General features: G+C 43.3%; 44 protein-coding genes and 1 pseudogene (3 of these 45 only partly in view). 16 read left to right on the top strand and 29 right to left on the bottom strand.

What is annotated here, in order from left to right; all coding sequences use genetic code 11:
• A pseudogene (locus N5O98_RS03225) lies at positions 1 to 27 on the top strand (IS110 family transposase) (its annotated part extends 121 nt beyond the left edge of the window); the annotation flags it as partial.
• Here N5O98_RS03225 and N5O98_RS03220 read toward each other — a convergent pair.
• Together N5O98_RS03220 and N5O98_RS03215 are read right to left on the bottom strand one after the other, a co-directional pair.
• Positions 1 to 952 carry the 5' portion of a RagB/SusD family nutrient uptake outer membrane protein gene (locus N5O98_RS03220; RefSeq protein ID WP_229127987.1) on the bottom strand. It extends 23 nt beyond the left edge of the window, so only the first 952 of its 975 coding nucleotides appear in the window; it begins with the start codon at positions 950 to 952; the stop codon falls past the left edge of the window. The pseudogene N5O98_RS03225 and the gene N5O98_RS03220 overlap by 50 nt on opposite strands.
• Before the next feature lie 4 nt (positions 953 to 956).
• Entirely contained in the window at positions 957 to 4319 is a 3363-nt protein-coding gene (locus N5O98_RS03215) for a SusC/RagA family TonB-linked outer membrane protein (protein WP_022199996.1), read from the bottom strand.
• 429 nt (positions 4320 to 4748) lie between these two features.
• Here N5O98_RS03215 and kduI point away from each other — a divergent pair, with 429 nt between their 5' ends.
• From kduI to N5O98_RS03200, 3 genes are all read left to right on the top strand, one after another.
• Complete coding sequence (gene kduI, locus N5O98_RS03210; protein ID WP_004296872.1) at positions 4749 to 5591, top strand: 5-dehydro-4-deoxy-D-glucuronate isomerase; 843 nt, start codon at positions 4749 to 4751, stop codon at positions 5589 to 5591.
• A 40-nt stretch (positions 5592 to 5631) separates the two neighbouring features.
• A complete protein-coding gene (locus N5O98_RS03205) occupies positions 5632 to 6435 on the top strand; it encodes a gluconate 5-dehydrogenase (protein WP_004296873.1) in 804 nt (267 codons plus the stop codon).
• 258 nt (positions 6436 to 6693) lie between these two features.
• On the top strand, positions 6694 to 7935 hold the full coding sequence (locus N5O98_RS03200; protein WP_022199995.1) for a DUF4861 domain-containing protein: 1242 nt from the start codon (positions 6694 to 6696) through the stop codon (positions 7933 to 7935).
• A 316-nt stretch (positions 7936 to 8251) separates the two neighbouring features.
• Here N5O98_RS03200 and N5O98_RS03195 read toward each other — a convergent pair whose 3' ends face one another.
• The 17 genes from N5O98_RS03195 to N5O98_RS03115 all read right to left on the bottom strand — a co-directional run bounded on the left by N5O98_RS03195 (position 8252) and on the right by N5O98_RS03115 (position 27045).
• The gene (locus N5O98_RS03195; RefSeq protein WP_022199994.1) at positions 8252 to 8722 is read right to left on the bottom strand and encodes a lipocalin family protein; all 471 of its coding nucleotides are present in this window, start codon (positions 8720 to 8722) and stop codon (positions 8252 to 8254) included.
• A 49-nt stretch (positions 8723 to 8771) separates the two neighbouring features.
• Positions 8772 to 9491, bottom strand: coding sequence for a hypothetical protein (locus N5O98_RS03190; protein WP_022199993.1), 720 nt, complete (start codon positions 9489 to 9491; stop codon positions 8772 to 8774).
• Between the two features lie 105 nt (positions 9492 to 9596).
• Positions 9597 to 10232 carry an outer membrane beta-barrel protein gene (locus N5O98_RS03185; protein ID WP_004296878.1) on the bottom strand — a complete coding sequence of 212 codons (636 nt, stop codon included), beginning with the start codon at positions 10230 to 10232 and terminating at the stop codon, positions 9597 to 9599.
• Between the two features lie 20 nt (positions 10233 to 10252).
• Entirely contained in the window at positions 10253 to 10744 is a 492-nt protein-coding gene (locus tag N5O98_RS03180; protein WP_004307812.1) for a hypothetical protein, read from the bottom strand.
• Positions 10745 to 10843: 99 nt separating this feature from the next.
• Complete coding sequence (locus N5O98_RS03175; protein WP_004296881.1) at positions 10844 to 11074, bottom strand: hypothetical protein; 231 nt, start codon at positions 11072 to 11074, stop codon at positions 10844 to 10846.
• Between the two features lie 686 nt (positions 11075 to 11760).
• Entirely contained in the window at positions 11761 to 12375 is a 615-nt protein-coding gene (locus tag N5O98_RS03170; RefSeq protein ID WP_004296883.1) for a polysaccharide deacetylase family protein, read from the bottom strand.
• 108 nt (positions 12376 to 12483) lie between these two features.
• Positions 12484 to 15897, bottom strand: coding sequence for a DUF2723 domain-containing protein (locus N5O98_RS03165; protein WP_022199992.1), 3414 nt, complete (start codon positions 15895 to 15897; stop codon positions 12484 to 12486).
• A 204-nt stretch (positions 15898 to 16101) separates the two neighbouring features.
• A complete protein-coding gene (locus N5O98_RS03160) occupies positions 16102 to 16875 on the bottom strand; it encodes a metal ABC transporter ATP-binding protein (RefSeq protein WP_004307814.1) in 774 nt (257 codons plus the stop codon).
• 37 nt (positions 16876 to 16912) lie between these two features.
• Positions 16913 to 17836, bottom strand: a complete 924-nt coding sequence (locus N5O98_RS03155; RefSeq protein ID WP_118161519.1) for a metal ABC transporter solute-binding protein, Zn/Mn family — start codon at positions 17834 to 17836, stop codon at positions 16913 to 16915.
• A gap of 44 nt (positions 17837 to 17880) precedes the next feature.
• Positions 17881 to 18627 (bottom strand): tRNA (5-methylaminomethyl-2-thiouridine)(34)-methyltransferase MnmD, encoded by a 747-nt coding sequence (gene mnmD / locus N5O98_RS03150; RefSeq protein ID WP_032851885.1) that lies wholly within the window; start codon positions 18625 to 18627, stop codon positions 17881 to 17883.
• Positions 18628 to 18688: 61 nt separating this feature from the next.
• Positions 18689 to 19168 carry a YqaA family protein gene (locus tag N5O98_RS03145; protein ID WP_004296698.1) on the bottom strand — a complete coding sequence of 160 codons (480 nt, stop codon included), beginning with the start codon at positions 19166 to 19168 and terminating at the stop codon, positions 18689 to 18691.
• The gene (locus N5O98_RS03140) at positions 19153 to 20163 is read right to left on the bottom strand and encodes a hypothetical protein (RefSeq protein WP_118161520.1); all 1011 of its coding nucleotides are present in this window, start codon (positions 20161 to 20163) and stop codon (positions 19153 to 19155) included. Before N5O98_RS03140 ends, N5O98_RS03145 begins: the two co-directional genes overlap by 16 nt.
• A gap of 235 nt (positions 20164 to 20398) precedes the next feature.
• Positions 20399 to 21673: a phosphoribosylamine--glycine ligase gene (gene purD, locus N5O98_RS03135; protein ID WP_004296700.1), complete on the bottom strand. Its 1275-nt coding sequence runs from the start codon at positions 21671 to 21673 to the stop codon at positions 20399 to 20401.
• A gap of 65 nt (positions 21674 to 21738) precedes the next feature.
• Positions 21739 to 23937, bottom strand: a complete 2199-nt coding sequence (locus N5O98_RS03130) for a S9 family peptidase (protein ID WP_022199989.1) — start codon at positions 23935 to 23937, stop codon at positions 21739 to 21741.
• Positions 23938 to 23951: 14 nt separating this feature from the next.
• A complete protein-coding gene (locus tag N5O98_RS03125) occupies positions 23952 to 24515 on the bottom strand; it encodes an ORF6N domain-containing protein (protein ID WP_022199988.1) in 564 nt (187 codons plus the stop codon).
• Positions 24516 to 24659: 144 nt separating this feature from the next.
• Complete coding sequence (locus N5O98_RS03120) at positions 24660 to 26123, bottom strand: THUMP domain-containing class I SAM-dependent RNA methyltransferase (RefSeq protein ID WP_022199987.1); 1464 nt, start codon at positions 26121 to 26123, stop codon at positions 24660 to 24662.
• 16 nt (positions 26124 to 26139) lie between these two features.
• Entirely contained in the window at positions 26140 to 27045 is a 906-nt protein-coding gene (locus N5O98_RS03115) for a serine O-acetyltransferase (RefSeq protein ID WP_004296704.1), read from the bottom strand.
• 122 nt (positions 27046 to 27167) lie between these two features.
• On the opposite strand from N5O98_RS03115, the gene N5O98_RS03110 reads away from it, so the two are divergent.
• A complete protein-coding gene (locus N5O98_RS03110; RefSeq protein WP_022199986.1) occupies positions 27168 to 29219 on the top strand; it encodes a tetratricopeptide repeat-containing sensor histidine kinase in 2052 nt (683 codons plus the stop codon).
• Entirely contained in the window at positions 29216 to 29995 is a 780-nt protein-coding gene (locus N5O98_RS03105) for a LytR/AlgR family response regulator transcription factor (RefSeq protein ID WP_004324209.1), read from the top strand. Before N5O98_RS03110 ends, N5O98_RS03105 begins: the two co-directional genes overlap by 4 nt.
• Positions 29996 to 30083: 88 nt before the next feature.
• Here the strand turns inward: N5O98_RS03105 and N5O98_RS03100 are convergent, their stop codons facing one another.
• Positions 30084 to 30479, bottom strand: a complete 396-nt coding sequence (locus N5O98_RS03100; protein ID WP_118161521.1) for a DUF3836 domain-containing protein — start codon at positions 30477 to 30479, stop codon at positions 30084 to 30086.
• 390 nt (positions 30480 to 30869) lie between these two features.
• Entirely contained in the window at positions 30870 to 33719 is a 2850-nt protein-coding gene (gene polA / locus N5O98_RS03095; protein WP_022199985.1) for a DNA polymerase I, read from the bottom strand.
• Between the two features lie 88 nt (positions 33720 to 33807).
• Here polA and N5O98_RS03090 point away from each other — a divergent pair, with 88 nt between their 5' ends.
• Positions 33808 to 34782, top strand: coding sequence for a polyprenyl synthetase family protein (locus N5O98_RS03090; RefSeq protein WP_004296710.1), 975 nt, complete (start codon positions 33808 to 33810; stop codon positions 34780 to 34782).
• Here N5O98_RS03090 and N5O98_RS03085 read toward each other — a convergent pair whose 3' ends face one another.
• From N5O98_RS03085 to N5O98_RS03050, 8 genes are all read right to left on the bottom strand, one after another.
• On the bottom strand, positions 34783 to 35463 hold the full coding sequence (locus tag N5O98_RS03085) for a DUF1266 domain-containing protein (protein WP_022199984.1): 681 nt from the start codon (positions 35461 to 35463) through the stop codon (positions 34783 to 34785).
• Between the two features lie 394 nt (positions 35464 to 35857).
• Positions 35858 to 36760, bottom strand: a complete 903-nt coding sequence (gene deoC / locus N5O98_RS03080; RefSeq protein WP_004302958.1) for a deoxyribose-phosphate aldolase — start codon at positions 36758 to 36760, stop codon at positions 35858 to 35860.
• The gene (locus N5O98_RS03075) at positions 36747 to 37085 is read right to left on the bottom strand and encodes a nucleotide pyrophosphohydrolase (RefSeq protein ID WP_004296714.1); all 339 of its coding nucleotides are present in this window, start codon (positions 37083 to 37085) and stop codon (positions 36747 to 36749) included. The genes deoC and N5O98_RS03075 overlap by 14 nt, the downstream gene beginning before the upstream one ends.
• 19 nt (positions 37086 to 37104) lie before the next feature.
• Entirely contained in the window at positions 37105 to 37557 is a 453-nt protein-coding gene (gene dtd / locus N5O98_RS03070) for a D-aminoacyl-tRNA deacylase (protein ID WP_022199983.1), read from the bottom strand.
• 238 nt (positions 37558 to 37795) lie between these two features.
• Positions 37796 to 39631, bottom strand: coding sequence for an excinuclease ABC subunit UvrC (gene uvrC / locus N5O98_RS03065; protein ID WP_022199982.1), 1836 nt, complete (start codon positions 39629 to 39631; stop codon positions 37796 to 37798).
• A gap of 69 nt (positions 39632 to 39700) precedes the next feature.
• On the bottom strand, positions 39701 to 40231 hold the full coding sequence (locus tag N5O98_RS03060) for an adenine phosphoribosyltransferase (RefSeq protein WP_022199981.1): 531 nt from the start codon (positions 40229 to 40231) through the stop codon (positions 39701 to 39703).
• A gap of 50 nt (positions 40232 to 40281) precedes the next feature.
• Positions 40282 to 42168, bottom strand: a complete 1887-nt coding sequence (gene mnmG / locus N5O98_RS03055) for a tRNA uridine-5-carboxymethylaminomethyl(34) synthesis enzyme MnmG (RefSeq protein ID WP_022199980.1) — start codon at positions 42166 to 42168, stop codon at positions 40282 to 40284.
• A gap of 787 nt (positions 42169 to 42955) precedes the next feature.
• The gene (locus N5O98_RS03050) at positions 42956 to 43594 is read right to left on the bottom strand and encodes an HU family DNA-binding protein (protein WP_004298017.1); all 639 of its coding nucleotides are present in this window, start codon (positions 43592 to 43594) and stop codon (positions 42956 to 42958) included.
• A gap of 309 nt (positions 43595 to 43903) precedes the next feature.
• Here N5O98_RS03050 and N5O98_RS03045 point away from each other — a divergent pair, with 309 nt between their 5' ends.
• The 9 genes from N5O98_RS03045 to N5O98_RS03005 all read left to right on the top strand — a co-directional run.
• The gene (locus N5O98_RS03045) at positions 43904 to 45214 is read left to right on the top strand and encodes a VapE domain-containing protein (protein ID WP_004298019.1); all 1311 of its coding nucleotides are present in this window, start codon (positions 43904 to 43906) and stop codon (positions 45212 to 45214) included.
• Between the two features lie 368 nt (positions 45215 to 45582).
• Positions 45583 to 46152 (top strand): RNA polymerase sigma-70 factor, encoded by a 570-nt coding sequence (locus N5O98_RS03040; protein ID WP_004298021.1) that lies wholly within the window; start codon positions 45583 to 45585, stop codon positions 46150 to 46152.
• A 244-nt stretch (positions 46153 to 46396) separates the two neighbouring features.
• Positions 46397 to 47611: a FecR family protein gene (locus N5O98_RS03035; protein WP_004298022.1), complete on the top strand. Its 1215-nt coding sequence runs from the start codon at positions 46397 to 46399 to the stop codon at positions 47609 to 47611.
• A 51-nt stretch (positions 47612 to 47662) separates the two neighbouring features.
• Complete coding sequence (locus N5O98_RS03030; RefSeq protein ID WP_004298023.1) at positions 47663 to 51019, top strand: SusC/RagA family TonB-linked outer membrane protein; 3357 nt, start codon at positions 47663 to 47665, stop codon at positions 51017 to 51019.
• A gap of 14 nt (positions 51020 to 51033) precedes the next feature.
• Positions 51034 to 52557 (top strand): RagB/SusD family nutrient uptake outer membrane protein, encoded by a 1524-nt coding sequence (locus tag N5O98_RS03025; RefSeq protein ID WP_004302963.1) that lies wholly within the window; start codon positions 51034 to 51036, stop codon positions 52555 to 52557.
• Positions 52558 to 52578: 21 nt separating this feature from the next.
• Positions 52579 to 53325: a DUF4843 domain-containing protein gene (locus N5O98_RS03020; protein ID WP_004298027.1), complete on the top strand. Its 747-nt coding sequence runs from the start codon at positions 52579 to 52581 to the stop codon at positions 53323 to 53325.
• Positions 53326 to 53343: 18 nt separating this feature from the next.
• On the top strand, positions 53344 to 55017 hold the full coding sequence (locus N5O98_RS03015) for a PKD-like family lipoprotein (RefSeq protein ID WP_022199979.1): 1674 nt from the start codon (positions 53344 to 53346) through the stop codon (positions 55015 to 55017).
• A gap of 82 nt (positions 55018 to 55099) precedes the next feature.
• Positions 55100 to 57424, top strand: a complete 2325-nt coding sequence (locus N5O98_RS03010) for a S9 family peptidase (RefSeq protein ID WP_022199978.1) — start codon at positions 55100 to 55102, stop codon at positions 57422 to 57424.
• An 18-nt stretch (positions 57425 to 57442) separates the two neighbouring features.
• A protein-coding gene (locus tag N5O98_RS03005) for a S9 family peptidase (RefSeq protein ID WP_022199977.1) crosses the window boundary here: on the top strand, positions 57443 to 57671 show its 5' end (the start). 2129 nt of this gene lie beyond the right edge of the window; only the first 229 of its 2358 coding nucleotides appear in the window; the start codon lies at positions 57443 to 57445; the stop codon falls past the right edge of the window.

Genomic DNA, 57671 nt, shown 5'->3' with positions numbered 1-57671 from the left:
AGAAATTATCAAAATTCGCTTGCGTAATCCATAAGAATAGGGATGAGTTTCCCAGCGATTCTTCTTCACTGTCATAGATACTCCATATCCATTCGCGGTTGACGGTACTGAATCCGTCGAAATATTCATCGGCATTCATAAGCGGATAACCGGCACGTGCTAGTGCAGCGTAATGGGCGGCAGTACTCCAATCCTCACGGGTGAGTGCGGCACGGGCATAGGTGGCGTAAGCGGCATTCACATTGATTTTGTGATTCTCGTCTTCTTTGCGGGCAATTCCGGATGCCTGATAATAGGTGATGGCCTGGTTAAGGTCGATGTAAATCTGTTCGTAACAGGCCAGCATAGAAGAAAGAGGACAGTCGCCGGTAGAAGATGTATTGAGCCGGAGAACCACCCCGTCAGCACTGCCGTTTTGCGAATCACACCAGCGTGGCGAGTAGAACTGCAGCAGTTGCAGGTAACAATAGGCACGGTAGGTTAGCGCCTGCGCATAGATATATTTGAATTTATGACTACTTTCGGGATCGACATAATTTATAATAGCGTTGGCATTACTGATTACTTTGTAGTAATAATGCCACATATACTCCGTGTAACTACTGGTAGGTATGGCATGAGAAGCCCCGTTGAATATCGTATAGAAATTGTTGCGGGGACAATACATGTCAGCCCCCTGATACTCGGCATACATCAGTTTGACAGATCCTTCACCGTTGAATGACACGCCATCGAGTTTATTAGTGGGGTAAGTGGTTTTCATCAACTTCTCCAATCCGCTGACAGCATAGGCAGCGTACGCTTCATCCTTGAATAAATCGGCAGGAGATACCTGATTGGTAGGGGCGGTATCCAGATAGTCGCTGGCGCAGGAGTAACACAACAGCGTCAGGAGCAGGCAGAATCCTATGGAGTGATTCAGGAATTTCATGTGTATGGCTTTTTTCTTCATAAGGCTATAAGTTAATGTTGACTCCGAACGAGAAAACACGGGCGATACTCGTATAATTGTTGACGATTCCGTCAAAGGTCTGTACCGGGTTCAGTCCTTTGCGTTTGCTGAACAGGGCGACATTCTCTATGGCAGCATGTAAGCGGATGCCGCCGAGTGTCAATCGTTTGCTCCATGTGGCGGGCAGGCGATAGGAGAGGGTGATGTTCTTGATGCTTAGATAGTCACCGCTTACAATATAGCGTGTAGATGCTTTCTGGCTGTTATATCCATTGATCGTTGCATCCAGATTCACTTGCGGAATACCCGATGGATCGAGACGGTTGGGCGATGTGGGCGTCATGCCTTCGGGGATTGCTGTCCATGCATTCAGTAAATCGGGAGTCAATGAATGTACGCCTACCGATGTCAGAGTCTGATAAGGCTGGTCGAAGACTTTGGAACCGCAACTGAAAATCATCAGGGCGGACAGAGTCAGGTCTTTCCAGCGGAGAGAGGTGGTGACCGAGCCGTTTATCTTCGGTAATGAACTGCCCGACCAGTCTTTGCGTGCATATCTCGGGTCGCCTGTATAATATTGTCCGTTGATGTCTACCCAACTGTCTGTCGGAATCGGATTTTTGCCTTCGGTGCTCTCTTCTCCGTTTACGGGTGTTTTTCCATCCTCTCCGGCAATGTAATAAGCGTTGAAGTCCGGCAGATATACACTGCGACCTGTCATCTGGTCTACGCCAGCATACTGGTACAGCCAGAATTCATAAATGCTGTGTCCCTCTTTGAACTTCTGGAAATCTCCGTTCGTAATTCCCTCTTCCCGATCTTTATCCGGCAGTTTTCCGATCTTGTTTTTCACTTTGGAAAGGTTCAAACCTACATTCCATTCCCATTCCCGGTTGCGGATGATATCCCCGTCGGCAGAGAATTCCCATCCTTTATTGGAAACATCTCCAATGTTTCGCCAGACGGTGGAAAGGCCTGTCGATGAGTCAGTGGCACCGGCAGATAGTGGTTGGATAAACTTGAACAGCAAGTCGTCCGAATGCTTGTTATAGTATTCGAAACTTAGGTTCACACGGTTGAAAAGACGAGTTTCCAGACCGATATTCAGCGAAGAATTCGTTTCCCATTTTAGTTCCGGGTTTTCGTTCTGCACTTTGTAGTAAGCGGCTTCTCCACCGTTGACGGCAGAGCCGTAGAGAGACATCCACTGGTACAGGCCGTTGCTGCTTCCGAAGTTATCGTTTCCCACTTGCCCGTAAGAAACCCGTAACTTGAGGCGGTTCAGCCACGACACGTTTTTCAGGAACGCTTCGTTGGAAAGCATCCAGCCGATACCTACGCTCCAAAAGTTACCCCAGCGATGGTCTGTATGGAAGATGGAGGAACCGTCGCGCCGGAAAGAAGCTTCGGCAAAATAAGTTTCGTTGTAGTCATACCGGGCCCGTGTGAAGTGACCCTCTGTACGATAGGTGTCTTTATATCCCTCACTGTAAGTTGTGGTGGTGAAATTTGAAAGTTCGTCTATTCCGGGAAAGCTCTCATTCTTTTTCTGTATGGCGTCGAAATTAAGCTTGTAATCATAGTTCTCGTGCCCCACCATCCATTCTACGAAATGCCTGCCGAACTGGTGTTTCCATGCCAGTAGCTGTTGCAGGGTGTATTCCTTATATTCCTGATCGATCTTGCTGATAAAACCAGTGTCCTTGTAAGCGCCTATTTCCGCATTTCCGTATTGGCTGTCCTCGATATTGCGCAGGCTGATATTGCCTTTCAATGAGAATGTAAAATCGCGTAGGAAAGAAACGTCCACATAGGCATTTCCTTGCAAGGTATTGGCAGCGTTCCACAACTTGTTCTTTTCGCTTTCCCACAGTAGATGGCGTCCATTGCTGGCGGCATCCGATTCCGAACGGCTTTCCGAACCGTCATCATATTGTTTTCCGCCTTCTTCGTTCAGGATATAATCTCCTTTGGAATGAAGCAATGAGCCGTCGCTGGCAAATACATCCTCTGTATAGTGGAGGTGCACCGGATAGATAGGTGCTATTCTCCGTGCAAAGTAAAATGCATTCGACAGGTTATTGGATTGCGCACTTCCGGCGGCTCCTATATCCCAGTTCGTTTTCTGGTGAGTGCCTCCGAGCGACAAGCCCGTTTTTAGCCATGGGCGTGGGGTGAAGTCAGCGTTGAGTGAGCCGCTAAGACGATTGAAATCACTTTTCCTGGTATATCCGTCTTCATTAAGATAGCCTAGCGAGAAACGGATCCGGTTCTTTTCATTGCCGGATTCTCCGCTTAGGTTGTATTCCTGGCGGTGACCGTTACGTGTGTAGGGAGAATACCAGTCGAGATCGTCCTTATATCCGTCCAGTATCCGGGCGTCGGATGCCAGATGACCGTTTGCATCGAAAAGGGCATTATCGGCTTTGTTATAGATGTTGATTCCTACTTTGCTGATAATGTCATTGTTGGTGGCGATGGTCGCTTCTTCGGGACTACTGCCGTTGCTGATAAGCTGGTTGCGATACCCCTGCCACATCGTTTCCATGAATTGATTGGCATTCATACGTTCGTAATCACCCTGTCCACGCGCGCTGAAGCCGTGGCGAATGTCCAGTTGAAGGGAAACTCCCTGTTTCTTCGCCTTTTTGGTGGTAATTAAAATCACACCATTCGAAGCCCGGCTACCGTACAATGCGCATGAAGCAGCATCTTTCAGTACGCTGACGCTTTCTATGTCTGCCGGATTAAGATCGGTGATCCATCCCGTATAGGGTATACCGTCTACCACGTAAAGCGGCTTATTGCTTCCGTTCACCGAACTGTATCCCCGGATCCGGACTTCCGCTTCGATGCCAGGCTGCCCCACTCCGTCAATTATCTGTAGCCCCGGTACTGCTCCGTTGAGCACGGAGATTACAGAACTGACCGGACGCATTTCGATTTGCTTACTGTCCACTACGGAAACAGCCCCGGTAATTGATCTTTTGAGGGCAGTGCCATACGCTACCTGCACTACTACTTCATCCAGTTCGTTCACGTTCGGACGCAACCGGATTTCCATCATATTATGCCGGGCAGGCACTTCGATAGTTTGGTATCCTATGTAAGAAATAACCAGCATTTGCTGTCCGGGGAGGGTTTGTTGGAGGGTAAACTTCCCATCCAGATCTGAAATACAGCCTTGCCGACTGCCTTTCACTGTGACGAAAGCACCTGTCAATGGTTCCCGGCTTTCCTCATCAATGATGATTCCTGTTATATTTTTTGTTTGGGCAAAAGCTAGGTTAATGGATAGAAGCATGTAAATACATATCACTCCTATCTTTATTAAAGTATCTTCTGTCCGTCCTTTAATAATTGTCATAAGTTGTATATCTTGACGTATTTGTTGATTTTGCTTGCTTATTTAAACATTTACAAAACTAATATATTATAATTAGTGTTATAATACATTTCCTCCTATTTATGCAATTTTAACGGTGTAGACTGCTAATTATTAGCTGAATTGGCAAATTAGATGCTTTTTCTTGTTCCATATTTTATATTATTTGCTCTTGCGGCTCGAGAGATAGAGGCTTCTTTCTTTTTTTCATTGCATTAAGTAGAAATCTCTCCCAAAACGTATTATAGTTCGTTAAAAAAGTATACATTGCACGGATTCTGGACATTTTTGGTGGATAATTGGAACAAAATTGCAAGGTAAACCCGTTTTCTTTTGCTATTTTTGCATCGTGTACGTAAACGAAGTGCACGTAGAAAGAGAACTTATTCAATAACTATTAATAAATAAGGTATGAAAACGAACTATGAAATTCGCTATGCTGCGCATCCGGAAGATGCAAAAAGTTATGATACAACAAGAATCCGCAGAGATTTCTTAATCGAAAAGATATTTGTCCCCAATGAAGTAAATATGGTATATTCCATGTACGACCGTATGGTGGTAGGTGGTGCGCTTCCGGTAGGAGAGGTGCTGACGCTCGAAGCGATTGATCCGCTGAAAGCTCCGTTCTTCCTCACCCGTCGCGAAATGGGTATCTACAATGTTGGCGGTCCCGGTATTGTGAAAGCAGGCGACGCAGAGTTCGAACTGGACTATAAAGAAGCTCTTTATCTGGGTTCGGGCGACCGCGTAGTGACTTTCGAAAGCAAAGACGCTGCTCATCCTGCTAAATTCTACTTCAACTCACTGACTGCACACCGCAATTATCCCGACCGTAAGGTGACGAAAGCCGATGCCGTAGTAGCTGAAATGGGTTCTTTGGAAGGTTCCAATCACCGCAACATCAATAAGATGCTGGTGAATCAGGTGTTGCCTACCTGCCAGTTGCAGATGGGTATGACGGAACTCGCTCCGGGAAGTGTGTGGAACACGATGCCGGCACACGTACACAGCCGTCGTATGGAAGCCTACTTCTATTTCGAAATTCCCGAAGATCATGCTATCTGCCACTTCATGGGTGAGGTAGGCGAGACGCGTCACGTATGGATGAAAGGCGATCAGGCCGTTCTTTCACCCGAATGGTCAATTCACTCGGCTGCTGCTACCCACAACTATACCTTTATCTGGGGAATGGGTGGCGAGAACCTCGACTACGGCGATCAGGACTTCTCGTTGATTACAGATTTGAAATAACAACTACAATAGTTTTCCTAATTTAATAACAAAAAGAATTATGAATCAGTTTTTGAATTTTTCTTTGGAAGGTAAAGTAGCTCTCGTTACAGGTGCTTCTTATGGTATCGGATTTGCTATTGCTTCTGCATTTGCAGAACAAGGCGCTAAAGTTTGTTTTAACGACATCAATCAAGAGTTGGTAGACAAAGGTATGGCTGCTTATGCTGCAAAAGGTATCAAAGCTCACGGTTACGTATGCGACGTGACAGACGAACCGGCTGTTCAGGCGATGGTTGCTACGATTGCAAAAGAAGTAGGTACAATTGATATCCTTGTAAATAACGCAGGTATTATCCGTCGTGTTCCTATGCACGAGATGGATGCTGCTGATTTCCGTCGTGTAATTGACATCGACTTGAATGCTCCATTCATCGTTGCTAAGGCTGTTTTGCCGGCTATGATGGAAAAACGTGCAGGTAAGATCATCAACATCTGTTCTATGATGTCTGAATTGGGTCGTGAAACTGTATCTGCTTACGCTGCCGCTAAGGGTGGTTTGAAGATGCTGACTCGCAATATCTGTTCTGAATATGGTGAATACAACATCCAGTGTAATGGTATCGGCCCGGGTTACATCGCTACTCCGCAAACTGCTCCTCTTCGTGAGCCGCAGGCAGACGGAAGCCGTCACCCATTCGATTCATTCATCTGCGCTAAGACTCCTGCCGGTCGTTGGTTGGATCCGGAAGAACTGACAGGTCCTGCCGTGTTCCTTGCTTCTGAAGCTTCTAACGCTGTTAACGGTCACATTCTCTACGTAGATGGTGGTATTCTTGCTTATATCGGAAAACAACCGAAATAATAGCTGATAGAAGAAATTCCGGTAAGGTGATAGAATGGCAAAGAGCATCCTCTTTTCATCTGTCACCTTATTTTTTATTATTCCCTTTGCAGGAGCTATATGGCCGATTTATTGGACATATATGCCCAACGTGTTGAACATATAGCTCCAACACGTTGGATATATATAGCTGACGCGTTGGAGCTATACATCCAACATGCCGGATATAATAGCCTCTGATTTGCAAAGTATATGTTATTCATTCAATGTAGACTAATTATGAGAAAGATATTAATTCTGTTTGCTGTAGCCTTGATTGGTTTTGCTTCTTGTGCCGACAGCAAGCAGTCAATGACAGTCACAGTGACCAATTCTTTGGCTCTTGAACGGGCAGGGGAGATGGTTGAAGTGCCGATGAGCGATGTGGTCGCTAAATTGAAACTGGCGGATACGGCACAGATTGTGGTGCTTGACGTCGACGGTCAGCAAGTGCCTTATCAGGTGACGTATGATGAGAAGGTGGTCTTCCCCGTTACGGTAGGGGCAAACAGTGCGGTTACTTATACCATTCAACCGGGCACACCGGCACCTTTTGATGTCATTGCTTGCGGTAAATACTACCCCGAACGTCTGGACGACGTAGCCTGGGAGAATGATCTTGGCGGATTCCGTGCTTATGGTCCTGCTTTGCAGGCTCGTGGAGAACGTGGTTTTGGCTATGATCTTTTTACGAAGTATAATACTACGGAGCCGATTTTGGAATCTCTGTATGCTGAAGAACTTAATCCTGAAAAGCGTGCCAAGATAGCCGAACTGAAAAAGACAGATCCGAAAGCCGCTTCCGAATTGCAGAATGCCATCTCTTACCATATCGATCATGGATACGGTATGGATTGCTATGCCGTAGGTCCCACGTTGGGCGCCGGCGTTGCCGCTTTGATGGCAGGTGACACTATTATCTATCCTTACTGCTATCGCACACAGGAAATCCTTGATAATGGTCCGCTGCGTTTCACGGTGAAGCTGGAGTTTAATCCGCTGGTGGTCCGTGGAGATTCTAACGTGGTGGAAACACGCGTCATCTCCTTGGATGCAGGTTCTTATCTAAATAAAACAGTTGTTTCATATACCAATTTGAAAGAAGCAATGCCGGTAACTACAGGACTTGTATTGCGTGAACCGGACGGTGCGGTTGTGGCAGATGCTGCAAATGGCTATATCACTTACGTAGATCCTACAACTGACCGTAGCGGTGCAAACGGTAAGATATTTGTGGGTGCTGCATTCCCTGCACAGGTAAAAGAGGCGAAAGTGGTTCTTCTTTCCGAAAAGGAAAAGAAAGATCGTGGTGGAGCCGACGGTCATGTGCTGGCTATCAGCGAATATGAGCCTGGTTCTGAATATACTTATTACTGGGGATCTGCCTGGGATAAGGCGGCTATCAAGACTCCGGATGCCTGGAATAAATATATGACTGAATATGCGCAGAAATTGCGTACTCCGTTGGCGGTGGCATATTAATTAATGTGCTGAATTGCTTATACAGTCAAAAAAGAAGGATTGTCGAGGTGTGACGAAACGCCCTCTTTAATTTCTTTTACTCACTGAATACGCGATTCATTATTGAATATCATGCGTCTTTTCTAATAGATGAAGGAGGTGTGTCATAATGAATAATAAAACGCAGATTAACGCAAATTATCGCAGATTATTCCAATTATATTGATATATTAATCAACGACTTATAAAATTATTTCTGCGATAATTTGCGTTAATCTGCGTTTTGACACACTCCGTTATTTTTATCTTTCTGGAAAAGAAAGATAATGTCCTTGAGCTATCTTGTAAAAGCGTGTTGTTCGTAATATTCGTATGTCGTTCCGTCTTCTTTCTCTTTCTCACGAAGTTCATAGACTAATTCATTCTCTGTCATTGTGGTCACTGTCCACACTTCTGTGTAATTATCCTCTTCAGTGTCGATGAGAGTCAGCTTATTACCGGAGTAGCTCCATGTACCGTGATAATAATTAGTACTTCCGGAGGAGTTGTAGACATCTTTTTCTACATACGTACCATCTTCCTTGAACTCTATGGAATAACGGTTGGTTCCATTTACAAAATCTTCTTTAGAGTCACTTACCTTTTCACCATCTTCCCATTCTTGTGAAAGATAATACGCTCCATTCCATGTTCCTAACAATAAATCGCGTGAACCGACAGCGTCATCGTCGTCATCGCCACAGGAATAAATGCTGAACGACAGTAATACTGCAACTATGCAAACGGTTGCTTTCCAGATTGTTTTCATAATAAATTGTTTTAATTGTTTGATTTTGAGATGATTTGTTTTTATGGGATTATTTGATAATCGTTTCCACATGTCCATTCTTGAAGAATAGGTAGAACGAGCTGGAATACATCCATTGCACTTCTCCATTTGATTCTTGAATAGTCTGCGGTTTGCCGAAGGCCAGCAGACATTCATCTTCCGTCATGCCTTTCACCGGCTTGTTGATACTGATTTCATTCCAGTGAGTGATTGGTGAAAGTTGGTTCGTTACGATGAAGTCGAACATTTTATTCAATACTTGCGATTCCACCTGTACGAAGTCATCCATGATTTCTTTGTGAGATGCTTTCTTGTCCGGTTGCAGCTTCTCCATGGGAGTGATTTTTTTCATTATCACTGCTGATGATTCTATCCGTATATTGGAAAGATAGTAGACCAGCTTGCCGTCTTTTACTTGAAACAGGGCTTTGCAATAGTAAGTATTCTTCTGATTTGAATCTGCTTGCGAGGCAAGTATCAGATCGCAAATGAAGTTTTTAGCCGGTACGTTTACCTCTGTGATCCCTTCCCGTAGCTGCGGACAGACATTTTTGACGGTCCATAACAGTGCATTAGCGTAGATGTTCTCGTCATGCATGCTGCTGAAAGGGGTAAATCCGCTGACCACATATTTATTGCCGTCTGCACTGACGGGATAGCTCTTTTTCTGTTCGGTGAAAGTCTGTGCTATCAGCGGGATAACTCCCGTCAGCAGATACATGATTGCCAGAAATTGTCGTTTGGTCATCATATTCCGTTATTTTTAAGAAAACAGCATCCACGGCCCTTTTTGCGAAGAGAAAAGATCGTGGACGCTGAATAAATAATATGGTTTATTGAGGTTTGGTTGTCCTTAGAAGGCAATACCTAGACGAATCATAAAGTTGCTGGTCTTGAATCCGTCGGCATCGCTGAATGTATCTATGAATCCGCGCTGATAGGTGAGATCCAGGTTGAAACGGTCGTACCAGACTCCTACACCGATATTCATACCGGCATCGAAATGATTGTAGTCAACTTCCATGTAATCTGCGTAATCTCCCCAACTGATGCTCTCTCCGTCTGCTTTCATTTTGCTCGTGTAATCGTAGCTGGCAAAGACTCCTACATGCGGGTCGATATGAACATTGTCCGCCACTGCAAATTTCCATCCGAATGTGAACGGAGAGTATTGTATATTATGAGCCATGCACTTCGTGTCTTCCACTTTGAAACCACGGGAGCCGAGTCCAAATTCCATTCCCCAGTATCCTCCTGTGCTGCCTAAAGGCTTCTGGTAGCCAAATGTTGCGTTATATCCGATGTTTGAGTCAGCTCCTTCGGCTCCGTCACCGGAGAAGTTCATGATATTCAAACCTGCACGCAAGAACCATTGTGTGCTGCTGGCTTGCTTCTCTGTTTTGACGATTGCACTTCTGGATGATACGATTTGCGCTTGAGTTCCTACGCACAATAAGAGTGCGGCAATCATTGATAGTACTTTTTTCATTGTTATTTATGTTTTAGTGATTAATTCTTATTCTTAACGACAGGTGCTATCTGGCTTTTTCCATCCGTGGGTGATAACTTCTGCAGACGTATCCATTCATAATCGTCCTGGGTGGCAGGATGCCAGTTGACAAAGATGCCGGGATAACCTACTACTGTAACCGTGTATCCCCCTGTTTTTTCATTATCTTCCACTTTGAAAGTGGCTCCCATGATGACATCGCAGTTGTATTTGATGGTGGACAGATACGTCCCCCATGCACGGATGTTGTCAAGTTCTCCTTTCATGGCGATCTCCACTTCCTCTTTGCTTAGTGTCCATTCATCCTTGATTCGTCCCTTATCTTCCAGTATTTTCACCTCGACAACTGTGGGTTTGACACAAACTTCAGTAACTGCATCGCCTGCACGTGCCTGTGCATCACGAAACTTGAAGACCGTCTTTTGCGCATGGGCTCCGACGGCACAACCGACAACCAGAGCAATAATCAGAAATAGTTTTTTCGTTTTCATGTCCTTTTGTGATTATATGTTAATATGCCTGCAAAGGTATGCGAAAGGAGTATACTACCGAATGAAAGCATAGTTCCAAGAACGATACGGAATTGTATCCTATTTGGATACACTGGGGAAGTTTCCGGTATTGATGCTGTCGGAAAGATCGCGGAAAAAATCATGGCCGAGGATGCAGGAGATGCGCCAGAGCAGGTGGATGTCGATATTCTCTTTCCGGAATATCTTGTAAACATTGGGGCGTGTGCAGCATAGTTGGGTAGCGAACCAGGTGACGGTGCGTCCCTGTTCGTGAAGCGTGCGTTCAATAAGTTGTCCCGCATGAATCATGTGCCTATTCTGCTTATGTGTGTCCCCCAGACTCCCGTTGGGCGGACAATTCAATCTATTGTTGACAGGAATATACAGAAAAGGCGTGGGAATCTCTCACCTTCGTCCGTTCCGTGTTCAAGGCCTTCGCAATGCCAACTATCGGGAACGAACAACGCAGAAAGCCCACGCCGATATGTACAACACCCGTAGCCTCCCTTTGTTTTCCAAAGTGAGGCACGGATGTATATAAATACACATCAGGAGGACGTCTTTGTTGCTGTTAGTCATTCCGATAGGTCAAAGTTTGCGAAGTTCTGAACACAAATGACAAACGCTTGTAAACGTCTTCTCAATATAAACGTCTCTCCCTCGCCACCCGGAGGCTTTCTGCGGAAGAGACCGTTGCAAATGTATAAAAAAATACGGTTGGAAATGGTAATGTGAATCAGAAACTTTTTGAATGCAGGTTGTTTTGCCCTCTTTTTGCCCTTTACCAGGCGAAATGCGGTTGCGCTGGTATCTTATAAGAAAGAGGAGGGATCTTTCAATTTTGGGCACGAAACGGGCTTTAAACTACAAAAGCCGGGGCATAATACCTCGGCTTATATTTTTTCTTCTTGTCAGGGAGCTTTTTTATTCATCAGAAACCTTTTCTTTCTTATCAGGAAGCTCTGCTCTTTTCGAAGTTTCTGTTTTTTCAAAGATTATAACACCTTGAATTCATAACCTTCCTCTTTCAGGAACTCGATGGCACGGGGAAGTGCGTATTGCAGGTTACCGTTGTTCCATGACTTCAGCGAATCGTGGAAAGTGATGATAGAACCGTTTCGCGCATAGCGTTTCACGTTGTTCAGCACTTGTTCCGGGCGCATCCGCTTACTGTAATCGCGGGTCACGAGATCCCACATAATGATGCGGTAATGATAGCGCAACGTATAATACTGCCTGAATCCCATGTGTCCGTGTGGTGGACGGAAGAGATCGGAATGAATAATATCATCTACCTTTCTGGCATTTGCCAGGTAATCCGGATTGGAATATTCAAATCCACGGATGTGGTTGAAAGTATGGTTACCGATGCGGTGTCCGTGCTCTACCACCATCCGGTATTCATCCGGGTGTTTGCGTATATTGTCGCCTACCATGAAAAAGGTAGCTTTAATATGATGCTTTTCCAGTATTTCCAGTACCCAGGGAGTTACTTCGGGGATGGGGCCGTCGTCGAAAGTCAGATAGACTGCCCGCTCATTCGGGTCCATCCGGAAGATAGCTTGTGGATACAACGCCCGGAAAAGCCAAGGTGGTTGTTCTATAAACATGAGAGTCTGTGTTTTGAAGTATTAGGAAATAAGTATTAAGTATTATACCTTACGGAAAACATGCCGGAAGCTACGTTAATACTTAATACTTATTACTTCATACCTAAATTATTTCCCTTTCATTCTCGTCACGTACTCGTTGTATAGCTGATCGAGTTGCGTAGAGTAATGTTTTGCGAGTTCTTCTGATTTGTATTTTTCCATTAGGCGGACTTCGGCGTCAAGCAAACTGGCGTTGTACACGAAGTTTTCGCTGGCAATGGCAAGCTGGTTATCGTTCAGGCTAAGATACCAGATCATGTATTCGAGCGACTTGTTGGCAAGCTCGTCGATAATCTTGTTGGCTTTCTCGTTCTGTCCCAGTTGATAATAAGACTCTGCCATTTGGAAGGCGCCATTTGCCCAGTCATACGGTACGTTGATTGCCGGAATCATCTTTTCGGCGTAATCGAGTGCAGCGAGTGCCTTGTCCTTCTTACCTTCTTTGATAAGCTGTCCTACGAGCTGCGTGAAGATACGGCGGTGCGTGTAGCACATACGCATCACGTTCTCGTCGATGTAGATACCCGGCTTGTCGATACCGCCGAACTTGAACTTGTTCATCAGGTTTTCGTACATCTTTTCACTGTCGATCTTGCTGTCCAGTTTGTCCGTATCGAACGGAGTGAAGCGGTAGGCGAGACCCTCCTGTGTGAAGTGGTTGCCCATGCCCAGATGGTTTTCGCTTCCTACGGTGATTGCCATATAGATAGGACGTTCCCAGTTAGCGTTGGCAAGCATTTCGAGCATCATCAGTTCACTCTTGTAGAGGGCGCGTTTCGGGTTGCCGTTGGCGTCTCTAAGGGTGATTGTCATGTATTCGGGGATAGAGTCGCCCAGAGCTTCCGGTATTTTCATGCCGGAGCGGCGTACGGCTTCCTTATCTATCTTCATGACGATGCTGTCCGTAGGGATGAGCGGAAGCTGTATTTCTTTTCCTGTCTTCTTGAGAAGTTCTTTCAATTGGTCGTTCTTGCCAAGCATCCAGCGGTTGATGATTTCCTTCAGTTCATAAGGATTCTCACCGAAGATGGAGTGAACGAGCGACAATATGGTAGTGTCTCCCTGTGCAGCCAGTTCGTTTGCCTGTTTGAAATAGCTGTCGATAAGAGCTTTCATTTCCGGACGGATAGAGATATATTCGTTTTGTCCTTCCACGTATTCCACACGGTCCCAAGTGATAGGGAGTGACGGAGAATCGTAGGCCGGACGTTTCATCTGGTCTATATACCAGTCTGTTTGCAGGTAACTTAAGTTACAGGTGCGGGCATCCGTACGGAAACCTTCCGTTTCCTGATTGTACCACAATGGGAAGGTATCGTTATCACCATTGGTGTAGATAATCGGGTTGCCTTCTTCCTGCAAAGTCATCAGGTAGTTCTGTCCGAAGTCGCGGGCAACGAAGCGTCCGCTGCGGTCGTGGTCATCCCATGTCTGTCCCGCCATCTGGATGGGGACGAACAAACAGAGCACTGAAGCCAGAACGGCTGCCGGAAGTTCCTGCATCTTGGCATAATCTCGCAACATGCGGATGATACCTGCCACTCCCATACCTACCCAGATGGCAAAGGCATAGAACGAACCGGCATACGCATAGTCTCGTTCACGGGGTTGTGCAGGAGTTTGGTTGAGGTAGAGCACGATAGCGATACCTGTCATAAAGAACAGGAAGAATACCACCCAGAATTGCTGGATACCTCGCTGGCTATGGTAAGCCTGCCAGAAGAGTCCGATTAAGCCGAGAATCAGCGGCAGACAGTAGAATACGTTGTGTCCTTTATTGTTTTTGAGATCTTGCGGAAGCAATTCCTGGTTACCTACCAGTAGGTTGTCGATAAACGGAATACCGGTGATCCAGTTGCCGTGCTCAATTTCTCCGCTACCCTGTATGTCATTCTGCCGTCCGGCAAAGTTCCACATGAAGTAACGCCAGTACATGAAGTTTAGCTGGTAGGAGAAGAAGAATTTGATATTTTCCCATTGGGTAGGCATGTTTACCATCACCATCTCTCCACACTGGTCGTAAGGAACGTCATATCCCTTGATGTCTACCCATTGTTTGTAGAGCGGTGCGTGTGACGAACTGTACATACGCGGGAAAAGCATATTCTGTGCATATTCGTATTCCACACGTCCGGGAAGTTCGATATAAGAGTCTTTTTCGTCGGGCGAAGTCTTTTCCTTGCGGACAAACTTACTTCCTGCTTCCGATTGGCGCGGAATACAATAGCCGTCTTTTACGTCAAGTGCCACTTTCGAAGAGAAAGCAGGGCCGTAGAAGAGCGGACGGGTTCCGTATTGTTCACGGCCGAGGTATTCGCCCAGGGTGAATATATCCTCCGGTGAGTTTTGATCCATCGGAGTGTTGGCAGTAGAACGGATAACGATCAGTGCGTAAGAAGAATACCCGATTACGATCATCATGGTGCACAGCAGGGCTGTGTTCATGGTGCGGGCGGAAATGCGCCATTTCTCCTTAATCTTGGTCTGAATGTTCGGAGCAAGATAAAGACCCAGTGCAGCGATGACCAAGATTCCAATAACAATACTGCTGGCTCCGTGCCCATAGAACGGGATACCCAGTAGGGCAATCGTCAGGATAAAGGAGATAGCCATGCGTGTTTTGTTCTTTTCGGTATAGCTTTCGTATACGCCCCAGATCAGAGCCGCTGCAAGCAGAATAATATAAACCACTACACCTGAATTGAACGACATTCCGAGTCCGTTGACAAACAACAACTCGAACCAGCCGCCTACTTTCACAATACCCGGTACGATGCCGTAAAGCACGGCTGCAACGAGTACCATTGAGCCGAATAACGCAATTAACGAACCTTTGGCGGTAGCGTTTGGAGTTTTCTTGTAATAGTATACCAGTACGATGGCGGGCAGACAAAGCAAGTTCAGCAAGTGAACACCGATACTCAATCCCGTCAGATAGGCGATGAGGATAATCCAACGGTCGCTGTGCGGCTGGTCGGCTACGTCTTCCCATTTCAGAATCAACCAGAAAACAACAGCGGTAAACAGGGAGGAGAAGGCATATACTTCACCTTCCACGGCCGAGAACCAGAATGTGTCACTGAATGTATAAACCAGTGCACCGATCAGTCCGCTACCCATCACTGTGATAAGCTGTCCTTTGGTGATATTGTTTTCGTCAGTGATAATCAGTTTGCGTACCAGGTGGGTGATGCTCCAGAAAAGGAACAGGATACAGGCGCCACTCATGAGGGCACTCATGTAATTCACCATTTTAGCAACAGTTGTTACGTCGGAAGCAAATTGAGAAAACAGATTCGCCACTAGCATGAAGAAAGGCGCGCCGGGCGGGTGTCCGACTTCCAGTTTATAGCCGGTGGTTATGAACTCCGGGCAATCCCAGAAACTTGCGGTCGGTTCTATTGTCAGGCAGTAGACGGTTGCCGCAATGATGAATGTAAGCCAACCCATAAGGTTGTTTACGGTTCTGTACTGTTTCATTAGCACTATCGTAGTTTATTCGTTAAAAACAAATTATGAGGTCGCAAAGATAGTGATTTGTAAGGATAATGAGGAAGAAAGTAAGAAATATTAAGTAACAAAGGGGTGATTTACTATCTCTTTCACTCTTCCGGAAGGCAGCAGAGAGGGAAGATACATTTTAAAACAAGGAAGCCGTATATCTATATAGAGTCTATGGGAACTTTAATGATGGTGATTATGCTCTCCTAAAACCCGGTGAGGCAATGTACCGTGTCCCAATAGCTCGATAGGGCAGTTGAAGTTCCTTTCCAGCCATTCGGTAGTAACGCCTGTATCCGGATGGTAATCCAGCGTTTCGTTGACGCAAGCGATAGATTTTACCTGTTGCAATACAGTGCCGATGTCGTGACTGACAAGGATAATGGCACATTCTTTATTGATTTCAGCCAATAACTCATAAAGGCGTGCTTCGAAACGCTTGTCGATATACGTGCTGGGTTCATCGAGAATCAATACCGCAGGGTCGGAGATGATGGCACGTCCCAACAGGGCACGTTGCAGCTGCCCGCCGCTTAATTGCCCGATAGAACGGTGTTCGAGTCCTTCAAGCCCCATGCGGGAAATAATCTGTTTACCTTTCTCTTTCTGTTCGGGAGTAAATCGTGAAGTGAGCGATTTTTGTATGCTTAATCCGGATAGGATCACTTCTTCCACGGAAATAGGGAACTTCCGGTCTATACTGTTGTATTGAGGCAGATAACCCAGGAAAGTAGAAGTGGTTTTAGTAGATGCTTTTTCAGGAGTATGGAATATAATTTCCCCTCCGGTTGGCTTCAACAGACCGAGGATGCACTTTATAAGCGTCGTTTTGCCGCCTCCGTTCGGACCTATAATACCTAGAAAATCCCGTTCGTAGATGCTTAGATTAACATCGTGGAGAACAGTGCGACCGTCATATCCGGCGGAAAGATTCTTTATTTCGATTATTGGTTTCATCGTTGGAAATGGCTTGATGGGTTCTTTCTTTATACATTTATTTTGTTGCAGCCTGTGGCGCGAGGGCTTTGGCTACATTCAGCATTTCTTCTTCCCAGTCGTAACTTAGCGGATTGATAGGGATCACTTTCGTTCCGGTTTGCTGCGCGATGGTTTCCGCATTGCGTTTGTCAAATTCCGGTTGAACAAAGATTACACGTACATCTTCTGCCTGACACAGGTCTATCAAGGCTTTCAGATGGGCGGGAGAAGGTTCTTTGCCCCCTTCTTCGATGGGAATCTGATGCAATCCGTAGTCGCGGGCGAAGTAGGAGAGAGCCGGATGATAAATCATGAAGGCTTTGGCTGCTTCGGGAGCGGAGAGTTGACGGCGAATCAGGCTGTCGGTGTGCTGGATACGCTGGCAGAGCGAATCGTAACGGTTTCTATAGTATACCTCATTTGCCTTATCCAGTTGGCTAAGGGCTTTGTAGGTGTTTCCTGCAATGATTAAAGCATTACCGGTGGAATTCCATACGTGCGGTTCTACGGCGTGGATATGCCCGTCGTTACTGTTATGTCCGTGGTCGTGGTCATCATTGTTGAGTATGAGGTCAATCCCTTTGGAGGTGTCGAACACTTGAATATGGGGGGTATTGTTCATCAAACGATCCATCCAGGTCTGTTCGAATCCGATGTATCCGATGCGGAAATAGGCTTTGCTGTCTCCCAGAGAAACAAGTTGTTGGGGGACAGGATCATAGGTTTCCGGGCTGGAACCTTTGGGGACCATGCTGACTACTTTAAATTTATCTCCGGCAATAGCTTCCGTGAAATAACGTTGCGGTTCCAGGGTGACGGTAATCACCGGTTTTGCTTCGTCATCGTTGCTTGCTTGGGAAGAGCGTCCTGTGCAGGCTGCCATTAGGAGGCAGGCACTAAGGAGGAAAAGGGTTCTCATATCTTTTAGTTGTTTTTTCATGACTTCTTCTATTTCGGGGGTTCTTTTTTATCTTGTTTCTATTCTTATTTTCGGGCCCGTAATATTTCCCGTTTACCACCCGGAGGTCCGGGCAGACGTTCTACTGTGAATCCGGCTGTCTGTAACATCCGGCGGACGACACCTTTGGCGCAGTAAGTGGTCAGGATGCCGTCTCTATCTAATAAAACGTAGAGGCGGTTGAATAGTTCTTGCGACCACATTTCCGGTTGCTTTTCCGGTGCAAAGGCATCGAAGTAAATGAGGTTAAATGAAAGATTCAGGGCAGGTGATTCGGCGTTGGTTACGCTATCATTGATATTGCTCATTGTTCGTTCTCTGTTCTCAACCCATTTGTTTACATCTGTCTCTACTTTCCGTAGGGTGAAGTGTGGAGTGAGTTGCACGTCTTTCTCCCAAGGTGATGTATGAAGTTGCTTAAACAATTCGATAGCCGGTTGCTGCCGGGCGGTCGTCGTTAATTGTTCATCATTGGAGATATATCCTAATTGCTCTATCGTCTGCCATTCCAGTGGATAGAGTTCCAATCCTGTATAGTGTATATTCCGTCTGCTTCTTTCTGCTTCTTCAAGGGTGAGCCAGGCGTTTAGCCCTGTCCCGAAGCCGATCTCAAGAATATGCGGAGTAGTGGCGGAAGAGGCTTTAAGTCCCATATCGATGAAAATATGTTGAGACTCCGTGCGTGCCCCTTTCGTTGAATGATAATGTTCATTCAATTCCGGAACAAACAGGGTAGCGCTCCCGTCGTCGGTTTTCTCAATAATCCTTTCCATCATACAATCTCTAATGCTTACTGTCTAACGTCTAATCCTTTTTACCTGATATTTAAAATCCTTACCCTGCTATAGCGTCCCAGGCACTTTCGAGTGCATACAGGAGAAGAATATAACGTATCAGTTTGCCGACAAACATGGAAACTATGGTGAGCCATGTGTTGCTTCGCATAAATCCCAGTGCAATGGCTATCACTTCCCCAATAGCGGGAAGAAAGGTGAAGAAGGCCATCAATGCTCCTTTTCCTTGCAGGAATTTCACCATTTTGTCTACTTTCTCTTTCTTTACCTTGAAATATTTCTCGATCCAACTGATTTTGCCCAGACGTCCCATGTAGTAGCAAGTCATTCCGCCTACTGTGTTGCCCAGAGTGGCGGAGATCAGACAGGCTATCGGGGGCAGACCGAGTTTCACCAGTGCCACCAGTACCAGTTCGGAACTGAAAGGCACGATGCTCCCAGCCAGTAAAGCCGAGATGAATAATCCCGGGAGTCCCCATTCTATGAGGAGTTGTATCGTTGAATCTATAAAAGCGTCCATATATTAAAAGCGAATAAGAGGATGAGACCGACCAATGAAATGATGAAAAACACATTCGAACTTTTACTATTGGTCAGTACAAAGAAATGTCCGATCAGGATGCTGTTGCTTATGATAAGCAAAGGCAATAGGGCACTGCAATATATCGGTTGCAGGGCAATCAGCAGGAACAGGAAAATCGTCAGGTCTATCAGGAATTGGAGATAGGCGCGTGTGCGTATCTTATCCTCAAATCCGGCGGCGATGCAATGGACGGCACTGACGATGAACATCACCAACAGATAGCCGAGTATTGCCAGTTCCCAAGGCTGGAGGATTTGCAGGTTGAAGAATTCCCCGATAGTTAGTAGCTGATTGAAAGGGCGATAGAACAACTCCATCTCGTTGTAGAAGAAGGCGTGTCCGAACAGCATCCAGTATGGCAGCATCCATCCGAGCAGCGCACCGCAGAAACTACGCGGAGTGAGCGACTGGAAACGGTAGGCTTCGAGCAACCAAAGCACCGAGAGGATGGTGAACTGTGGGAACAGAATACTTCCCGCTCCGATAAAGAAGAAGGAGTAGAATAAATAACCCGCAGCTTGAGTTTGCTGATAGCTTTTAAACAGAAAATAAATGGAAATGAGAAAGCCCAGGGCAACAATATCTCCTGTATATAGGTAATGCATTTTCGGGCAGACGGTGACCAGCAGGAAATAGATAGCTGTCTGCATGGAAGCCCTCATACGGATAATGCTGAACTGATTGTTCAGCTCTATCAGAAAGTAACCGATGGTTGCATAAATCAGGAAGCTGACAATCCGGTCTGCCCACCCCGGAAGCAGAAAATCGCGGGCGGGTTGCCAGGCAGAAGGGCTGCTTTCGAGTACGGTTGAGGCTATGGAACCGGGAAATAAAAAGTAAGTCAACACCCAGCCCAGGGCGCAGATAAAGATAACGGCAGGCAGGGTCCACCGTCCTGCCGTCACTTGACTTTGTAGTCTTTTATTTCTCATGAGTTTATTACTTGTTATCTCTTGATACTATAGGTACATTCGGTTGATATTCTGGATATTAATATCCTGCATGCTTGATGTTAACAACCATCCTGTCAGCTGTTAATACCTGATTCCTCAAGTATTAACAATTGTCGTCTAAACTATTAATACTTGATAACTCAACTATTAATGCTTGACAAGTCATGGTGTTCAACGCTATGCGGAATAGGGCTACTTGCGTGCGAAACTTGAATTACAAATCGAATCCGATATCGCGGCGGAAATACTTCTTGTCGAAGTCGATCATGTCTGCCACTTTGTAGCTCTGTGCCAGTGCCTCTTCTTTCGTTGCACCGTAAGAGCAAACGGCAATCACACGTCCTCCGTTCGTCACTACTTGTCCGTCTTTCATGGCTGTTCCGGCATGGAAAATGATGCTGTCGGTAGCGGCAGCCTGTTCCAGTCCGCTGATAGGGAATCCTTTTTCGTAGGCTTCGGGATAACCGCCGCTGACAAGGATGACACAGCCGGCTGAACGTGGGTCCATCACCAGTGTTTTTTCGTTCAGGTTGCCTGCGGCAGTACCTTCAAGCAGTTCTACGAAGTCGCTCTGGATACGGAGCATCACGCTTTCTGTTTCCGGGTCGCCCATGCGGACGTTGTATTCGATCACCATCGGTTCACCTTTCACCTTGATAAGACCGAGGAAGATGAAGCCTTTGTAAGTGATGTTTTCTTCTTTCAGGCCGTTGATGGTCGGTTCGATGATGCGTGTGCGTACTTTCTCCATAAATACTTCATCGGCAAACGGAACCGGAGTAACGCTACCCATACCGCCTGTATTCAATCCTTTGTCGCCTTCACCGATACGTTTGTAGTCTTTGGCTACGGGGAGGACTTTATAGTGTTCTCCGTCTGTCAGTACGAATACAGAGCACTCGATACCGCTTAGGAACTCTTCGATTACAACGGTTGCCGATGCAGAGCCGAACATGCCACCCAGCATTTCTTTCAGTTCTACTTTAGCTTCGTCCAGTGTAGGGAGGATAAGTACTCCTTTTCCGGCACAAAGACCATCAGCCTTCAATACATAGGGAGCTTCCAGCGTTTCGAGGAAAGCGAGACCTTCTTCGAGGTTTGCGGAAGTGATGCTTTTGTAGCGGGCTGTCGGGATGTTGTGGCGCATCATGAAGCCTTTGGCAAACTCCTTGCTTCCTTCCAGTTCTGCTCCTTGAGCCGAAGGACCGATAACGGCAATATGCTTTAGCTCCGGACGGTTCTGGAAGTAGTCGTAAATTCCTTCTACCAACGGGTCTTCGGGGCCTACTACTACCATTTGAATGTTCTCTTTCAGAGCGAAAGCGCTGATGGCTTCAAAATCGGTTGCTTTGATGTTGACATTCTCGCCTACGGCAGTTGTTCCGGCATTTCCCGGAGCAATGTACAGTTTTTCAACTTTCGGACTTTGGGCAATTTTCCATGCCAGTGCATGTTCGCGGCCGCCCGAGCCAAGTAATAATATCTTCATCTTTGTGCTATTATAAGTTATACTGTTATATATGATTTGTATAGATGCGGTGGACTTCACAGGTTTTATAAGTTCTGCTCAAAGTACCGGGTGATTTTCTCGTGCAGATGTACACGGTCACGGCCTGCTACGTTGTGCTTGTGGCACGGGTAGATAAACAGGTCGGGATAAGTGCGGGCATCTACACAGGCTTTCATAAACGACAGGGTGTGCTGTGGCACGCAGGTATCGTCATGATCGTCGTGAATAATCAACAGGTGACCTTCCAGTTGACCGGCAAGATTCTTCAGGTTACATTCTTTGTAGCCTTCCGGATTGCTTTCCGGTGTGTCCATATAGCGTTCGCCGTACATCACTTCATAATAACCCCAGTCGATTACCGGACCTCCGGCAACGCCTACTTTGAATATCTCCGGGTAACGGAGCATCAGGGCGGTAGTCATGTGACCTCCAAAGCTCCATCCATGTACGCCGATGCGCTCGCTGTCTACGTAGGGGAGGGATTTCAGGAATTCAACGCCTTTCACCTGATCTTTGCCTTCTTCGATACCGAGACGGCGGAAGGTGGCATTTTCAAATGTTAGTCCGCGGTTGCTGCTACCGCGATTGTCGATGGTGAACATGATATAGCCTTTGCTTGCCATGTATGTGTCCCATCCGCGTGCGCCGTTCTGCCATCCTCCGGTGACGCATTGCGCGTGAGGGCCTCCGTAGACATATACGATTACGGGATATTTCTTAGCCGGATCGAAGTTTGCCGGCTTCATCAGGCGGTAATGCAGGTCGGTAGTGCCGTCTGCCGCTTTGATTGTTCCGGTTTCGATGCTTGGCATCTGGTATCCGTCGTAAGGATTTTCGGCTGTCAGCAAGTTGGCTGTTTCTTTGAAGTTTTTGGTGTCTACCAGGTTGATGACGCGGGGTTGGTCTTTGGTGGAATAACGGTCGATAAGGTATGTACCAGAGGCGCTAAGTGTTCCGCTATGTTCGCTTTCCTTGCAGTTCTCAAACGGCTCGCTTATCTTTCCATTACTTACGTTTACTGCAAAATGGCCGCTTCTCAAGCCTTCTACGGCAGTGAAGATGACCTCTTTACGCTTTGTGTTGAATCCTAGGATTTCGCTGACCAGCCAGTTGCCTTTGGTTAGCTGTTTTACTTTACCGGCCTGGAAATAACTACCGCCGTTGGCACTATTATAGGTTTCACCTTTCATGTTTGCTGCATTTGTCTCAAAGAGATAAAGGTGATTGTAGCCGTCACGCTGACTTTGATAGATGAACTTGGTAGGGTCCCACGGCAAAAATACGATGGGGTTTTGCGGTTCAACGTATTTAGGGTGCATTTCTTCATAGAGAACTCCCATGGGTTCTCCTGTCTCTGCGTTGTACTGGCAGAGTTTGGCATGATTCTGGTCGCGGTTTACTTCGATCAGGTAGAGGCTCTTTTCATCCGGTGCCCAGCTGATGTTAGTGAAATAACGGTCTGTCGGATCGCCTGCATTCAGATAAATGCTTTTACCGGTAGCAGGGTTGTAAATGCCTACTTTTACCTGATGGCTCGTCATTCCTGCCATCGGATAGCGTACGTTATTTACTTCGCCTACACGTGCAGTGATGTCTACAAGCGGGTATTGTGTCACCATGCTTTCATCCATACGGTAGAAAGCGAGCAGGTTGCCTTTCGGACTCCAGAAAGTTCCTTTGTTGATACCGAATTCATTGCGGTGCACTGTTTGTCCGCAAACGATGCCTTCGGGTTCATTGGTTACTGCTTTCTCATTCACATATAGATTGTTATCTATCGTGTAAGCCACATTTCCACTGGCTGCGCAATAGTCTTCATTATTTGCCCCGTCCTTTGGTTTGAAAGTGCTGATAACCTGATTGTTCTTGAAATCATATACAATGAACTTTCCTGCTATCGTGAATAGCATTTGTGCCTTGTCTGTCCATGGAAAACGGACGGAATACAGGTGTGATAATTTTCCTGCCTTGTTTTCTTCAAGCACTTTGTTGATTTGCTCGCGAGTGATAACCATTGTTTCTTTCCCGGTTTTGGGTTGAATTGAATAAAGGGTATCTACTCCTGGCTTGATACATTCGTCGCCCCACCATTGCAGCCCGTACAGGTTTTCTGCATAGAGGTAACTCTCGCCGCCCGGAATCAGTTCTTCCAGCGTCGGTTTTTTGGTTTCTTGTGCCATAACATTGAATCCGATTGGTAGTGCCAACAATAACAGAATGGCTCTTTTTCCAATTTTACTCATTGCTCTTTTCTTTATTATTTGTTTTTAAATCCTTCTATTTTTACTCTGTCCAAAGGAGTCTGCTTTATTTGAATGGCAGCACTCAATTTGGCGAAAGCGGTGAATAGGTCGTCAAATTGCTTCTCGTAGCTTTCTCTGTCGGAGGATATGTCCTCTTCCAAGTATTCAATCCTTTTCCTCAATTCTTCCAATTCCTGTTTTGGAGCATGGGAGAGCAGGTATTGGCGCATGTGGACGAAGGCTCGCATGATGTTGATGTTGACTTTGATGGCTTTAGGGCTTCGAAGTACTCCAGAAAGCATGGCGACACCTTGTTCGGTAAAAGCAAAAGGTGCATATCGGTTACCGCCCTTGTTTGAGGTTGCAATTTGCAACCTCAAACTGATTTCCAGATAGTTAACTTCCTCGTTTGATAATTGGAACATGAAATCGGCTGGAAATCGTTCTATATTTCTTCTTACCATTTGCTTGAGATATTTTGTTTCAATCTCATACATTTCCGCCAAATCAAAGTCAAGCATAACTTTCTGCCCTCTGATCTCATATATCTTGTTTTCTACTATGATTAAATCATTCATATTTCGTTTAACTGGCAGCTTACTGTCTATGACTGTTGATTAATATGGTTATTTTTGGGTTCAAGATCGCAATTTGCGACCTTGAACTATTTATTCTGTGAGTTAATGATTGCTGAAATAAGTCATTAACTATTGAATCTTAGCCTATTCCCCTTCCTTCTTCGGAATCCTCGGCTCCCGGTTCCCTTTAAACTCTCTCGGGCCTCTCGAATCTCTTCCTCCGCGGAATTCTCCCTGTGGCTTTCTATCTCTGTCGCCACCTTTGAAGTCGCCACCTTCTCTGCGCGGCTTGTATTCTCCTTCTCTGCGTGGCTTGTATTCTCCCTCTCTGCGAGGTCTGGACTCACCATCCCGGCGTGGTTTTAATTCACCTTCGCGACGTGGCTTAAACTCTTTTCTTTCTCTGAATCTTGGAGCCTGTTCACCTTCACCCTCTTTCTTCTCTTCGCCCTCTTCCTGGCTCTTGAACTCTTTATATTTTCCGTCAAAAATCTCATATTTGCGGAATTCACACTCCAACGGTCCATTGAACAAAGGAACCTTCTGGCTTGCCTTCAAGCCAATCTGGTCGAAACACTCTTCCCGATAAGAAAGCACCCATGCTTCGTTTCCTACAAATGCATGTTTCAGACGTTCGCCGATCATCTGGTAAAGACCGAGCAAATCATTCGTAGAGATACGTTCCCCATAAGGAGGATTGGTGATGATGATTGATTTCTCTTTCGGCTGTTCGAACTGCTGGAACGGTTGCAATTTTAGCACGATATCTTTCGATACACCGGCAGCTTTTATATTGTGAGTTGCAATCTCATTCGCTTTCGGATTGTTGTCATACCCATAAATCTTATGAGTAAACTCACGCTCCTGACTGTCGTCATTGTAAATCTCATCAAACATATCCGCATCGAAATCCACCCATTTCTCGAAAGCAAACCCTTTACGGAATACTCCCGGAGCGATATTCTTAGCAATCAGTGCGGCTTCTACAGGGATAGTACCCGAACCACACATCGGATCGATCAGATCACATTCTCCACGCCATCCGGTCATTAAAATCATGCCGGCAGCCAATACCTCATTCAACGGAGCTTCTACCGCTTCCTGGCGATAACCGCGACGGTGAAGTGATTCTCCGGACGAGTCCAACGACAAGGTACAGGTAGTCTGTGCAATATGAATGTTCAGAAGTACATCCGGGTTGTTGATGCGTACCGACGGACGTTTACCCGTTTTCTCGCGGAAGTAGTCCACAATCGCATCTTTCACCTTGTACGAAACGAATTTCGAATGGCGGAACTCCTCACTGAATACTACTGCATCGATAGCAAATGTCTTGTTCACATCGAGATATTCTTCCCATGGAATAGCCTGTATTTGATTGTAAACCTCGTCAGCATCTTTGGCCGTAAAGTTCTTGATGGGTTTCAGGATACGGATGGCGGTACGTAGACAGAAATTAGCCTTGTACATCATACGTTTATCTCCTGTAAATGAAACCATACGACGTCCTATTTGAATGTCGTTGGCTCCTAATGCTGTCAGTTCTTCTGCAAGTATCTCTTCCAGTCCCTGGAAAGTCTTGGCTATCATCTCGAATTGTTCGCTCATATAGATTCTTTTGATTTTATTTTTTTGCTTTAGTTTGTACGATTCTTGCTCCTGCGGGCACGTTTTCCGTTACCCAGATATTACCGCCTACGGTTGCATCACGCCCGATGGTGATTCTTCCCAGAATAGTGGCGTTGGAATAAACAATTACATTGTCTTCCAGGATCGGATGGCGGGGGATTCCCTTGATAGGTTTTCCGTCGGCATCCAGCGGGAAACTCTTGGCTCCCAGCGTGACACCCTGATATAGTTTGACGTTGTTTCCGATGATACTCGTGGCGCCGATTACGACACCCGTACCATGGTCGATGGTGAAGTGAGTGCCAATCTTTGCGGCCGGATGGATATCAATTCCCGTTTCGCTATGCGCCATCTCCGTGATGATACGGGGAATCAGAGGAACACCCAGTTCCAGCAATTCATGCGCGATACGGTAATTGCTGATCGCTTTAATGGCCGGATAACAGAATATGACCTCTCCATAGCTTTCGGCAGCCGGGTCACCGTTGTAGGCGGCTTCCACATCTGTTGCCAGTATCCTCCTCATAGCGGGTAACTTACTGATGAATTTAGCAGCAAGACGTGCAGCTTCTTCTCGTTTGGAGTCGGAGCAGACGTTGCATTTCCCCTCTATGGAAGTGCTAAAACATAATCCGGCCAAGATTTGCTCACAAAGTAAATCAAACAATTTTTCAATGTTTACACCGATGTGATAATTGATAGTCCGGCTGTTAATAGTAGAATTTCCGTAATATCCGGGGAAAAGAATGGAGCGTGAAAGCTCAATAATTTCATACAAGACTTTTGCAGAGGGCAGTGGCTCGCCATCTTTGTGCTGATGAAACAGTCCTTTATAAGATTCGCTTTCCGATAGCTCATCGACTGCCTGTGTCAAAATGTGGGTGAAGTTCAGTGGACTCATTAGGTCAGTTGCTCATATTTATATGGGCACAAAGGTATTAAAAAAATAATAAAATTCGCTGGGATTCAGGATAAATAATGTATTTTTGTCACATTCAAAACATGACATGAATAAGGGGACTGATGAATCAGAAGACTGCTATGAAACTATTTGGACTGTTGGGGCTGTTGATGTTGTTGAGTTGCGGATATGCTGATAGACACCGCAATAGCTCTTCATGCGAACAGGCGTTGGTTGATTCTCTGGAAGTTCGTGTACAGGATTCTTTGTTTTCCAATGTGCATTATTCCCGCTCACAACTGCTTGAGGCACTGACGCAGACGCAAGATTCCCTGGTTTATTATCGTCTGCTCGCCCTTTACGGGAAAACATTTTTTGTCTCTTCCGATTTTGATTCTATACTCTATTACAACCGCCGGGTAAAAGAATTTTCCCGCAATGCTTCCCAATCTTCTGAATCTCTCCAGTCTCCACGATGGAATGATGTATTGTCCGATGTCTATAATATCGAAGGCAACGTATGGATGCAACTGAACCGCCCTGATTCTGCAATTATCGACTATAAGAAAGCCTATGGATATCGCCTGAAAGGAAAAAAACTACACCTGCTTCCGGATATTTGTATCAATATAGCTGATGCCTATCTGCATCGCAGTGACTTGGCGCACACTGCTTCGTATTACCGGCGCGCCCTGTTTCTCTGTGATTCTTTGAACTTGTCCGAGCACACGAAATTTCCTGTCTACTACGGATTGGGGCAGACTTACATGGAACTGCGCGATTTCGATTTATCCAATCATTACTATGAATTGGCCGGGCAGTTCTTCGATGAAATGAACGTGAGCGAGCAATGGACCTATCTCAACAATCGCGGCAACCATTATTATTACCGGAAAAACTATCAGGAGGCTTTGAAATATATGCGCAGGGCCAATGCACTCGTATCTTCTTATCCGCAGATGGTGTTTGAACAGAACTTTATCAAAGTAAACCTGGGAGAATTGTACTTGCTGACTGACAAACTGGACTCCGCACAGATCTGCCTGGACGAAAGTTATCGTTTCTTCTCCGATATACAGCATAACTCGGCTGTTCATTACATTGAAACCCAGATGATTGAACTGGCATTGAAGAAAGGTAATATAGCCCAAGCGAAGACTATGATCGCCCGGACTGCTCCTGTGGGGCATCTTGACGCCAATATGTTGACTATACGCAATCAGTATCTGCAACATTATTTTGAGCATACCGGTGATTATCGCCGTGCCTATGAATACCTGAAACGTGATTGCCATCTGGACGATTCCATCCGGAGCGAACGGATACAGATGCGTGTTGCCGAATTGGATATGCGTTACCGGCAGGATACGATAGTGCTTCGTAAGGAAATGAAGATTCAGCGACAGGCGGCAGAGATGAGAGTGCTCAAGTTGAGCGTATCTATCTGGGTACTTGTCTGCGTGTTGCTTGTGGCAGGGGTAGTGATAGTTGTCTGGTATATGCGTAAAAAGAGGGAGTTTCTTCGCCAGCGTTTCTTCCAGCAAATCAACCGTGTCCGCATGGAGAATTTGAGAAGCCGGATTTCTCCTCATTTTACTTTTAATGTACTGGGACGTGAGATCAATCAGTTTAACGGCTCGGAAGAGGTGAAACATAATCTGATGGAACTGGTGAAATATCTCCGTCGTAGCCTCGAACTTACCGAGAAATTGAGCGTATCTTTGCAAGACGAACTGGATTTCGTCCGTACATACATCGAACTGGAACGTGGACGTGTCGGAGAAGATTTTGTCGCAACAATCACGGTGGAGGACGGTTTAGATGCAACCCGCATCATGATTCCATCTATGATTGTGCAAATTCCGGTGGAGAATGCTATTAAACATGGACTGGCGGGAAAGGACGGAAAAAAGGAGCTAATGGTATATGTTTCCCGTGAAACAAATGGGATTCGCATAACGGTTACCGACAACGGACGCGGGTATCTCCCGCAGGTAGTTTCCGCCACACGGGGTACTGGTACAGGATTGAAAGTGTTGTATCAGACCATTCAATTACTGAATACAAAGAACAAGAGTGATAAAATACGTTTTAATATAACCAACAGAAGCGATGGACAAACCGGTACGGAAGTGTCGGTATATATCCCGTTTCGTTTTTCTTATGATTTATGATGGAGACAGAAGAAAAGTATAAGGTAGTCATCGTTGACGATGAACGTACAGCGATTGATGCTTTGCGCCGAGAGTTGGAGCCCTATCGTGAATTTGAAGTAAAAGGAATCGCAGGGAATGGTGCAAAAGGTAAAAAGATGATTATGGAGTTGCATCCGGACTTATTGTTTCTTGATGTGGAACTTCCGGATACGTTGGGACTCAATCTATTAAGTGAAATCAGGGAGGATATTTTGTGGGATATGAAGGTTGTGTTTTACACCTCTTATGACAAATACTTGCTTCAGGCGTTGCGTGAGTCGGCTTTCGACTTCCTGCTGAAGCCTTTTGAAGCAGAAGACCTGAAAGTAATTATGGACCGTTACCGGAAGGCTATGAGCTCTACTTCGCTTCCTCTTTTGCCTTCTTTTGCTTCTTCTATTAGTGCATTGATGCCCCAGCAAGGCATGTTTATGATTAGTACAGTGACAGGCTTCAAACTCTTGCGACTGGAAGAAATCGGCTTTTTTGAATATCTGAAAGACAAACGTCAATGGCAGGTGGTCTTGTTTAATCAAACTTGTCTGAATTTGAAGCGAAATACAAAAGCAGAAGATATTATCAGTTATTCACAAGCTTTTGTACAGATTAGCCAATCTGCTATTGTAAATGTTAATTATCTGGCAATGATTGATGGTAAATGCTGTCAACTTTATCCGCCTTTTCACGATAAGAACGATTTGATTATTTCCCGAAGTTATCTAAAAGAACTGCAAGAGCGTTTCTTTGTTTTGTAATGTAGACCTCATATTATGAAATACGCCACTTCTTCAGCAGAAGCGGCGTATCCTTTTGTTAGAATATTAGAATGAGAGAGAGTTTATGTTACATATTTGTATTATCCATCGTAACGGTCATTTCGGGTACCAGTACGTAGGCTTGTTTTTTAGCGTTCCATTTATAATAATTCGTAGTAACGGTCTTGCCTTCATAAGTGTAATTGATGCGTAGGTCTTTTTCCCATGCGTCTTTGCTATTGTTCCATTTCAAGGCCTCGCTTTCAATCATACGTTTGTTGTCATCGTACTTGTAGTTGTACTTCATGTAGTTGGCGAGTGTATTTCCGTTCATTTTGTAAACGGTTTGTCCCACTGTCATGCCATTCTCTTCGATTGGATTATAAATCAATTGATTATCGTAGCTACGTGCAGAAGTAGCAAGCGATACAACAAGAAGAGCTGCAGATAAAACGAACATTTTTAAAGATACTTTTGCTTTCATGGCTATTTAAGTTTTTGGGTTATACTTTCATTTGTCTACCAAATACATTGGTTTTATGCTGCAAATCTACATATTAATTTGGTATTTATGCATTTTTGAAGATAAAAGATTGTCAAAATGTCAAGAGTGAAGGTGGGTGATAACTAGCTTTTTGCCAATATTGGTGACAAAAAAATATCCGGCAGTCAATCTGCCGGATATAGAATGAATCACTTCGTCGAAAAAGGAATCTTTTTTCTAGCTTTCTGGATACAGAGTTAAATAATGTTATTACTCATACTTGCTTTTATTTTGTAAGCGGAGGCCCCGGATAAGGTGGAGTCTCCCCGCGCAATTAGTATCTAAAAGATAGCAATTCCTTATTGAGGTAGTCTTTATTCACTTGATGGTTTAATGTGCCTCAAGCCAGTTTTTGCCCCATCCGCAATCTGCTTTCAAGGGGACGTGCATACGGTATGCTTTCTCCATTTCTTCGATGACGATTTCTTCTACACGCTCTTTTTCATTGACAGGAACGCTGAAATTTAATTCGTCATGTACTTGCAGGATCATTTTGGCTTGTATTCCTTCGGCCTGAAACCGTTGATAGATACGTGCCATTGCTACTTTTATAATATCTGCCGCACTTCCCTGGATAGGGGCGTTGATGGCATTTCGTTCGGCATATCCGCGTACAACGGCATTCCGGGAATTGATGTCCGGCAAGAAGCGCTTCCGATGGAAGATTGTTTCCACATAGCCTTTTTCCTGGGCCACCTGAATGCTTTTATCCATATATGCTTTCACTCCCGGATAAGTTTCAAAGTAACCGTCGATTAACTCTTTGGCTTCTTTACGATCTACATTCATTCGTTCGGCAAGACCAAATACGGATATGCCATAGATGATACCGAAATTGGCAGTCTTGGCTTTACGGCGCATGTCGGAACCTACGTCTTTCAGGTCGATCTTATAAACTTTGGCAGCAGTGGCCGCATGAATATCGTGATTGCTAAGGAAAGCATCAATCATATTCTTATCCTCGCTAAGGTGTGCCATGATGCGCAATTCAATTTGCGAATAGTCGGCAGAGAAGAAGAGGCAGCCTTCATCGGGGATGAAAGCCTTGCGGATTTCTTTTCCGTTCTCGTCGCGGATAGGGATATTTTGTAAGTTCGGATTGCTTGAACTAAGGCGTCCCGTAGCGGTTACAGTCTGGTTGAAAGAGGTGTGCACCCTTCCTGTGCGTGGATTGATGAGCTGGGGGAGTGCGTCTATATACGTGCCCAATAGCTTTTTCAGTCCACGATGTTCCAGAATCTTTTCTACTACCGGATGTTTGTGCCGGAGGCTTTCGAGCACTTCTTCCGAGGTGACGTACTGGCCGGTCTTAGTCTTTTTTGCCTTCTCTACGATTTTCAGTTTGTCAAATAGTACCTCACCGACTTGCTTGGGCGAAGCGATGTTGAAAGTTTCACCGGCTAATTCGTAAATCTCTTTTTCGATTTGCTCCATCTGGGCGGTGAAATGGGCGGACGATTGCTTCAATGCTTCCGTATCCAGCAATACTCCGTTTCGTTCTATATTAACTAATACGGGAACTAGTGGCATTTCTATATCATAGAACAAACGTTCTGCATCATTTTCTTTCAGTTCTTTCTCCAATACATTTTTCAGTTTCAGAGTTACGTCTGCATCTTCGCAGGCATATAGATATACATCTTTCGGGTCGAGATCGCGCATGTTCTTCTGATTCTTTCCTTTGGGACCTATCAGTTCGTCAATGTGGATAGTCTGATAGTGCAGGTAAATTTCCGCAAGATAATCCATGCCATGACGAAGTTCCGGTTGAAGAACATAATGAGCGATCATCGTATCGAAAAGTGGACCTTTTACTGTTGCGCCATAATTTTGAAGAACAATCATGTCGTACTTGATATTTTGTCCGACTTTTAACGAATTCTCATTTTCGAAGACCGGACGGAACTCATTTACGATTTTTAACGCTTCGTCTTGGTCCGATGGTACGGGAACATAAAAAGCTTCATTCTCTGCAATCGAAAAGCTCATTCCGACTAATTCGGCATCCATTGGTTCGGTTCCGGTGGTTTCCGTATCTAACGAGAGAATTTTCGATGTAAGTAACTTTTGAATAATTTCCTGCCTTTTCTCCTCTGTATCAATAAGTTGATAGCTATAAGTGAGCGATTCTAACGTCTCTAGGTTCGATTTTTTTGCTTCACCCGGTTCATCGGGCGTGAAATTCGCAAATAAATCGCCTTGCATTCCGCCTCCTTCTTCGGGAAAAAGTGGAAGAGGAGAGGGGGCACTTTTTCCAGTAGCAACTTTGCTTCCGGTGGCAGAGGTTATTCCGTTTCCGGAAATATCTTTTTTGAGCACCCGGTCGATGAGTGTTCTAAATTCCAATTCCTCGAAAATGCTGCGGAGTGAATTCTCGTCTGCTTCTTCGCGGACAAGAGCATCCATCTCAAGTTGGATAGGGACATCGATTTTAATGGTGGCGAGAAATTTCGAGAACGTAATCATTTCCCGATTGGTTTCCACTTTTGTTTTCAATGCTCCTTTCAGTTGGTCGGTATGTTCCAATAGGTTCTCGATGCTTCCGAATTCGGAGACCAGTTTTTGAGCAGTCTTTTCTCCTACTCCCGGACATCCGGGAATGTTATCTGAAGAGTCGCCCATCAGTCCGAGCATATCGATCACCTGTGTCGGAGACTGAATGTCAAACTTGGCTTTCACTTCCTCCACTCCCATCACTTCGAAACCTCCTGTGTGTTTGGGGCGATACATAAATACTTTGTCACTTACCAGCTGCCCGTAATCTTTGTCGGGAGTCATCATATAGGTAGTGATACCCTGGCGACCGGCTTCGGTAGCGAGCGTACCTATCACATCATCGGCTTCGTAGCCTGCCACTTCCAGAATGGGGATGCGGTAGGCGCGTATAATATCCTTTATAATAGGTACGGAAAGACGAATTGCTTCTGGAGTTTCTTCGCGTTGTGCTTTATATTGTTCAAAAGCCTCGTGGCGGAAGGTGGGACCTGCGGGGTCGAAGGCTACTCCTATATGAGTGGGATTCTCTTTTTTCAATACTTCTTCGAGGGTGTTCACAAAACCCAGTATGGCTGAAGTGTTGAATCCTTTGGAATTGATTCTTGGGTTCTTAATAAAGGCGTAATACGCCCGATATATCAATGCATAAGCGTCTAAAAGAAATAATTTATTACCTGAATCCATAGATTTAATTAATTTTTCATGGTAAAAGTACAAAAAAATACGGTATTAAGCGTTTTATTATTACTTTTGTGCTCAAATTGTGTAATAAATGGACAGTATCTCACTTATCAGAACTCCGATTGAAGCGGAACTGGGCGACTTCAAAGAACTTTTTGATAGTTCTCTCTCCAGTTCAAATGCATTGCTCGATAGCGTCGTATCTCACATACGGCAGAGGAATGGTAAGATGATGCGGCCTATTCTTGTTTTACTCGTGGCACGTCTTTATGGAGCTATATGTCCTTCCACTCTTCATGCGGCTGTTTCACTGGAACTCCTTCATACGGCCAGCCTGGTACATGATGACGTAGTGGATGAAAGTTCCGAACGTCGTGGACAGCTCTCGGTAAATGCTATCTTTAATAATAAAGTAGCGGTGCTGACGGGTGACTATTTATTGGCAACCAGCCTCGTACACGCCGAACTGACAAACAGTCATCGTATTATTCAGCTGGTGTCCACTCTTGGACAGGATCTTGCTGACGGTGAGTTGCTTCAGCTTTCAAATGTAAGTAATCACAGTTTTTCCGAGGAAGTCTATTTTGATGTAATCCGCAAGAAAACTGCTGCTCTTTTTGCTGCCTGCACAAAGGCTGCCGCTTTCTCGGTAGGTGTGGGTGAGGGGGAAGCTGAACTTGCCCGTTTGCTGGGCGAATATATTGGGATCTGTTTCCAGATAAAGGATGATATTTTCGATTACTTTGATAATAAGGAGATTGGTAAACCTACGGGTAATGATATGCTTGAAGGTAAACTGACATTACCTGCTTTGTATGTGCTGAATACGACGAAAAACGAGGAAGCGCAAGAAATTGCAATCAAAGTAAAGGAGGGTACGGCTACTCTTGATGAAATAGCTCATTTGATTTCGTTTATTAAAGAAAACGGAGGTATTGAATATGCGGTTCAGACTATGAATGTCTATAAGCAAAAAGCTTTTAATCTATTGGCTTCTTTGCCGGATTCTGATATCTGTGCAGCTCTCCGGGCTTATCTGGATTACGTAGTAGACCGCGAAAAATAGTTACTTCCGGTATTTTGCCAGAAGTGAATAGCACAATAATAACCGGTCCCAATCTTCTATCTTTTCCGATTTCATCGCTTTTCCTAAAAGGAAACTCTTGTCTATTTCTTCCGCTGTATGAAGATCTAAAGAGCATAATTTGGCGGCTTGCTCTATGTAGTCCCAGGCTTCCTCTTTGGTGATGTGACCACATGCTTGGGAGGCGCGCGCCAGGCTCACAAGCAGTCCCATATCCCATCCGATAATGCCTTTTTCCAAGTCATTTATCCATATAATAGGGTCCCTTCTTTCCTCTGTATATTTCACAAATTTGTATAGATTCTTTCCTTGACGGATAAAGCGTTCCACTCCGAAAAAACGCTTTTGAATGATGTTTTCGAACTCGTTGATGTTCTCTGTAGAGAGTAAATAGGGGAGCATAATCTGGTAGGAGACTCTGTCGCCTTCGTTGATAAGGAACTGGAATAGTCCGGTGGCGGACTCATTATCGGTGCAGTGAAACTCCTCTGTTAGCAGTTTGGATAGCTTTTGCGGATGGATTCCGGTCTCCATGGAGTTGAGATAGAAGCCTTGCAGTCCGGCTTCCATATAACCGATGCGTAGCCCCTTCTTTTTCTCTGCTCCGAGGATGAGGTTCAGAGGGTTGTGATTAAATCTTAAGGTTCTTGTATATGCGTCCATCCTAATACCTTCAAAGGTTCATGAAAAGCGTGAGAACTGTTGCCATGTATTTTCCTGAGGCTTCGGCAAGCCGTTATGAGTATACAAGCAACAGTCCCACGCTCCATTCGATATATAACAAAAGTATATACATGAAGGTGCGTGAGACCCGTTTGCTTATTACCATTCATAACTTTGAATTTTGCCGAATTCCAGGAATTGGTAATAAATGAAACGTTCTCTAATATAACTAATTAGCTATATTTTCATCGCTAAACCTTTTACAAAGATAAGTATTTTTCTGAATTCTCCTGTAACTATCTTTAGATTTTCTTAAATAAAAAATACCGCGTCGGTTCCCGGAGTACGGGAATCGCGCGGTAAGGCGTATTTGATTGCTAATGTAGCCTTTAGCTTAGAAGAACTTGATTTCTTCCCCTTTGATGTCAGAAAGAAGGAGGTTGGCTAAGCGGCTGGTTCCCAGGCGGAACAGTTGATTATCCAGCCATTCTTCACCCAATAGCTCTTTTACAATTGTGTAGTAAATAATCGCATCATTAACGGTATTGATGCCACCTGCCGGTTTGAATCCAATCTTGATTCCGGTCTTCTGGTGGTATTCTTTGATGGCTTCACACATCACGTAAGCGGCTTCCGGAGTAGCGGCAGGCTGTTGCTTACCAGTGGAAGTCTTGATGAAATCTGCGCCCGAATACATGGATAGGATAGAGGCTTTCTTGATGTTGGAAGCGCTCTTTAGTGCACCAGTTTCGAGGATCACTTTGAGGTGGCGTTCCTTGCAAACTTCCTTTAATTCCTGTATTTCTTCACACATTCCTTCGTAGTCTCCGCTTAGGAATTTGCCGATGGAAATGACAATATCTATTTCATCTGCACCTTCTGCGATTGCTAATGCTGTTTCTGCCACTTTTACTTCAATGAATGTCTGTGAAGAGGGAAAACCTCCTGATACACAGGCTATATTGACTCCGTCTACCTCCAGCGTATTCTTAACGATGGCTGCAAAATTGGGGTATACACAGATTGCTGCAACATTTTTAAGATCAGGATATTCGTCGTCAAACTGATTGACTTTTTCGGTAAAGTGCATCACACTTTTGTCACTGTCTGTACTATTCAAAGTAGTCAGATCAATACAGTTGAACAGGAACTTCTTAACGTCTTCCGTGTTGTTTGCCGGCACTTTTTTCTCAATCAATTCAGCTACGCGAGCTTGAATATCTGCATCGCTCAGATTGGTATTATACTTTGCCAATGCGGCATTGTACTTGTTGGGCTGTGAGTTATTCTCTTCCATGATCTTTCAGTTTTGGGTTGTTGATATGTCTTTTATTATCTCGTTTCGTTTTCTTATCCATGCTTTTCTGGAAAGCAGTGGTTATGTCTACACCTGTCTGGTTGGCAATGCAGAGAAGCACCCATAAAACGTCTGCTATCTCTTCATCTATATTATCTTTCTCTCCCTCTTTAAAGGATTGATCTCCATATTTGCGGGCCATGACACGCGCCAGTTCTCCTACTTCTTCCGTCAGAACTGCCATATTGGTCAACTCGCTGAAGTAACGGACGCCGTATGTTTTCACCCATTGGTCCACTTGTTTCTGTGCTTCTTCCAGAGTCATAATTGTTGATGGTTGGTTATTATTCTTTGTTTTTTGTATCCATGCATATAGTAACGGGACCGTCGTTTAAAAGTTCAACTTTCATGTCTGCCCCAAAGATGCCTGTGCCTATTTCTTTTCCCAATGCACCGCTTAAATCTTTGCAGAATTGTTCGTAGAGTGGGATAGAGACATCCGGCTTGGCAGCTTTGATATAGGAGGGGCGATTTCCTTTCTTGGTAGAAGCGTGTAGCGTGAACTGGCTGATAACCAGAATCTCACCTCCATCTTCTAAAATAGATTTGTTCATTACGCCATTCTCATCATCGAAGATACGTAGATTTACAATCTTCTTGCAGAGCCAGTCGATATCTTCCTGCCCGTCTGCTTCTTCAATACCGACTAATATCAGCATCCCTTTCCCAATGGACGACTTGCAGTGTCCTTCAATGGTTACTGACGCATGGTTTACCCGTTGTATGACTATTCTCATTGTTATTTATTCTATTTCATGATTAGGAAAGGCAAATTTACAAAATTCAGAAGAGAAAACGGTGTGTTGATGGGAAAATATTGTGAATTCGCTCCGTAGTCAATAGGACCATTCGTTATTGTTTGTTGTCAATTCGCTATCTTGATAGTGATAATCAACTTATTGATTGTTATGGTTTGAAATTTAGAGCGGCACTGCTCGAACTTTCGAACAGTGCCGCCTTGGCTGACGTATTTCCTTATTGTTGTTCGTTACCTAAACCTTCTTTTACAGTCTTGGCTTTCGCTTCTCCAATCACAGCGGAAATCTCCTCAAAAGAGGCTTCTTTGATCCGTTTTACGCTCTTAAATTCTTTCAGAAGCGCTGTTTTTGTCTTTTCTCCAATCCCTTTGATATTGTCTAATGCCGATGCTACCTGCCGTTTGCTGCGTTTATCACGATGGAAACTGATGGCAAAGCGGTGCACCTCATCCTGAATCTGTGTCAGCAAACGGAATAACGGGCTTTGCTGTTTGATACCGATAGTCTGCGGAGGAAATCCAAAAAGCAGTTCCGATGTGCGATGGCGATTGTCCTTTGCCAGTCCGGCAATCGGGATTGTTAAGTTCAGCTCATCTTCAATCACCTCTCTAACGACCTCCATTTGGCCTTTTCCACCATCGGTGATAATCAGGTCGGGCAGAGGGGTGTTCTCTTCAATAGCGCGCTGATAACGTCTTCTGACGACCTCTTTCATGGATGCATAGTCGTCAGGTCCTACAACCGTCTTTATATTGTATTTCCGATAATCCTTCTTTGAGGGTTTAGCCTTTTTAAAGACAACGCAAGCGGCCACGGCATCAGAACCCTGTATGTTTGAGTTGTCAAAGCATTCAATTTGCAAAGGCGGTCTGTCCAGATGCAACTCTTGCTGTATCTCTTTCATTAATCGCATACTTCTTTGCTCCGGATTCAGCTTTTCCGCCTGTTTTAGACGGTCGGCTTTGTATTGCTTCACGTTTAGAATCGAAAGATCCAGCAATTTCTTTTTATCTCCCCGCTGTGGAACGGTAAATACGATGTTGTTTAGCTCCAAATCAAGTTCAAAAGGCACTATAATCTCTCTGGATTGACTCTTATAGCGTTCCCGCATTTCGATAATACCCAGTGTCAAAAGTTCTTCTTTTGATTCATTCAGCTTCTTTTTATATTCGAATGTAAACGCCTGGTTAATGGCGCCGTTTGTAATATGCAGATAGTTGATGAAAGCGGAATTGGACTCGTCCTCTTCAATAGAAAATACATCTATGTTGTGCAATACAGCGCTTACTACCTCCGATTTGGAACGGTAGTTTTCTATCAGAAGATATTTCTCTTTCACCTTCTGTGCTTCTTCAAACTTCATCTCACCGGCTAATGTCTGCATCCTTTCCAGTAGCATACGGCTGATTTCTTGTGTATTTCCTTTCAGGATCTCTTTGATTTCATCAATGTTTTTGAGATAATCCTCCTGTGATTGTAGCCCGATGCATGGTCCTGCGCAGTTCTTTATATGATATTCCAGGCATACGTTGAACTTACCAGCCCGTATGTTCTCCGGAGTTAGGTTTAAACTGCAAGTTCGCAAAGGATATAAATGCTTTATCAGATCCAGTACCGCATACATGGATGGTATGTGACTATACGGTCCATAATACGAAGAACCGTTCCTGATAATCTTCCTTGTTCTGAAAACTCTGGGAAAATACTCGTTTTGTACGCAAATAGAAGGGTATGTCTTGTCATCCTTTAATAGAACGTTGTAGCGCGGCTTATATTTCTTTATCAGATTATTCTCCAGCAATAACGCATCTTCTTCCGTGTTGACTACAATATAACGAATATCGGCGATTTTGCTGACCAGCACTCGTGTCTTTCCCGGTTCATGCTCTTTGCTGAAGTAGGAGTAGACTCTTTTCTTTAGATTTTTAGCTTTTCCAACGTATATAATTGTGCCCTCCGTGTTCAAGTATTGGTAAATACCCGGTTTCTCGGGAAGGTTGGCTACAATCCCTTTCAAATATTCATTGTCTCTGCTTTCTGGTTCTGTATTCATAATTGTTAGGTACGAAAGATCGCTAGCTACTTACTTTTGACACATTCTCTGTAAATAGAGGCAAATCCTTTATAAAGACAATACCGATTCTACTTCTACGTCATCTCCAAACAATGATTTTCCATTCAGTTCTTTCAATTCGATGATGAAGTTTACATATATCTTTTTAGGCTTTAGTCTTTTCACCAATTCGCAAGCTGCTTTCATAGTGCCTCCTGTTGCCAGCAAATCATCATGTAGTAGAACTACGTCATTCTCGTCCAGTGCATCTTTGTGGATTTGCACCGTGTCTTTGCCGTACTCCTTATCGTAGCTTTCTTCAATCGTTTCTGCTGGGAGTTTGCCCGGCTTGCGGATTGGAATAAAACCGGCGTTTAGACGGGTTGCCAGAATCGGTCCCATAATGAAGCCTCTTGATTCTATACCCACCACCTTGGTGATTCCTTTATCCTTATACATATCGAACATGATATTGGATAATTCCTGCAAGCACCATGGATCTTTGAATAGAGTAGTGACGTCGTAGAACAGGATTCCGGGAATCGGAAAATCGGGTACTTCCCGAATGCTTTTGATTAGTGTTTCTTTGCTCATAATCATTGAATTATATCGTTTCTTTAAATGCTTTGTTTCACGTGAAACGTTGCCGCTTATCGTCCCGAAAGCACCAGCAGCACGTTGATGTCGCTAGGAGAGACTCCCGGAATTCTGCTCGCTTGCGCGATTGTTTCCGGATTTATCTTTGCCAGCTTTTGCCGAGCTTCGGTGGAAAGGGATTGAATGGTGGAATAGTCAAATTTTCCTTTAATCTTAATACTCTCCAATCGTGCTAGTTTTTCAGCTATCATTCTCTCTCTATCAATATATCCTTGATACTTGATTAGGATTTCGGCAGCTTCGAGAATCTCTTCTTTCCGGTCTTGATCCGAACTCGTCGCTTTTTCCAGTTCGCGTTGAAACGCCGGAACATATTCTGCTATATTTTCTATTGTCACTTGCGGGCGGTTCAGAATCTCTATCAACTTACAACCTTGACGTAGGGGCGTTGTCCCTATCTTTTCGAGAGCATTGTTGATTAGTGCCGGTTTCATCGAATAGTTGCGCGCGAAAGAAATGATTTGTTCCACGGCTTCTTTCTTGCCTCTTACTAACTGATATCGATCTTCTTTTGCCAACCCAAGCTTAAATGCTTTCTCTGTTAAGCGCATATCGGCATCATCCATGCGAAGCAGAATGCGGTATTCCGCACGCGAGGTAAACATACGGTAAGGTTCATCCACACCTTTGGTAACCAAATCGTCGATTAATACGCCAATATATGCTTCATCGCGAGCCAAAGTAAATGCTTCTCCGCCGTGGCAGTTAATGTGTGCATTGATACCGGCTATCAATCCTTGTCCTCCTGCTTCCTCGTATCCGGTGGTTCCGTTTACTTGTCCGGCAAAGAACAAATTTTTGATAATCTTCGATTCCAACGTATGTTTTAATTGAGTCGGATCGAAATAGTCATATTCGATAGCGTATCCCGGGCGGTAGATAACCAGATCTTTGAAAGCCGGGATTTGTTTTAATGCTGCAATTTGTATTTCCATCGGAAGCGAAGAAGAGAATCCGTTAAGATATAACTCTTGTGTCGTTTCTCCTTCCGGTTCGAGAAATAACTGGTGCTGATCTTTATCCGGGAAAGTGACAATCTTGGTTTCGATGCTCGGACAATAGCGTGGCCCGATACTTTGAATCTGTCCGTTGAACAGGGGAGAATCCGGCAAACCTTCACGCAGAATCCGGTGTACTTCTTCATTAGTGTAGCATGTCCAGCATTGAAGTTGCTTTAAGTGGTGCGTGCTAGTATTCATGAATGAGAACTTGTGGAAGTCCGATTCGCCGTCTTGTGTTTCCATCTGGTCAAAATGAACACTACGTGCGTCAATTCGTACCGGAGTACCGGTTTTCATTCTTCCGTAGGTGATACCGTGGCGGGCGATGGATTCGGTCAACTGATAGGAAGCCAGTTCGGCCATTCTTCCTCCCGGTAATTTATGACGTCCTACATGCATCAGTCCGTTGAGGAAAGTTCCTGCGGTGAGCACAATGCATTTCGCTTTGAAGGTGACGCCCCATGCGGTGACCAATCCAGTGACCTCACCGTTTTCTACGAGCAGTTCACATACGGTATCTTGCCAGATATGAAGGTTGGGTGTATTTTCCAGTTTCTCTCGCCAGGACCAAATGAACTTAGCCCGGTCGCATTGGGCGCGGGGGCTCCACATGGCTGGACCTTTCGAGCGGTTTAGAATTCGGAATTGAATGGCAGTCTCATCTGTCACTAATCCCATCTGTCCACCCAATGCATCTATTTCACGTACAATTTGTCCTTTGGCGATTCCTCCTACAGCCGGATTGCAACTCATCTGTCCAATCTTGTTCATGTCCATAGTGATGAGACAAGTTTTGGAACCTAAATTAGCAGCGGCTGCCGCTGCTTCACAACCAGCATGTCCGGCACCAATTACAATTACGTCGTACTTAAAATCCATTCCTATCTTATTTATTATCAAACGCTGCAAAGTTACAGAAAAGTTGTGAGACTTGTATCTTCAAGCTGTTTTTGCTTCTGAAAATCCGAGGAGGAATCCGGCTTAACTGAAAAAACGCCGTAATTTCGGGTTAGAAATATGCAGATTGTTCGAAAATAGACCGCTTATTGGCTTTTGTGATTGTATATTTTGGGATGGAATGGCAATAGTTTGTCTTTTCAATCCCTTGTTTTGCTTTCTTTTTGTTAGTTGTGTGCTTGCTCAATTATGAGTGCAACTAGAGAGTAAAAGGAAAGATTTGTTGAAAATGCGGATTGTTGTGAAAATAAACGTGAGGTTTACACTCAAAATCTACCCTACGTCTTGACATAAGTCAAAAAAATAAGTCTGAATGTAATTTTTTGTATGATGGCTTTTGCTGTTTTCGCAAACAGCTATACCTTTGCAGTGTAGTTGTGAAACTACTTATATTTTAGGTATTAGAAAAAGGTAATAATTAAAAGGTATTAGTTTATAAAACTAAGGTATTAGATTTTAAGATTAGTTTTTAGGAAAAAGATTGTTTTGATTAGGTATTAGGAAAAAGACGTTTTCAGGTAAAGAGTAAATGAAAGATGAAGAAAAAGAAGAATCCCATTTATGGGGATTCTTTAAAGGTGGAGCGGAATGATTCGCTCTTTTTTTGTGCCCTTTGTTCATTCTCTTCACATTGAGATAAGTCTCAATTTATCAGTCTTTTTACGTGATTCGTTGAGTGAAAATACCTCTTTCATATCCTTCACAGTCATTACCGTGAAGGATGTGCCGCATCTCTGGATACGCCATAATAACCGGGAGCAGGCACATACATCGGCTGATTGCGCAAACCGATATTCACCAGCTTTCCTTCTCCACGCAAACGTACCAAATGCGTTTTGGCCGTAGTACGTGCCAAACCACACACTTCCTGAAAATCACGGCGGGTCATCATCTGATGTTCGGCAAAATATTCTTTCAACAGCATATCAATCTCCACCTCTGACACCTTCTCCGAATGACGGACATACTTGGACTGATTGGCGCGGACACCCACAAAATGTCCTTTCAGATTACTGTCAGGGCGAAATCGGACAGTTTTGAAAGCCACCTTATTAGTCTTATGCGGAGTGCTACGAGTCACTTTCCCCGTAGCAGCCAAAGTGGGATAAAAATAGCCGATCCCCTCGATATGTACTTCTTTTCCCTCTCGCAACGACTCGCCGAGAATCTTCGATAAGTTATCAAGCACATTCTTTACATCGCCCACAGTCAACGAACTGTAGTCATGAATCTTGTAACAAAGAGTATCCGTATCCACTTTTCCATTCATAAAGATACGCGGATGCAACGCCGCTTCTTCTTCCGAAGAAGCATTAGGATTTTCATACCAATCAAACACAATAGCCATTACTTCTTATCAATTTAAATGTGTAACTTCATCATAGGACAACTTTAATCGGCTATTCGGACGATTGGAATCGGCTGTTCAGTCAACTATTGTCAGCCAACCGGACAACTCCAGTCGGCTTTTCCTAAACAAGCACTAAAGATACGACAAAGTAACGATATATCAGCATAGGAAAGCTTGTTTTTCGTTTCAGAAGAAAATAAATATTTTCTTAGTTAAATACTTGCAAACCCCATATTTCATGTTATACCTTAGCAGCATCAACCGGTCGAAAAAACAACATTTATTCATTTAAAAAACAAGAAAAATATGAAGACATTAGAATATAACTCGAAACGTTTGGCAAAAAGAATACAAGCATTGATGAAAGAATCGTCAAACGTCATCGTTTCACCGAACACTTCAAAGAACGTACCGAAAATGCAAGAAATAGATGAACAGGAAGCATATAAACAAGAAGTACATAAACACCCCGTCCTTCTAACACGACAAGTGATTGACTTTTTGAAAGTACGATATGACTTCCGCTACAACTTACTCACCGAAGAAACCGAATTTCGCCCCTCCGGGCAACGAGAAATTCCTTTCTGCCGCATAGACAAGCGAGAACTGAATACTTTCTGCCTGGAAGCCCACAAAGAAGGAATCAACTGCTGGGACAAGGACCTTCAAAGATACATTTACTCTACCCTAGTGGAAAGCTACCACCCTTTCCGGCTTTATATGAACGAACTACCTGCCTGGGACGGAACGGATCGGTTGAAGCCCTTGGCGAAGCGAGTATCCGACACTCCTATATGGATAAAAAGCTTTCACACCTGGATGCTCGGACTTGCCGCCCAATGGCTGGGAGTGAATCAAACACAAGCAAACAGCGTAGCCCCGATACTTATCAGCGAAGAACAGGGACGCCATAAATCCACTTTCTGCCGTATGCTGATGCCGCCACAACTAGCCCGTTATTATTCGGATAATCTGAAACTAACCGCACAAGGCAATCCCGAACGTCTCCTAGCCGAGATGGGGTTACTAAACATGGACGAATTTGATAAATTCGGAGCACAAAAGATGCCGTTACTTAAAAATCTGATGCAAATGTCCAGCCTCAACATCTGCAAAGCCTATCAGAAAAATTTCCGGTCGCTGCCTCGTATCGCCTCTTTCATCGGAACAAGTAACCGGACTGACTTACTGTGCGATCCGACAGGCAGCCGCAGATTCATCTGCATTGAAGCGGAGCATGATATTGACTGTACCGGAATTGAACATTCACAAATCTACGCCCAACTGAAAGAGGAATTGCTTGCAGGTGCCCGTCACTGGTTCAACAAGGAGGAAGAACATGCTTTGCAACGTCATAATAGCGCATACTATCATGTCAACCCCATAGAAGACATTGTGTGCAACATATACGCGCCTGCCATGTTGGATGAACCGGATTGTCTGTCACTCTCCGCCGCTATCATTCATCAAGAATTGAAAAAGAGGTTTCCGGCTGTACTTCGTAATTGTACTCCTATCCAATTGGCGCAGATTCTGACTGCAACGGGTATCAGTCGACAGCATACGAGATTGGGCAATGTGTATTTGGTGAAGAAAGTGAAGGGCTGTGAAGAGTGAGAATGATACTACCTGTTCACATAAGATATCTGTGAATAAGATGGTTACGCCTCTGTGACGACTGTGAATGACAGCATATATCATAGCAATCAGAAAGTAGTAAACAATCAAGTCCCGAACATATTTTGATTGGTAATGATTTTATTGCAAATAATGTTATTACTAATCGAAGTATTTCTTATTTTTATATTCCTCTTTAAAGCTTGCGCCTTTTGTGCCCTGTTGCATTTTATTTTTTATTTTGTAAGTCGGCAAGGTCTGCGTTTCTGAAAAAAACAATATATTTGCATTCATAAATATCGCAAAAGTAAGTAGTTACGGTGATTTTTATAAATTTTGTTCTCTTTTTTCGCAGGAAAAGTGACAGTATGAACGATAAAATTGACATCATAGTAGCGGGAGTAAACCGGAAGGATAAAAAGATGTGGGGCGATTTCTACGATCGTTTTTATACTGCTTTATGTGTTTATGTTTCCAAGATATTGCCAGTCCCCGATGCGGTGGAAGATTTGGTACAGGAAGTTTTTATTTCTGTATGGGAGGGGAAGCGTACCTTTTCTGATATTAAAGAACTTACCAATTATCTTTATCGTGCCTGCTATAATAATGCCTTATTATATATACGTAATAATCAAATTCATGATACTATTTTAAGTTCTTTGGCGGAAGAAGAAAGTATGGTGGACGAAGATACGATTTATGCACTGACAGTAAAAGAAGAAATTATCCGGCAACTCTATTGCTATATCGAAGAACTTCCTGCCGAACAACGTCGGATTATTTTAATGAGAATTGAGGGACATACATGGGAAGAGATAGCGGAACGTCTGGAGATAAGTATCAATACTGTCAAAACCCAAAAGACTCGCAGCTATAAATTCCTCCGTGAAAGGTTGGGGGATTCCATTCATTCCATAATTCTTTTTTTATTTTTCTAAAAATAAAAAAACATTCTGATACTTCTTTGTCTTTTTATTGATTGATTAAAATTTATTCTATTTGTTAAAATCAAATCTTTTTCTTCTATATAATGACATTATGATATATTTCTACCTCTAAATTCTGATTCATTATTCTTTTATCTCAAAAAGATGTCATCTTTTTGTCACCCGTTTTTATGAGTTGTGTATATCTATAATAAAGATGAATTAAACAATTGTTTAATTAAAAAAACGCAATAAGATGAAGAAGTTCGAAAATGTATATCAAGACGCTGCTTTAATGAGAAAGGTTCTTTTGGGGGAGGCTGATGAAGTGGAACAAAAAGATCTTGAGAAACGGTTGGCAGAATGTCCGGACTTACGAAATGTATACGAGCAGTTACAGAGCGGGGAGACTTTGAAAGTCGCCTTTGGAGAATATCAAAAATATTCGTCAAAGAAAGCTTATCAGTCTTTTCTTCAGAGTATCGGGCAGATGGAATCGAAAGGCCGGAAGAGTCGTTCTCGTCGGGTGGGGTGGTACGCTGCTGCGGCTGTCGTTACTTTAGCCGTTGCTCTTTCTTTCTATATGTCGAATTATATCTCATCGGAAAAAGAAGGGAAAACTTTGATTCAGCCGGGAACGCAGCAGGCACAATTGACTTTGTCCGATGGCAGCGTGATTGATGTGCATAGAAAAGAAGTAAGCGTAGTAGTAGATGGCGTTCAAGTAAAATATAAGAAAGGAGTGCTGTCTTATCAGCCTACCGTCACGACACAACATGAGGAGAAAAACATTGAAGAACAATCTGGCAAATCAAATGAACTGGTAATACCGCGTGGAGGTGAAAATACTGTAATCCTTGCAGATGGAACGACAGTACATTTGAATGCCGGTTCTAAATTGACCTATCCGGTACGTTTTGCCGGTAAACGTCGAATTGTGCGTTTGGAGGGTGAAGCTTATTTTGATGTAGCAGGAGATGAGAATCATCCATTTGTGGTACAAACTCATCTCGGGGAAATAACTGTACTTGGTACTGAATTCAACGTGAATGCTTATGCCGATACCCCTGTTTGTTATACAACCCTAGTACATGGAAAAGTGAAATTCTCTACATTAAATGCGGAAACGGTTACTCTCTCACCGGGTGAACAAGCTGTTGTATTTGCCAATAGTTCAACGAAACGCAAGGTGGATTTGGAAGAATATGTTGGTTGGGTAGATGGTATGTACATCTTTAATGACCGTCCCTTGGGCGATATAATGAAGACATTCGAACGCTGGTACGACATACAGGTTTATTACGAAACCCCTAACCTGCGCGACATTACCTATAGTGGTAACTTGAAACGCTACGGAACAATAAATTCATTCCTGGATGCACTGGAACTGACAGGAGACCTTACTTATAAAATCAGTGGCAGGAATATATTGATATATGACAAAGTGGAAGAACAGGAATGGAAAAGATAGAATATTAGAATAGTTAGAATATTAGGTACACAAAAGTTTAATTATTAATTTATGAGAGAAAAACGATGGCTGCTATGTTTTCTAGTGGCAATGTGCTGTACGTTTAGTGCATGGGCATTACCGTCACAAGACAAGACGGTGACTTTGAAACTGCACAATGTCTCTATAGAGACTGTCCTGGATGCAGTGAAAAAACAGACAGGTGTGAATATGTTATATAATTCACAAATGTTCAAGGGTGTTCCTTCGGTATCACTTGATGTGAAGAACGAGAGATGGGATACAACTCTTAAATTAGTGTTGAATCCTCAAGGGTTTGACTATGTGATGAAAGACGGTATTGTTGTCATTCGAAAACAAAAGCGTGAAAACCGTGTCCGTGGTATGGTGACAGACTCACATGGAGAGCCGATTCCCGGAGCTAGTATTATTGTTAAAGGTACTCGTACAGGTACTTCTACCAATATTGAAGGTGAATTTACTTTGGACGTAAAAAGTGATAAGGTGGTGTTGGAAGTTTCTTTTATAGGTATGAAGAAGCAAACTGTCCAAGTGGATGCTACTCGTCGGAAAACGGTTGAAATTACATTGGTGGATGATGTCAAAACATTGGAAGATGTGGTTGTGACCGGATATAGCAATGTACGTAAATCCAGTTTTACGGGTAGTTCGACTCAGATTTCGGGTGATGACTTGCGTAAGGTGTCACAGACAAATATAATTGGGGCGATCCAGTCATTCGATCCCTCTTTCCGTTTGGTAGATAACGTACAATTTGGTTCTGACCCGAATGCTTTACCAGAAATGTATATTCGTGGACGTTCCGGTTTTGGCGTTAAAGAACTGGATAAAGATCAGCTTTCAAAATCAAATTTGGAGAATAATCCTAATTTACCAACTTTTATCATGGACGGTTTTGAAGTAAGCATTGAGAAGGTATATGACTTGGATCCTACCCGTATTGAGAGTTTGACGGTTTTGAAAGATGCTGCTGCTACTGCTATGTATGGTTCACGTGCTGCTAATGGAGTGGTGGTAATTACTACTGTTGCTCCGAAAGCAGGAGAGGTTCGTGTCTCTTATAACTTTACAGGAACGTTGGAAATGCCCGATTTACGGGATTATAATTTGGCAAATGCATCGGAGAAGCTGGAAATAGAGCGTCTCGCAGGATTATTTGATAAAGGACAAGCTAACATTCCATCGACTGCGGTAGGGATGAACAACTATTATAAGAAATACGCTTTAATTCAAAAAGGAGTAGATACGGATTGGATGTCTATTCCACTTCAAAATTCTTTCAATCATAAGCACAGTATTTACTTAGAGGGAGGAACACCTAATTTGCGTTATGGTGTGGACGGTTCATTTAATATAGCAGATGGTGTGATGAAGGGTACAGAACGTAATCGCTATAGTGCAGGCTTCTCTTTGGATTATCGCATCAAGAATTTGCAAGTAAGAAACTATGTATCTTTCGGGCATACGAAATCGAAAGAATCTCCGTATGGTTCGTTTAGTGATTTTAGCGGACTACAGCCTTATGACTCTCCTTATAAAGATGATGGAACACTCCGGGAGAAACTCACATATTCGAAAATTAGCGGACGTGACAATAATAATCCGCTATATGAAGCAACTTTGGGTAATTATAATTGGAACTCTTATGATGAGGTTATTGATAATTTGAGCTTTAACTGGTACCTGAATGATTACTGGACGGTTAAAGGGCAGTTCAGTGTAACGAAGAAATATTCCAAATCAGAGAAGTTTATTGATCCGCTTTCAAGTAAGACTAGTGTTACAGGTTCAAAAGATAATAATCTTGCCGGTGATTTGTATACGACGAATGGAGAAAGTTTGGATTGGAATTCCAATGCTTTTTTATACTATACACGTAGCTTTAACAAGCAGCACAATTTGAATGTTTCAGCAGGTTGGGAAGCAGCTTCAGGTACCACTGAGAGTACCAATGCTCATTATCGTGGATTTCCGTCGGGTGAGTTTCACTCTCTGAATTATGCGGCGGAAGTATATAAGAAACCTACTCGTACTGAGAATACCACACGAAGGGTTAGCGTATTAGCTTCTGCCAATTATACGTGGAATGATATTTATTTGGTAGACGCTTCTGTACGTTTCGACGGTTCGTCAGAGTTTGGGGCGAATCAGAAGTGGGCTCCTTTCTTCTCTGGAGGTTTAGGTGTTAATATTCATAACTATGATTTCTTCAAAAGTAACGGATATATCAATAAGTTAAAATTACGTGCTTCTTATGGGCGTACCGGTAAAGTTAATTTCCCGGCTTATGCTGCAACGACGATGTATGAAACTTTATTTGATGAATGGTATATAACAGGTTATGGGGCTGTATTGAAAGCTTTAGGTAATAAAGATTTGACTTGGGAAAAGACGGATAAGCTGAGTGTTGGTATCGAAACAAAAACGTTCCATGATCGCCTGACTGTTGATTTCGAGTATTACTATAATAAGACAATTGACTTGGTGAATGATGTCACTCTTTCCCAAACTTCCGGTTTCTCTACTTACAAAGATAATATGGGACAAGTTGCCAACAAAGGCGTAGAATTAAAACTTCGTGCGGATATTTATCGTGACAGAAACTGGAATGTGGCGTTATGGGGAAATATGGCGCACAATAAGAATGAGATTCTGAAGATTTCCGACTCTCAGAAAGCATATAATGAGAGAGTGGCCGCTTATTATAAAAATGAAGCACTTTATCAAGAAACATTAGGGCTGTCTCATGGTGCGGAATATTCGGTACCACTGCCACAGTATGAGGAAGGAGCTTCTCTGACTTCAATTTGGGCTGTACGTTCATTGGGCATTGATCCTACTACGGGTAAAGAGATCTTTTTGAACCGTGATGGCTCTATAGCTGATAAGTGGAATGCTGCGCAGGAGGTTGTAGTTGGAAATACAGAACCTAAATGTAGTGGTGCTTTCGGGTTGAACCTGTCGTATAAGAATTGGACTCTGTTTGCTTCATTTCTTTATGAGTGGGGTGGACAGGAATACAATCAAACATTGGTCAACAATGTGGAAAATGCGGACTTAGTGAACAAGAATGTCGATTTACGCGTATTGACGGACAGATGGAAAAAACCGGGTGACATAGCTCAGTTTAAAGATATTAAAGACCGGGGGATGACTACTTTGCCAACATCACGTTTCGTGCAGGATAAAGCATTGGTTCGATTGAATTCATTGAATGTCAGCTATGATTTTAACCGTGACTGGATAAAAAAACATCTCCGCATGAATCTGCTTCGTCTGGAAGCTTCTACGAGCGACTTGATAAACTGGTCCTCTATTAAACAGGAACGCGGATTGAGCTATCCGAGATCTTGGAAAGTGGAATTCTCATTAAAAGCACAGTTCTAAAAAAAGAAGAAAAAATGAAAAAGATATATACAATAATATTTGTGTCATGTCTAGCAGCTATCTCGTTCAGTTCTTGTAGTGACTGGCTGGACGTGAGACCTGCGGATGAGATAAAGGAAGAATATTTGTTTGAGACAGGAAATGGTTATCGTACAGCTCTGAACGGTATATACCGGAAGTTGGCGACTTTCGATTTGTACGGTAGTAATCTGAGCTGGGGGTTGATAGATGGCTGGGGACAGGTATATGACTTGGACAAAGCCCCCGACAGCGGTGGTGGTAAAGCTATGAAGAAATTATCGAAGTTTTTGTATAAGAACTCTGAACTTACTCCTACAACAGATGCTATGTGGAGCGCAGCGTGGAATATCATAGCCAATTGTAATAACCTTGCACAGCAGGTGGCAGAGGAAGATACAATGCTGTTCTACAAACGTACGCAGGAGAAAAATATGATTTTAGGAGAAGCTATTGCCTTACGGGCGTATATGCATTTTGATTTGTTACGTATATATGCGCCGTCTTTGGCTATGAATCCGGGAGATAGGCTTTTTATTCCTTATGTGGACAAATATCCATCTTATTTATCCGATCGACAAACAGTCGGTTACTGTTTGGAACGCATCATCGCTGATTTAGTAGAAGCGCAAAAGATTTTGAAGGATGTGGATAAGTCATCAGAGTTTACTTCGGGTAATCGTTTTACTAAGTCTCCTTCCGGAGAAGAACGTTTTGTGTGGTACAGAGGATTCCATCTTAATTATCATGCCGTAACTGCGGAGTTGGCTCGTGTTTACTTATATGCAGGACAATCGGAAAAGGCCTATGAAACAGCGAAGTTACTAATAGATATTAATGCTGATAAAGGTTATTATAAGGCAGTAACAAGTAGTTATAGTGGACCTATGAATATAGAGAATGGGAATATAAAGATGTATGAAGACATTATATTTGCATTATATTCTACAGATCAGACTGATTGGGATTTGGAGATTAATCATGCAAGTGATAATGCTACCAAACCGGATGATGAAAAGTATCTGGCTTTGAGTGATGCTGTGATAACGAAATTCTTCGGTACCGAAAGCGATAAAGACTGGCGTCTTAAGTATCAGTTAGGACCGAATACTTCTTCTTTTTATCGTTCATTGAAGTATAAAAAACAAGATGAAGGTTCTGGTTTTGGTAAAGTGAATAGTACAATGGTGCCTATGATTCGTATGTCTGAAGTATATTATATAGCTGCAGAGGCTATTTATGATACAGATAAGGAATTGGCCAAGACATATCTTAAAACTGTGAAACAAGGGAGAGGTATTAGTTCTCCTGACCTTAGCAAATCGGGTACGAAGCAAGACTTTATTAATCTGATTGTTGATGACGCCCGTCGCGAGTTTATTGGCGAAGGACAGACTTTCTTTTTATACAAGCGTTTGAAACGGAACTTGGAAGGGTCGGATGAAAAGCAGTCCGTAGAATATCCGGCGATTGAAGATAATTTGGTGATGCCATTGCCTGATTCGGAAAGCAATATTTAAATTTTGAAAGATTGAAGATATATGAAAAGAATAAGTTTTTATATAGTCATTGTATTGTTGGGAGTCTCCTTCTTTACTTCTTGTGAGGAGCAAGGATTACTGACCCATACAAATGATGTGTCATATATTGCATTTGAGAAAAATATGACAACAGATACAACAGGTGTATCTTTTAAGTTTTACAATGAAGGTGAAAATGCTAAGATATTATTAGGAGTTACCATTTCTGGAAAAGTACAGGATAAGGATTTGGAGTTTACGGTCAGTGTAGATCCGGAACGAACGACTTTGCCTGCTACCCAATATGAATTGCCAGAGAAGTGCGTAATTAAAGCAGGAGAACTAACCGGAGAAATATTGGTGGTTCTGAAGTATTACGAAAAATTGGATACGAAAGCTGAACTGCTGACGTTGCAAGTGAATGACGGTGGTGAGGTTCGTCAAGGTCCGAGTGTCTATTCACGTGCTATTATTTCCGTATCTAATTTGTTGTTTGCACCTGAGTGGTGGACTAGAAACGACGGTGATGTGAATAATCCCTACAACATTGTTGAAGAATGGTATTTGGGGAGGTATTCGGAAAAGAAATATTTAATGTTTTTGGAAGAATTGAAAAAAGACGGGGTGGTATTTGACGGAAAAGATATGTTTATATTGCGTAAATATGCACTGCGTCTGAAAAATAGAATTAAAGATTATAATACTCAACATCCGGATGAACCCATGAGTGATGAGTATGGTAAAATGGAAATTCCTGTTGCCGGATAATTAAAAAACGGAAGAAGTATGAAAAAGATAACAGTTTATATTTTATTACTACTTTTATTGAGTAGCATTTGCAGTTGCCTGGATGATAAAAACAATTATGATTATACACCGATTAATGAACTGAAAGGCACTATTAGTAATATTGAAAAAAACTATAGTGTTGGGATAGATGAAGACTTAGTTATAACACCTACGTTTGAGTTTACAATTGATAAAACAGATCCGGATGTGAGTTACGAATGGAGACTAGACGGAGAATTGTTGAATGTAAAAGCACCTTCGTATACTTTCAATTCTCATAAGATCGGATTGTTTGAACTCACATTTTCCGTCATCGACAATAAAACAGGGGTTAAGTACTCTGCTTCAACAGATATTTTGGTTCGTTCTCCTTATCAGAGAGGATGGGTGGTTTTGTCTGACGTAGATGGAAAGTCAACACTTTCATTTATCAAGATTAAGACCTTGTATGGTGTGTCAGAAACTGTGAATATCTGGGGTGAGAAAGTGGTACGTGATTCTATCGCATATCATTCTGTCGAAAAGTATTTAGTCAAAGATTTAGGAACCAACCCCAAAGGTGTTTTTGAGCATTTGGGTTATCCTAGTACTTTCGGACAGGTAGAGACTGTATATGATGAACTGGTAGTGATGCAAGATCGTTGGGTGGAGCTGAACGGTAATACTTTGGAGCGTGAAGTATATACAGAGGATGAGTTCTATGGGGATTTGCCGGTGGGAGGCTTCAAACCTGTAGAAGCTGCCATGTCTTACTCTGCAAAATTTATTCGTGATGAAAATGGATATATTTATATGCACACGAAGCCGGTTGCAAATGATTTTCATGCTGGAGCCTATATGTCTATTCCACTGTGGAATTATACTAAATTCAGTGCTTTATATCCTGTACAGAAGTTTAAGGACAGAAATATGGATGCGGTTCTGGCTCTCCGTGAAGAGGATAACTCATTGGTAATTATTCGAAATGGAGGTGGGGTGAAGAATAGTTCCAATGATCCGACATTTTATGATAATACGGTGAAGGATACCGGAGAAATAGTTGAATTTGAAGGAGAGGATGCTAAGAACTTTCAGAATATGCGTGATGAAAGTATTGTAACAATGAAAACTGCGTCAGTTAATGTGAATGGCGACATGATGCAAGCATGGGTTGCCTTGATGAAGGGTAACGATATGTCTTATCAATTGCGCTATTTCAGAATGAAGAATAAAAAATGGGATATATATGATTATTATGAAAATGACTTGACGTCATTGAAAAATAAAGAGTATACAGATATGGCTGTATTTGAACAAAAGCAGTATGTTGTTATTGCAATGGGGAATGAATTGTGGTATTGCCAATATGTGAAAGGTGTGGCATCTGCTCCAAAATTGATTCATACATTTGACAAGAAGGTGATTGCTCTTTCATCTAATGATATATATTTGTATCCAAAATATGGAGTTTACAACGGTCAGTTAGGGGTTGCCTTGGAAGACGGAAGTTTCTTTATATATGGGGTGGAAGAGAAGGACAAGCAAGAATCAGGATTGGTTAATGATGTAAAAATAAAACAATTATACCCGAATGAGGAAAGTGAGAAGGAGGGAGATAATAATTTTGGAAAAATAGTGGATGTACTATATAAAATAGGAAATGCTAACCAGATTGTTCAGTATGACCTTTAAAATAACTTGATCTATATAGATTATGCGGGGAATCGCATTGAGTCTTGAATACTTTATGTGATTCTCCTTTGTTTATTTGAATATGAGAAAAAGAATATTATTTATAGTTTTATTTGCTTGGTCAGGCATTCTGCATGCTTTTTCCCAACAGCAGGCCAACTATGAATTGGCAAATGAATTTCAGGCTTTCGGTTTAGGGGGTAATTTTACTGCTAATAGTCTAAATCTCTGGCCGAATGAAATTAATGGAACAGATAAGTTTTGGTTTGAATTTCATACGACTGTCGGGAAGGATTACTATTTTGTAGATCCTGAACGTCGGTTAAAAGAACCATTGTTTGATAAAGGGAAACTGGCATCGGGAATTGCACAGATTACTAGGGGTGTAGTGGACAGGAATAAACTGGAGTTGAGTGATATCAAATTTTCTGAAAACCTGGCTTCTTTTTCTTTTTCTTATAAAGGTAGGAACTATGAATATAATCGCCTGACACACCAGATTGTAGAGAAAAAGAAAGAAAAGAGTCGGTCATTATTTGATCGTTACTCATGGATGAAATATTCGCCAGACAGAAAATATCTTGTGTATGTGAAGAAACACAATCTGTATGTGAAAGGTAATGGGGAGATGGGAATGGATACGACGGAAGTGCAGTTGACCACTGATGGAGTTCGGTATTATTCTTATGCGCATGATGGAGGAACGGACGAAGAAGGAGAAGTCATGTCTGATATCTGTTGGTGCCCCGATTCAAGGCATCTTTATTTAGTACGCGAAGATGAACGTCTGCTTAGAGATTTTTGGGTGATAAATTCGTTGGATGACAGGCCTTCCCTGACTACTTATCGTTATGAATTCCCTGGTGATAAGAATGTAACCCAAAATGAACTGGTTATAGTTGATGTGATTGGGCGTACCGTAAAAAAAACAGACATAAGTAAGTGGCCGGATCAATACATAAATCCTTTGTGTGTGACAAAGGATAGTAAATACCTCTTTTTTGAACGTACGAAACGTACATGGGACGAAGTGGATTTGTGTTCTGTCAACCTCTCTACAATGGAGGTGAAAGAAATAATTCATGAAGTTGACAAACCGTATCGTGATCCGCATGCTCGTAGTGTCGCTATTTTGAATGATGGTAAAGATATTCTTTTTCGTTCGGAGCGTACGGGATGGGGGCATTACTATCATTATGATGGTAATGGAAAGTTGAAGAATGTGATGACTTCCGGTGAGTGGGTGGCAGGTCAGATAGCTTCTATTGATACTTTGGGGCGAACAGTATATCTATATGGATATGGCAGGGAAAAAGATATTGACCCATCTTATTACATGCTCTATAAAGTGCATATTGATAGGGAAGGAGTAACTCCATTAAGTACGGAAGACGGTCAGCATCAGGTTAAATTCCTGAAGTCTAATAGATACTATATTGACACTTATTCAAGAGTGGATATGGAACCTAAAATCATGTTGAAAGATAACAAGGGACAAGGGATTCTTGAATTGGCAAAGCCGGATATTGAATTAGCCTACAAAGCCGGATGGAAAAAACCGGAACGTTTTGTTGTGAAGGCTGCTGATAATATAACCGATTTACATGGAGTAATGTGGAAACCGGCAGACTTTGATTCTACTAAGGTATATCCGATTATTTCTGTGGTATATCCGGGGCCTTACTTTGGTCAAGTTCCTACTTCATTTACCTTAGAAGACAGATGTTGTATCCGTTTGGCGCAGTTAGGTTTTATCGTAATTGCTGTGTCTCACAGAGGAGATACTCCTATGCGTGGAAAGGCATACCATCGGTTTGGTTATGGTAATATGCGTGATTATCCATTAGCTGATGACAAATATGCTATTGAGCAGTTAGCTCGGAGGTATTCATTTATTAATGGTAAAAAAGTCGGTATCTACGGTCATTCCGGTGGAGGATTTATGGCTGCTGCAGCCATCTGTACTTATCCGGACTTTTATAAAGCTGCTGTCTCCTGTTCCGGAAATCATGATAACAATATCTATAATCGTGGGTGGGGAGAATGCTATAACGGTGTGAAGGAAGTGGAAAAAGTAGTAAAAGATAGTTTGGGTAATGAGACAAAAGAGTATGGATACAAGTTCAATGTGAAGCCGAATACGGAGATTGCCAAGAATTTGAAAGGACATTTAATGCTCGTCACCGGTGATATGGACAAGAACGTGAACCCTGCTCATACTTATCGCATGGCGCAGGCATTGATTGAAGCCGGCAAGGATTTTGATATGCTGGTGATTCCGGGTGCCGGCCATGGATATGGTTCTGCTGATAAGTATTTTGAGAAGAAGATGTACCGTTTCTTTGCCAAGCATTTGCTGGGTGATACTCGTGCAGACTATTGGGGAGATATTAACCGTAACAAATAAGACAATAGATAAGATTTTATGAAAAACTCTCTCTTTAGATATGTGTGCCTGGTGGTTGCATTGTTGATATGTAGCTTTGCCGATGCACAGCAGAAAGCGAATTATAAGTTAGCGGAAAAGTTCCGTCTGTTAGAACAGAATCCTATAATAAAGTATTCAACAGAAGTCAAGCCAACGTTTATTAATGGTACGGACTGTTTTTATTATTCGTTTACTACACGTGAAGGAAAGAAGTATTATTATGTAA

Source organism: Bacteroides sp. LFL-34, assembly GCF_027257075.1.
Classification (GTDB): Bacteria; Bacteroidota; Bacteroidia; order Bacteroidales; family Bacteroidaceae; genus Bacteroides; species Bacteroides ovatus.
Note: the sequence above shows the minus strand (reverse complement) of the source record. Positions and strands in the feature narration are given on the sequence as shown.

Bases quoted from the DNA above. Each gene is read 5' to 3' on its own strand.
- N5O98_RS03215 (WP_022199996.1), bottom strand. From the start codon at position 4,319: ATGACAATTATTAAAGGACGGACAGAAGATACTTTAATAAAGATAGGA.
- kduI (WP_004296872.1), top strand. From the start codon at position 4,749: ATGAAAACGAACTATGAAATTCGCTATGCTGCGCATCCGGAAGATGCA.
- N5O98_RS03205 (WP_004296873.1), top strand. From the start codon at position 5,632: ATGAATCAGTTTTTGAATTTTTCTTTGGAAGGTAAAGTAGCTCTCGTT.
- N5O98_RS03200 (WP_022199995.1), top strand. From the start codon at position 6,694: ATGAGAAAGATATTAATTCTGTTTGCTGTAGCCTTGATTGGTTTTGCT.
- N5O98_RS03195 (WP_022199994.1), bottom strand. From the start codon at position 8,722: ATGAAAACAATCTGGAAAGCAACCGTTTGCATAGTTGCAGTATTACTG.
- N5O98_RS03190 (WP_022199993.1), bottom strand. From the start codon at position 9,491: ATGACCAAACGACAATTTCTGGCAATCATGTATCTGCTGACGGGAGTT.
- N5O98_RS03185 (WP_004296878.1), bottom strand. From the start codon at position 10,232: ATGAAAAAAGTACTATCAATGATTGCCGCACTCTTATTGTGCGTAGGA.
- N5O98_RS03180 (WP_004307812.1), bottom strand. From the start codon at position 10,744: ATGAAAACGAAAAAACTATTTCTGATTATTGCTCTGGTTGTCGGTTGT.
- N5O98_RS03175 (WP_004296881.1), bottom strand. From the start codon at position 11,074: ATGATTCATGCGGGACAACTTATTGAACGCACGCTTCACGAACAGGGA.
- N5O98_RS03170 (WP_004296883.1), bottom strand. From the start codon at position 12,375: ATGTTTATAGAACAACCACCTTGGCTTTTCCGGGCGTTGTATCCACAA.
- N5O98_RS03165 (WP_022199992.1), bottom strand. From the start codon at position 15,897: ATGAAACAGTACAGAACCGTAAACAACCTTATGGGTTGGCTTACATTC.
- N5O98_RS03160 (WP_004307814.1), bottom strand. From the start codon at position 16,875: ATGAAACCAATAATCGAAATAAAGAATCTTTCCGCCGGATATGACGGT.
- N5O98_RS03155 (WP_118161519.1), bottom strand. From the start codon at position 17,836: ATGAAAAAACAACTAAAAGATATGAGAACCCTTTTCCTCCTTAGTGCC.
- mnmD (WP_032851885.1), bottom strand. From the start codon at position 18,627: ATGGAAAGGATTATTGAGAAAACCGACGACGGGAGCGCTACCCTGTTT.
- N5O98_RS03145 (WP_004296698.1), bottom strand. From the start codon at position 19,168: ATGGACGCTTTTATAGATTCAACGATACAACTCCTCATAGAATGGGGA.
- N5O98_RS03140 (WP_118161520.1), bottom strand. From the start codon at position 20,163: ATGAGAAATAAAAGACTACAAAGTCAAGTGACGGCAGGACGGTGGACC.
- purD (WP_004296700.1), bottom strand. From the start codon at position 21,673: ATGAAGATATTATTACTTGGCTCGGGCGGCCGCGAACATGCACTGGCA.
- N5O98_RS03130 (WP_022199989.1), bottom strand. From the start codon at position 23,937: ATGAGTAAAATTGGAAAAAGAGCCATTCTGTTATTGTTGGCACTACCA.
- N5O98_RS03125 (WP_022199988.1), bottom strand. From the start codon at position 24,515: ATGAATGATTTAATCATAGTAGAAAACAAGATATATGAGATCAGAGGG.
- N5O98_RS03120 (WP_022199987.1), bottom strand. From the start codon at position 26,123: ATGAGCGAACAATTCGAGATGATAGCCAAGACTTTCCAGGGACTGGAA.
- N5O98_RS03115 (WP_004296704.1), bottom strand. From the start codon at position 27,045: ATGAGTCCACTGAACTTCACCCACATTTTGACACAGGCAGTCGATGAG.
- N5O98_RS03110 (WP_022199986.1), top strand. From the start codon at position 27,168: ATGAATCAGAAGACTGCTATGAAACTATTTGGACTGTTGGGGCTGTTG.
- N5O98_RS03105 (WP_004324209.1), top strand. From the start codon at position 29,216: ATGATGGAGACAGAAGAAAAGTATAAGGTAGTCATCGTTGACGATGAA.
- N5O98_RS03100 (WP_118161521.1), bottom strand. From the start codon at position 30,479: ATGAAAGCAAAAGTATCTTTAAAAATGTTCGTTTTATCTGCAGCTCTT.
- polA (WP_022199985.1), bottom strand. From the start codon at position 33,719: ATGGATTCAGGTAATAAATTATTTCTTTTAGACGCTTATGCATTGATA.
- N5O98_RS03090 (WP_004296710.1), top strand. From the start codon at position 33,808: ATGGACAGTATCTCACTTATCAGAACTCCGATTGAAGCGGAACTGGGC.
- N5O98_RS03085 (WP_022199984.1), bottom strand. From the start codon at position 35,463: ATGGACGCATATACAAGAACCTTAAGATTTAATCACAACCCTCTGAAC.
- deoC (WP_004302958.1), bottom strand. From the start codon at position 36,760: ATGGAAGAGAATAACTCACAGCCCAACAAGTACAATGCCGCATTGGCA.
- N5O98_RS03075 (WP_004296714.1), bottom strand. From the start codon at position 37,085: ATGACTCTGGAAGAAGCACAGAAACAAGTGGACCAATGGGTGAAAACA.
- dtd (WP_022199983.1), bottom strand. From the start codon at position 37,557: ATGAGAATAGTCATACAACGGGTAAACCATGCGTCAGTAACCATTGAA.
- uvrC (WP_022199982.1), bottom strand. From the start codon at position 39,631: ATGAATACAGAACCAGAAAGCAGAGACAATGAATATTTGAAAGGGATT.
- N5O98_RS03060 (WP_022199981.1), bottom strand. From the start codon at position 40,231: ATGATTATGAGCAAAGAAACACTAATCAAAAGCATTCGGGAAGTACCC.
- mnmG (WP_022199980.1), bottom strand. From the start codon at position 42,168: ATGGATTTTAAGTACGACGTAATTGTAATTGGTGCCGGACATGCTGGT.
- N5O98_RS03050 (WP_004298017.1), bottom strand. From the start codon at position 43,594: ATGGCTATTGTGTTTGATTGGTATGAAAATCCTAATGCTTCTTCGGAA.
- N5O98_RS03045 (WP_004298019.1), top strand. From the start codon at position 43,904: ATGAAGACATTAGAATATAACTCGAAACGTTTGGCAAAAAGAATACAA.
- N5O98_RS03040 (WP_004298021.1), top strand. From the start codon at position 45,583: ATGAACGATAAAATTGACATCATAGTAGCGGGAGTAAACCGGAAGGAT.
- N5O98_RS03035 (WP_004298022.1), top strand. From the start codon at position 46,397: ATGAAGAAGTTCGAAAATGTATATCAAGACGCTGCTTTAATGAGAAAG.
- N5O98_RS03030 (WP_004298023.1), top strand. From the start codon at position 47,663: ATGAGAGAAAAACGATGGCTGCTATGTTTTCTAGTGGCAATGTGCTGT.
- N5O98_RS03025 (WP_004302963.1), top strand. From the start codon at position 51,034: ATGAAAAAGATATATACAATAATATTTGTGTCATGTCTAGCAGCTATC.
- N5O98_RS03020 (WP_004298027.1), top strand. From the start codon at position 52,579: ATGAAAAGAATAAGTTTTTATATAGTCATTGTATTGTTGGGAGTCTCC.
- N5O98_RS03015 (WP_022199979.1), top strand. From the start codon at position 53,344: ATGAAAAAGATAACAGTTTATATTTTATTACTACTTTTATTGAGTAGC.
- N5O98_RS03010 (WP_022199978.1), top strand. From the start codon at position 55,100: ATGAGAAAAAGAATATTATTTATAGTTTTATTTGCTTGGTCAGGCATT.